Below are 57,064 nucleotides of genomic sequence, written 5' to 3' on the forward strand. Positions count from 1 at the left end.
ACCTGGCTTTCGCTTTTGTGCGAAAGCCAGGTGCCCGGCGTCGTTCGTGTGCGAAGAAAGGCCCTAGCTGCGGCCGTCCAGGATCATGTTGGTGATGCGGCAGGTGGACAGGCGGCGGCCCTGCTCGTCCGTCATGACCACCTCGTGGCTGGCCAGGGTGCGGCCCAGGTGGATGGGGGTCGCGGTTCCGGTGACGATTCCGGAAGCGGCGCCGCGGTGGTGTGTGGCATTGATCTCAATGCCCACCACGCTGCGGCCCTGTCCGGCATGGAAGGCGGCGGCAAAGGAGCCAAGGGTCTCGGCCAGCACCACGTGCGCGCCGCCGTGCAGCAGGCCCGCCACCTGCGTGTTTCCCTCCACTGGCATGGTGGCCACCATGGATTCCGTGGACATGTGGGTGAACACGATGCCCATCTTCTCCACGAGGGTGCCCACGCCATGGTGGCCCAGCATGGCGTGGTACTCGGCGGGGACCCCCGCGGCAAGGAGTTCGGCGGATCGGGGATGCAGTGTGAAATTATCGCTCATGGTGACTAGGCTGGCACCTGTGAGTGAATCTGCCAAGACGGCCGCCCAGACCCCTGTTGCAACCACCCCCGGATCCGGCGTCCCGGACGGTGAAACACCCCGCCTGCTGGTCATTGACGGCCACTCCATGGCATTCCGCGCCTTCTACGCGCTCCCGCCGGAGAACTTCGCCACCGATTCAGGCCAGCACACCAACGCCGTCCACGGCTTCACCTCCATGCTGCTGACCATGATCCGCCAGCAAAAGCCCACCCACGTGGTGGTGGCCTTCGACCTGGACACGCCCACATTCCGCTCCCTGGAATACACGGAGTACAAGGGCGGGCGCAACAAGACGCCGGAGGAGTTCTACGGCCAGATCGACCTCATCATCAAGGTCATGGAAGCCATGCGCATCCCCACGATTTCCGTGGACGGCTTCGAGGCCGACGACATCATCGCCACCCTGTCCGTCCAGGGTGAGACCGCGGGCTGGGACGTGCTGGTGGTCTCCGGCGACCGCGACGCCTTCCAGCTCATCACCGACAAGGTCCTGGTGCTGTACCCCAAGAAGGGCATCTCCGACATTCCGCCCATGGACGCGGCAGCCGTGGAGGCCAAGTACTTTGTGCCGCCGAACCGCTACTCCGACCTGGCAGCACTCGTGGGCGAAACGGCCGACAACCTTCCCGGCGTCCCCGGCGTCGGCCCCAAGACGGCCGCCAAGTGGATCAACCAGTACGGCGGGCTCGAGGGCATCCTGGAGAACCTGGACTCGATCGGCGGCAAGGTCGGGGAGTCGCTGCGCGCCCACGTGGAGGACGTCAAGCGCAACCGCCACCTGAACCACCTGCTGCGCGACATGGAACTGCCCGTTGCCCTGGAGGACACTGTGCTGCAGGCCCCGGACCGCGAAGCCGTCGAGGAGCTCTTCGACGCGCTGCAGTTCAACACCCTGCGCAAGCGCCTCTTCGACCTGTTCGGCGAGGAGGAAGTTGTTGACACCGGTGAGGGCCACGAGGTGCCCGCCCACGAAGTTGCCGCCGACGCCGCCACGCTGGAAAAGTGGCTGGCCGCAGGTTCGGATGCCCTGGTGGCCGTTGACGTGCTGAGCGAAAAGGCAGGCCTGGGCCACGAAGCCGTGGCTGTTGCGCTGGTCCGCAAGGATTCCGCCGTCGTGGTTGACCTGGCCACGGCAGATGCCGAGCTGGAATCCGCACTGGCCGGCTGGCTCGTCTCCGACGCCCCCAAGGTGGTCCACGAATACAAGGAGGCGCTCAAGGCCCTGACCGTGCGCGGCCTGTCGCTGGGCGGCGTGGTTGACGACACCTCACTCTCCGCCTACCTCATCCAGCCGGACCGCCGCAGCTACGAGCTCGCCGAACTGAGCCAGGTGCACCTGAAGGTGTCCTTCGACGCCGGCAAGGAATCCGGCTCCGGCCAGCTTGACCTCGGCCTGGAGGGCGACGCGAAGTTCGACGACGCCGTGCAGCGCGGCTATGTGGCACTGCTGCTGAGCGAGCACCTGGCCCCCATGCTGGAGGAACGCGGCGCAGGGGAGCTGCTGCACAAGATGGAACTGCCGCTGGCCAATGTTTTGGCCACCATGGAACTGACAGGCATTGACATCTCCCAGGAGCGCCTGGCCACGCTTCTGGAAGACTTCACAGCAGCCATGAATGCGGCTCAGGAAGCCGCCTACGCAGCCATCGGGCACCAGGTCAACCTTGGCTCACCCAAGCAGCTGCAGGAGGTCCTGTTCGAGGAACTGGGCCTGCCCAAGACCAAGAAGATCAAGACCGGCTACACCACCGACGCCGCATCGCTGAAGGCCCTGCTGGAAAAGACCGGGCACGAATTCCTGGCCCAGCTCATGGCCCACCGCGAGGCGTCCAAGCTCAAGCAGATGGTGGAGACCCTGAAGAAGTCGGTGGACTCCGACGGCCGCATCCACACCACTTACGCCCAGAACGTGGCCGCCACCGGGCGCCTGTCCTCCAACAACCCGAACCTGCAGAACATCCCGATCCGCTCCGAGGAAGGCCGCCGCGTCCGCGACATCTTCGTGGTCAGCGAAGGCTACGAATGCCTGCTGGCGGCCGACTACTCGCAAATTGAAATGCGCATCATGGCGCACCTTTCCGGCGACGCCGGGCTCATCCAGGCCTACGCCGAGGGTGAGGACCTGCACCGCTACGTGGGCTCGCACGTGTTCGGCGTGGCACCTGAGGAAGTCACCTCGGCCATGCGCTCCAAGGTCAAGGCCATGTCCTACGGCCTGGCCTACGGGCTGACCAGCTTTGGCCTGTCCAAGCAGCTGGAAATCTCCGTTGACGAGGCCCGCACCCTGGTCAAGGACTACTTCCACCGCTTCGGCGGGGTCCGCGACTACCTGCGCGGCGTCGTCGAACAGGCCCGCATTGACGGCTACACCTCCACCATCGAGGGCCGCCGCCGCTACCTGCCGGACCTCTCCAGCACCGACCGGCAGCTGCGCGAGCTGGCCGAGCGGGTGGCCCTGAACTCGCCCATCCAGGGTTCCGCGGCCGACATCATCAAGAACGCCATGCTGGGCGTGGCCGCCGAACTGCGGCGCCAGGAACTGAAGTCCCGCATGCTGCTGCAGGTCCATGATGAATTGATCCTCGAGGTTGCCCCGGGCGAGCTGGAGGCGGTCAAGACACTCGTGATCGAACAAATGGGCGCCGCGGCTGAGCTCAAGGTTCCCCTGGAAGTCCAGGTGGGCGTGGGCTCAAGCTGGAACGACGCCGGACACTGAGGGACAAGGACACCATGACCTACGAACGCAGCACACCTGCGCCCGCCTTCCCCTATGAGCTGCGGACCTTCCCCGTGGAGGCCGTGGACGGGAAGGTGCCGGAGCAGATCCTGGCGTGGACCCAGGCCGTGTCCCTGGGCTTCTACGGCAATGCCACGAGTCCCGAGGATGCGCTGAAGTACGTGCAGCACGAGGTGGTGGACCACCGCATGGCCATGGGTGCCTACATCGCCGGCGGGCAGACACCCGCCGGCGCCTGGGGGCCCGAATACCCCGTGGCCACCTACGCGTACCACCGCAAGGACCTGAACGTGGGCGGCGGCACGCTGATGCCGGTCCACCAGATCACGGCCGTCACGGTGCGCCCCAGCCACCGCCGCCGCGGCATCCTTCGCGCCATGATCACCGCCGACCTGGACCGGGCCAAGGCCGAGGGGCTTGCCATTGCTGCCCTGACTGCGTCGGAAGCCACCATCTACGGCCGCTTTGGCTTTGGTGTTGCCACGCACGCGTGCGAAATTGAGCTGGACACCCGCAACGGCATTGCCTTCCACAACCCTTCCGCGGCTGCCACGGGCGTTGTGGAAGTTGCGGACGCCACAGTGGTCAGGGACCTGCACAACGGGTTGTTTGCCCGCGTGCACAACGCCAGCTACGGCTCCATTGGCCGGCACGACATGTACCGCCTGGTGGCCTCGGGACAGGGAAACTACGGCGCCATGGAACCGGCGCCCAACGTTCGGGCGGCCCTGCACTACGACGAGTCGGGGGAGGTGGACGGCTACGTCACCTACAAGCCGGCCGCGCCCGCCGTGGAGATCATTGACCTGCTCGCCGCCACGGACAGCGCCTACCTGGCCCTGTGGAGCTACTTGGGCTCGCTGGACCTCATCCAAAGCGTGAAATGGAAAATGGCGCCCGTTGCCGACCCGCTCGAGTGGGCCGTGGCCGCCAAGCGCGGCTACAAGCGCACGGACTCCGAGGACCACCTGTGGCTGCGCATCCTCGACGTCCCGGCCGCGCTCTCCGCACGCGAATACCTTGCCGACGGGTCGGTGGTCATCTCGGTCAAGGATGCGCTGGGCCACGCCGACGGCGTCTTCCGCCTCACGGTGGAGGGCGGCACGGGATCCGTGGAACGCTGCGACGATTCCGTGGCGGCGGAGCTGGCCATGGGCGTCAGTGAACTGTCCAGCCTGTACCTGGGCGGAGTCACGGCCCGCACACTCCATGCCGCAGGCCGAGTCACAGAAGAGGCGCCGGGTGCGGTTGCCCGTTTTGACCGGCTGTTCACGCCGCCTGCCGTGCCGCACAGCATGACGAACTTCTAGCCCAGGCGCCGCACAACCGCACCATCTCCGCAGAACCGCACCTTTCCCGCTTGACCGTTGGCAGCTGACCGCCGATGAGCGCGAAAGGTGCGGTTTTGCGTTTCGGCGGTGATTCCTCCACAGCGTGTTTTCTCCCGCGCCTTGTCCCCAGATGCCTCGGCCCCGCCGTTGCAGGACCCCGCGCGGGGGCATCATGAAGCATGGAAACGAGCAAGCTGGCGGCCATGGAGGCCGGAAGGTGGCCTGCGGGCAATGTCGACGGCGTTGCCACGACCACCATGTTGGCCGCGGCAGGAATCACGGGCAAGGCACTGACTGCGGCGCTCGAGGTGCGCCTGGTCATGCGGCTCCACAAGGGCGCCTATGTCCAGAGTGCGGTGTGGAAGGTGTTGAAACCGTGGGAACGCGAATCAGCTGTGCTGACGGCCCATGTGCTTGCCTCACACAGCCAGGGCGTCTATTCGCATTCGAGCGCGGCACGCCTGCTGGGCCTGGCCACGTGGGCTTGCGGTTCCACCATCCACCTCACGCACGGCTTCGCACCGGGCGTGTCGGGGCGGGGCCGCCACGTGAAGGTGCACCAGCAAAGCTACACCGCGGACCAGGTCACCATGGTGCGGCGGGGCCCCTTGCGGGTTCCTGTGACCAGCCTCGCGCAGACTGTCCTGGACTGTGGCCGGCTCTTCACCCTGGAGCAGTCCGTCGTGGTGGGTGACAGCGCGCTCCGCAAGGGTGTTGATCCGGAGGTGCTCCGCGGCCAACTGGAGTGCAGCGGCATCAAGCGCGGCACCGCCCGCGCCAGAACCATGCTGGAGCACCTGGATCCACGCAGCGAGTCTGCCGGGGAGTCGCGAACGCGGGTATTCCTGGTGGCCTCACGGCTGCCCATGCCCGAACCCCAGGTGGAGATCCAGACCCGGCATGGCCTGCACCGGGTGGACTTTGCATGGCGCGAGTTCCGGCTGGTCCTGGAATTTGACGGCTGGGGCAAGTACTTCAACTATCGGCCCACCGCGGAAGCCGTGGCGCAGGAGCGGCAGCGGGAGAAGGACCTCATGGAGCTGGGCTGGAGGTTTATCCGGATCGGCTGGCAGGACCTCAACGAACCTGTGGCGCTGGAGGCAAGAATCCGGGGCGCACTGGCCGCCGCCGGTGCCCGGTTGCCGATGCGCAGGACCGCCGTTTTCGCCTAGTTCGCCACAACCGCACCTTTCCCGCTTGACCGTTGGCAGCTGACCGCCGATGAGCGGGAAAGGTGCGGTCATGCCGGGAAGGTGCGGGTAGGGGCCCAGGCGCCGCGGCAGCCCAGCCACAAGGTTGCGGCGGCCGCGGAGGCGTTGACCAGCAGCAGCGAGACCAGCACCAGAAGTTGGATCAGGCCGGCGTCGAGTGGTGCGGCGCCGCCCAGGATCATGCCCACAAACGCCCCCGGCAAGGTCACCAGCCCGGCCGTCCGGGCCTGGTCAATGGAGGGCAGCACGGCCTCGCCGGCCACGTCCCTGCCCACGAGCAGCCTGGCCGCCGGCCACTCGAAGCCGAGCGCCACGGCAGCCTCAACCTCCCCGTTCCGCAGGGCCAGCTCATCCCGGACACGGCGCCCGGCCAGGGTGACGGTGGCCATTGCGCCGCCAATCTGTTGGCCCAGCACGGCAATGATGGCCAAAGCGCTGAACGGGACCACGCCAAAGGCAAACATGAGGCCCGCCACGGGAATGACGCCGGCGGCCAGGGGCAGGGCGGCCATCCACCAGCGCCCGTCCGGGGCAACCCTGTGGCCGGACGTCCATACGCCCACCATAAACATGAGCGTGACGAAGGCGAACGCCCAGGCTCCCTTGTCCGACAGCCAGGCGATGGCCAGTGCGACGGCGGCCAGCTGCACCAGTGCGCGGGCGCCGGCCAGCAGCATCTGGACCGGAGGGCGGCCAAGGGCTGTGTGCCAGACCACGGCGGCAAGAGCCAGCAGCACGGCCAGCAGAATCCATGCATTTGGGCCCAGGGCCAGGAGCGTTGAACCATCCACAGGGGCCATTATGGCAAGTCTCCGGGGCGGGAACGCGTTGAGCCCGTGCGCCGCGGATGGATTTTTGCGCTGCCACGTCCTAGCAACTAGACTAAATGGGCATGTAATGCGTGAAATGGGCTGCCCGCAAGGGCCCTGTGCCACGGGTCACGTGCACCAGCAATCCGCAGGAACCCCTGCAACCATAATAATTCCGGACCTGGCCCGGCAAGGCGGCGACCTTTCGCGGCCCTGCCCAGGAACGGCAAAACCAACTATCCACATCGGAGCCCCTACTACATGACCATCACGACCCCCGAGAAGACGAGTACCCCTGTTGTTGCAATCAACGACATCGGTACTGCTGAAGAATTCCTCGCCGCAGTGGACGCAACCATCAAGTACTTCAACGACGGCGACCTCGTCGAAGGTGTAGTTGTCAAGGTTGACCGCGACGAAGTTCTGCTCGACATCGGTTACAAGACCGAAGGTGTCATCCCCTCCCGTGAGCTTTCCATCAAGCACGACGTTGATCCCGGTGACGTTGTCGCCGTTGGCGATCAGGTCGAAGCCCTGGTCCTCACGAAGGAAGACAAAGAAGGCCGCCTGATCCTCTCCAAGAAGCGCGCACAGTACGAGCGCGCCTGGGGCGACATCGAGAAGGTCAAGGAAGAAGACGGCGTCGTTACCGGTACCGTCATCGAAGTGGTCAAGGGTGGTCTTATCCTCGACATCGGCCTGCGCGGCTTCCTGCCCGCATCGCTGGTCGAGATGCGCCGTGTGCGCGACCTGGCTCCCTACATCGGCCAGCAGATCGAAGCCAAGATCATCGAGCTGGACAAGAACCGCAACAACGTTGTTCTGTCCCGCCGTGCCTGGCTCGAGCAGACCCAGTCCGAGGTTCGCTCCACGTTCCTCAACAAGCTGGAAAAGGGCCAGGTTCGTCCCGGCGTTGTTTCCTCCATCGTCAACTTCGGTGCATTCGTGGACCTTGGCGGCGTAGACGGCCTGGTTCACGTTTCCGAGCTGTCCTGGAAGCACATCGACCACCCGTCCGAGGTTGTCGAAGTTGGCCAGGAAGTCACCGTCGAGGTTCTCGAAGTGGATCTGGACCGCGAGCGTGTATCGCTCTCGCTCAAGGCTACGCAGGAAGACCCGTGGCAGACCTTCGCCCGCACGCACGCGCTGGGCCAGGTTGTCCCCGGTAAGGTCACCAAGCTGGTTCCCTTCGGTGCGTTCGTTCGCGTTGAAGACGGCATCGAAGGCCTCGTCCACATCTCCGAGCTGGCTGTCCGCCACGTTGAGCTGGCCGAGCAGGTTGTCTCCGTTGGCGACGAGCTGTTCGTCAAGGTCATCGACATCGACCTGGAACGCCGCCGCATCTCGCTGTCCCTCAAGCAGGCCAACGAGGGTGTCGACGTCGACTCCACCGAGTTCGATCCCGCACTCTACGGCATGGTTGCCGAGTACGACGAAGAGGGCAACTACAAGTACCCCGAGGGCTTCGACCCCGAGTCGAACGAATGGCTCGAGGGCTACGAGAACCAGCGCGCCGTCTGGGAGCAGCAGTACGCTGACGCCCAGGCTCGCTGGGAAGCCCACAAGAAGCAGGTTGCCGAGCACGCCGCAGAAGATGCAGCTGCCGACAACGCCGGTGAAGGTGGCGAGTCCGCAGGGACCTCCTACTCCTCCGAGCCTGCTGCAACCGACGCTGGTGCCGGCACCTTGGCTTCTGACGAAGCCCTCGCCGCACTGCGCGAAAAGCTGACCGGAAACTAATTTCCGCCTCCGGCCCCTGGGCTGGCAGCATTGAACGGGTCCTCCACCTTCGGGTGGGGGACCCGTTCCCTTTTAATTGCCGGCCCGGCGGCATCAGCCCAACGGCGTGTCCACCCAGTCTGTGCCGACGGCGGTGAGTGTGCAGCGCCCGGCTGTCAGGGACGCAAGCCGTTCCACGGCGGCCGCGATGGCTGTGTCGTCGTCGGCCAGGGCCAGGCCCACCTGGGCGTGCTCGGCGTCGTAACTGTTGCCCGTCATGGTGTAGCCGGCGCTGCGGAGCTCGTTTTCCAGCCGCCCCGCGTCGGCGTGCGGCACGGACACCGTGAACAGGCCCAGGCGTTCGCGGCGCACCAGCGGCGCCAGCTCAAGGGCAGTGCTGACGGACTCCGAGTAGGCCCGGACCAGGCCGCCGGCCCCCAGCAGGATCCCGCCAAAGTAGCGCACGACGACGGCGCACACGTCGCTGAGGTCGGCGGCGGCTGCCGCCGTGGAGGCTTCGGGACGGGTCTCGCGCTTGAGCAGCGCCTCCAGCATGGGGATGCCCGCGGTGCCGGACGGTTCGCCGTCGTCGTTGGAGCGCTGCACGGACCGGCCGGGGCCGATGACGAAAGCCGAGCAGTGGTGCCTGGCGTCGTAGAATTCCCGCCTGAGCTCCGCCACGAGTTCCCGGGCGGGGGCTTCGTCGTCGACGCGGCGCAACACAGTGATGAATCGGGAACGCTTGATGGTGATTTCGTGGCGGAAATCTTTGCCCGGGGCGAGCGTCGTGTACGTGGTGGGGCCGGGGGCCGCCCGCAGGGGCTCGGCGCCGGATTGGGCTTTCTGGCTCACCAATTCAGTCTAGTGTGGACACATGCTTTCCTTGGGACTGACCGGCGGCATCGCTGCCGGCAAATCACTGCTCACCAACCGCTTCCGGGAGCTCGGCGCCGTCGTGGTCGACGCCGACCTGCTGGCCAGGGAAGCCGTTGCCCCCGGCTCGCCCGGCCTGGCCGCCGTTGCTGACCGCTTTGGTGCAGGCATCCTGCTGCCGGACGGTTCCCTGGACCGCCCCAAGCTGGGCGCCATCGTGTTTTCCGACCCGGCAGCCAGGGAATCCCTGAACGCCATTGTCCACCCGCTGGTCCGCAGCGCCGCGGCAGCCCTCAAGGACGGCGCCCGGCCCGGCGACGTGGTGGTCCAGGACATCCCGCTGCTCGTGGAGACAGGCCAGGGAGCCGACTTCCACCTGGTGGTGGTGGTCCAGGCGCCGCTGGAGGAGCGTGTGGCGCGCATGGTGCGCGACCGCGGCATGTCGCGGGACGACGCACTGGCGCGCATGGCTGCACAGGCCTCGGACGAGGACCGGGCTGCCGCAGCCGACGTGGTCATCGTGAATGACGGCACGCCGGAACAGGCAGTGGCGGCCCTTGATGAACTGTGGCACGTCCGGCTGCTGCCCTTTGCCGCGAACCTTGCCGCCGGGGTTCCGGCAAGAGGGACCGCGTTGGCAGTCACCGTTGCAGAAAGCGGTACGGGTGCCGCCGCACGGCTGCTTGCCCGGATCGATCGGGCCTTGGGGGAGACGGGCTCCGTTGTGCAAATTCACGATGGCGGGCATCCGACAGATGCTTTTCCGGCTCAAAGTCTGGCGTTTCAAGTGGTTCTCGCTCCGGACGCGGTGCCTGGAGTGTTGGCGGAGTTGTTGGCCGCTGTTGGCTTCTTCCCCAAATTACCCGTTGCCGGTGGTGTCACCCGGTTCGAATCTGCTGATCCAGGGCTGCCCGCGGTCCTGGACATTGCCGCACTGACGGGACATTAAGGCAAAGGAGGTGGCAGGCAGCAGTCTAGCCACTGTAGGTGTTGATGGTTTCAAGAGTTGACCCGAGCCACACTGCGAAAAGAACGAAAGCAAGGATGCTCAGGACGGTGAAGATCCAGCCAAGGATGATTCCAACCTTTGCGGGTGTGTTTTTCACGAAACCGGCTGCATCGGACCGCTTCTTGGCCACGATCGAGAGAATGAGTCCGAGCAGGGGAACAATAAGACACAATGCCAAACCAACCACGCCCAGGGTTTTCCCCGGGTAGGGGGCGTAGTAAGGATTTGAATACGCGGGTTGGCCATACGACGGGCTCTGCAGAGGCTGCTGGACGTACGGTTGCTGGAGCTGCCCGGACTGCTGCCCATAAGGCGGAGCCGGCTGGTTGAACTGCGGAGGCTGTTGCCCGTACGGGTTTTCAGCACTGTTTTGACTCACGATGTACTCCTGACATGCGAGACCAACTCTTGAAGAACTCACAATGAAGAAGCGAAAAAGCTTCGACGTTCAGCAGGCGTCTGCACCTGTTTGGCCTCGCCTCCTCGGCAAGGGCGAAAGCCTTGCCGACGCCCGCACATAAATGCAGGTCTCAATTCTGGAACACACAAGCATCATACGCCGGAGAGGATGAATCCAGGCAGCCTTCCGGCGGGGGTCTTAAACACAGGAGGGGCCCGCACCCATGGTGCGGGCCCCTCCTGTGCAGCAACTAGTTGCTGTTTGTAGATCAGGAGTTCTCGGTGGCGCCCACAACCACAGACTCGGTGCCAGGAGTCTGGCATGCCTGGATGATCTGGCTAATGGTGTCGATGCCCTCGGAGGCGCTGTTGAGGAACACAATCAGGACAATGGCGCCAATGATGGCACCAATGACGGACAAAGCACCGATGATGACGGCAACAAGGGCCAAGGTGTTCTTGAAGCCGGCAGCCTTGGACTTGTTCATGGCCACGATACCCAGGATCAGACCCACCAGGCCGAAGCCCACGAACGGCAGGATGATGGCAACAATGGACAAGGTCTTGCCCGGGTCCACCGGCGGGGCACCGTAGGGGCTGGGCTGCTGGCCGTAGGGTGACGCCGGCTGCTGGCCGAACGAGGCAGGCGGCTGCTGCCCGTAGGCGGGTGCCTGGACCGGCTGGGTGTACGGCTCCGGGGTGGGAACCGGCTGCGGCTGGCCGTAGGGGTTCTCGGGGTTCTGGGACATGGTTTCCTCTCGAAACGGCGGATGTGATGATCTCCGGGCTCCATTTTGACATGGAATGGAGTAAATACGCCGTAGATTGCATGGGGAGTTCCACCCATCCTGTCAGCGAACAAGTGCCCTTGGCATCCGCAACGGGGGTAGCGTTAACCGCATGAGTCTTGCGCAGGAAATCAACCGGGTTGTGGCGCCCTTCGAAGTCATCAGTGAATTCCAGCCCGCCGGCGACCAGCCCGCGGCTATCAAGGAGCTGACCGAACGCATCAACAACGGTGAAAAGGACGTGGTCCTGCTGGGTGCCACGGGCACAGGCAAGTCGGCCACCACGGCCTGGCTCATTGAGCAGGTGCAGCGCCCCACACTGGTCCTGGTGCAAAACAAGACGCTCGCCGCCCAGCTGGCCAACGAGTTCCGCGAACTGCTCCCCAACAACGCCGTCGAATACTTTGTGTCGTACTACGACTACTACCAGCCGGAAGCGTACGTGCCGCAGTCGGACACGTTCATTGAAAAGGACTCCTCGGTCAATGAGGAGGTCGAGCGGCTGCGCCACTCCGCCACGAACGCGCTGTTGACCCGGCGCGACGTCATTGTGGTGGCCACCGTGTCCTGCATTTACGGCTTGGGTACGCCGGAGGAGTATGTGGCCGGTATGGTCACCCTGACGCGCGGGGAGCAGATGAACCGCGACGACCTGCTGCGCAAGTTTGTCAGCATGCAGTACACCCGCAACGACATTGACTTCCACCGCGGCACCTTTCGCGTGCGCGGCGACACCGTGGAAATCATCCCCATGTACGAGGAACAGGCCATCCGGGTGGAGTTCTTTGGCGACGAGATTGAGAACATCTACACCCTGCACCCGCTGACGGGGGAGATCATCCGGGAAGAGAACGAAATGTACGTCTTCCCGGCCTCGCACTACGTTGCTGGCCCCGACCGCATGGCCAGGGCCGTCAAGCAGATTGAGGAGGAGCTGGCCAGCCGCACCAAGGAGCTGGAAAGCCAGAACAAGCTGCTCGAGGCCCAGCGCCTGCGCATGCGCACCACCTATGACCTGGAAATGATGGAGCAGATGGGTTTCTGCAACGGCATTGAGAACTACTCGCGCCACATTGACGGGCGGGAGCAGGGCAGCGCCCCGCATTGCCTCATCGACTACTTCCCCGACGATTTCCTCCTGGTCATTGACGAGTCCCACGTGACGGTGCCGCAAATCGGCGCCATGTACGAGGGTGACTCATCCCGCAAGCGCACCCTGGTGGACCACGGCTTCCGCCTGCCCTCGGCCATGGACAACAGGCCGCTGAAGTGGGACGAGTTCCTGGAACGCATTGGCCAGACCGTGTACCTGTCCGCGACGCCGGGCAAGTACGAGCTTGGTGTCTCCGACGGCTACGTGCAGCAGATCATCCGGCCCACGGGCCTGATCGACCCGGAAATCGTGGTCAAGCCCTCGCAGGACCAGATCAACGATCTCCTGGGCGAGATCCGGACCCGCACGGCGAAGAACGAGCGCGTCCTGGTCACCACGCTGACCAAGCGCATGGCCGAGGACCTGACCGACTACCTGCTGGGCAACGGCGTCAAGGTCCAGTACCTGCACTCGGACGTGGACACCCTGCGCCGGGTGGAACTGCTCCGCGAGCTGCGCATGGGCGTGTTTGACGTCCTGGTGGGCATCAACCTGCTCCGTGAAGGCCTGGATCTCCCCGAGGTGTCCCTGGTCAGCATCCTGGACGCCGACAAGGAAGGCTTCCTGCGCTCCTCGACCTCACTGATTCAGACCATTGGCCGTGCCGCCCGAAACGTCTCCGGCGAGGTGCACATGTACGCCGACCGGATCACGGCGTCCATGCAGTTCGCCATTGACGAGACCAACCGGCGCAGGGAAATCCAGGTCAGCTACAACACTGCTCACGGCATTGACCCGCAGCCGCTGCGCAAGAAGATCGCCGACATCACCGACCAGTTGGCCCGCGAGGATGCCGACACTGCCGCCCTGCTCGAGGAGGCGCGGCTCAGGCGCGAGTCCACCGGCAAGACCGGCAAGAAGAAGGGTGCCGGTGCGCCGGAGTCCCGCCCGGCCAAGGAACTCGTGGCCCTCATCGAGGAGCTCACGGCCCAAATGCACGGCGCCGCCGCTGACCTGCACTTCGAGTTGGCCGCCAGGCTGCGCGACGAGGTGGGGGACCTGAAGAAGGAACTGCGCCAAATGCGCGAAGCAGGCCACGGATAGCACCCCGGCGCGCCGCGCCCGGATACCGGCGGCCACGGGTGCGGGTGGCAAGCTTGGAGCCATGACTTCATTCCCCACAGCAACATCAAACAGCACGACGGGCGGCCGCCTCATCTACGGCTGCATGGGCCTGGGCGGCAGCTGGGACGACGCCCCCTACGGTGCGGCCGAGGTGGACCAGGCCGCCGCGGCGATCGACGCGGCACGCCAGGCCGGCATCGAGCTCTTTGACCATGCCGACATCTACCGCAAGGGCAAGTCTGAACAAGTCTTTGGCGACGTCCTCGCCGATGCACCCGGGCTGCGCGAGCAGCTCCTGATCCAGACGAAATGCGGCATCCGGCAGGCCGGCGACGGCCTCCCCGGCCGCTACGACTTCAGCGCCGGCCACATAATGGCCAGCGTCAACGGCAGCCTGCAGCGGCTGCGCACAGACTACGTTGACGTGCTGCTGCTGCACCGCCCCGACCCGCTCATGGACCTGGCCGAGCTTGCCGGTGCCGTGGGCCGCCTCCTTGATGAAGGAAAAATCCGTGCCCTGGGCGTGTCCAACATGTCAGCCGCCCAGATCTCGCAGCTGCAGGACCGCCTGGAGACGCCCATCGTGGCCAACCAGCTGGAAATGAGCCTGGGCAAGCGGGCCTGGGTCGAGAGCGCCGTGCTCGTCAACCGGGACGAGGACTTCGCCGCCGGTTTCCCGCACGGCACCCTGGAACATGCATCCAGCCACGGCATCGAGCTGCAGGCCTACGGCGCGCTGGCCCAGGGCCGCTACAGCGGCATGCCCGCGCAGACCGCGGCGGACGTCGCCACGGCCGACCTGGTCCAGGCACTCGCGCAGGGATGGAACACCACCGCCGAAGCCGTGGTGCTGGGCTGGCTCATGCGGCACCCCGCGCGCATCTCGCCGGTCATCGGCAGCAGCAACCCGGACCGGATTGCCGCCTGTGCCGACGCCCCGCGCATTGCCGCGGAGATGTCGCGCGAGGCCTGGTATGCGTTGTGGACCGAGGCCCGCGGCGCCGCCATGCCGTAGCGGAGGCTACCCGCGGACCATGCGCAGCAGCTGGGCGAAGATGCCTTCGCCGTCGTCGGCAATGCCGTCGTGGTGGAAATCTGCGCTCTCCCACACCTGGAGGTTCTTCACGGCACCGGCCGTGGCGAGGGAGATGCCCCGGTCCACGAAGATGTCGTCCGTGTAGACGGCTGCGGCCACGGGAACAGTGTTGCGGCCCAGCTGCTCCACGTCGTAGAGCGGGCCCCAGCCCTCCGTGCGTGCGGCAACCACATCCGCCAGTTCGCGCAGCGGCACCAGCGCCGGGTCCTGCTCGAAGTACCACGGGTACACGGCCTCGCCGGTGAGCAGCGGCACGGCCGCGTCCGGGAAGAAGTCAGGGTTCTCGGCCAGGACGCGGGCCGCGGCCCAGTCGCTGGCCTCGCCCTGCACGTAGATGGATTCGTGCATGAGCGCGTACAGCGGGTTCGTGGCGCGGCCAACGTACGCCGAAACGCCGGCCAGGAACGAGTCCGAAAGCCGGGCGCCGTCGGGCGTGTCAACGAAGGCGTCCTCGAACAGGAAGTGCAGGGCGTCAAAGCGGGTGTTGCCGCCCAGGTAGCTGCCCAGCATCTGTAGCCGTTCACGGGTGAGCCGTTCGCCCGTGGGCAGGTGCTCGGCAACGTCGGCCGTGTGCGCCATGATGCGGGTGAACAGTTCCCTGTCGGCCGGATACTTGGCGAAGTACTCGTCGTTGCGGGCGCGCAGGCGCTTGAAGGTTGCGTGGTAGACCTGGTCCGCCGGGCCCGTCAGCGGGCCCAGGCCGCCCGTGATGAGTGCCTCCTTGACCCCCTCGGGAGCGAAGGACAGGTAGGTCAGGGCGCAGAAGCCGCCGTAGCTCTGCCCGAAGATGCTCCAGGGGCCGGAGCCCAGCGCCTTGCGGATCAGCTCGGCGTCGGCCACGATGTCGGTGGCGCGGAAGTGCTGCAGGTAGTCTGCCTGGGCCGCGACGTCGCCGGCCAGGGGCAGCGACTGCCGGTTGGCGGGCGTGGACAGGCCCGTGCCGCGCTGGTCGAGCATGAGGACCCGGAAGTTTTTGGTGGCTTCCTTGACCCAGCCGTTGAGGCCTGTGGGCCGGTTGCCCTTGCCGCCGGGGCCGCCCTGCAGGAACAGCAGCCAGGGCAGCTCGCCGGCACCGTCAAGGGCGGGGTCGCTGAATTCGCGGGCAAACAAGGTGATGGACGGGCCCCCGGGACGGGAGTGGTCAAGGGGTACCTGGAAGCTGTGGTCCCGCACCTGCAGTCCGCGGACGATGTAGGGGGCGCTCATGCCTGCACCGCCCCGGCAGCGTTGGCACCGGCCACGGCGTCGGGAGCCCCGAATGCGCCCAGTTCCGCCCCGTCCAGGCGGAACACCGACCAGCCGTCCATGGGTGCGGCACCGAGGGAGCGGTAGAAGTTGATGGAGGGCTCGTTCCAGTCCAGCACACTCCACTCCACCCGGGCGTAGCCGCGCTCCACGGCGATCCTGGCCAGTTCACGCAGCAGCATCTTGCCGTAACCGCCGCCGCGGGCCTCGGGGCGCACGTAGAGGTCCTCGAGGTGGATCCCGTGCGTGCCCTCCCAAGTGGAGTAGTTCAGGAACCACAGGGCAAAGCCGACGATGGGCTCGCCCGCCACGGGGGAGTCCACCACGTGCGCGTAGATCTGCGGGTTGCTGCCAAACAGGTTGGCGTGCAGCATCTCCGGGGTGTTCCTGACGGCGTCAGGTTCTTTTTCGTAGACGGCAAGATCGTGGATCATGCCAAGGATGGCGGGGACATCGGCGGGCACAGCGGTGCGAAGCAAACTCATGGATTGAGCTTATCGTGCACATCACATGCGGCTGAATTCCTTGAACAGCACGACGGCGGAGCCGGCTTCGTTGGACGCGTCCAGGTCCACCGTGGCGGACATGAACCAGTCGTGGTTGCCTTCGGGGTCCACAACGGTCTGGCGCACGCCCCAGGTGTCGGTGCCCGGCGTGATGTGCAGCAGTGCCGGGCCGCGGGCCGCGGGCCCGGCCTCGATGAACTCATGCTCGTCCCAGTAGGTGTCCAAGGCGTCGGCCCAGCGGTCGGCATCCCAGCCGTGCTCGGCGTCGAGCGCTCCAAGTGCCTCGAAGTCGTCGTCGGCCGCCAGCTCGATGCGGCGGAACATCTCGTTGCGGACCATGACCCGGAAGGCGCGGGAGTTGTCGGTCAGGCGCGGCGGGGCGGGCGGCAGCGCCGTCTCCTCCAGCGGAGTGCCGGAGTCCTCGCCGCTGGTCATCTTCTCCCACTCGTCAAGCAGGCTGGAGTCGACCTGGCGGACCAGTTCGCCGAGCCAGGAGATGATGTCCTCGAGGTCCTCGCGCAGCGCATCCTGCGGGACTGTCTGGCGCAGGGCCTTGTACGCGTCCGTCAGGTAGCGCAGCACAATGCCCTCGGAACGGGCCAGCGAGTAGTACTGGACGTACTCGCCAAAGTTCATGGCGCGTTCGTACATGTCGCGGATGATCGACTTGGGGCTCAGCTCAAAGTCGCCCATCCACGGGGAAGCCTTGCGGTACACGTCAAAGGCGTCGAACAGCAGCTCGGAGAGCGGCATGGGGTACGTGACCTCGTCCAGGATGGCCATGCGCTCGTCGTATTCCATGCCCTGCGCCTTCATGTCCGCAACCTTTTCGGTGCGGGCACGCTTGAGCTGGGCGGCGAGGATCTGGCGCGGCTTCTCCAGGGTGGCCTCGATGACGGAGATGACGTCCAGGGCGTAGCTGGGCGACTGGGCATCCAGCAGGTCCAGGGCGGCCAGGGCAAACGGGGACAGCGGCTGGTTCAGGGCGAAGTTCATTTGCAGGTGCACCGTGAGGCGGACAGTGCGGCCGTCGTTCTCGAGCTCGTCCTCGGGGATGCGCTCCACCACGCCGGCGCCCAGCAGCTCGCGGTACATGCCGATGGCCTTGCGGATCAGGGCCCGCTGCCGTGCCGGCGGCTCGTGGTTCTCCGTCAGCAGGGCCTTGGCGGCCTGGAAGGGGTCGCCCGGGCGCTCCAGCAGGTTCAGCAGCATGGCGTGGGTGATGGTGAAGCTGGAGGTCAGCGGCTCGGGCACGGACTCGGCCAGGCGGGTGAACGTGGGCTCGCCCCAGGAGACAAAGCCCTGCATGGGCTTCTTCTTGACCACCTGGCGCAGCTTCTTCTGGTCATCGCCAAACTTCGCCACCGCCTTGGCCATGGCCTTGGTGTTTTCAATGACGTGATCGGGGGCCTGCACAATGACGGTGCCGGCGGTGTCGTAGCCGGCGCGGCCCGCGCGCCCGGCAATCTGCTGGAACTCGCGCACCTGCAAAACGCGGGTCTTCACGCCGTCGTACTTGCTCAGGGCCGTCAGCAGCACTGTGCGGATGGGCACGTTGATGCCCACGCCCAGGGTGTCGGTGCCGCAGATGACCTTCAGCAGCCCGGCCTGGGCCAGCTGCTCCACGAGGCGGCGGTACTTGGGCAGCATGCCCGCGTGGTGGACGCCGATGCCGTGGCGCACCAGGCGGTTGAGGGTCTTGCCAAAGCCGGCGGAGAAGCGGAAGCCGGCAACCAGGTCATTGATCTTGTCTTTTTCCTCGCGGGTGCACACGTTGATGCTCATGAGGTTCTGGGCGCGGTCGATGGCCTCGGCCTGGCTGAAGTGCACCACGTAGACGGGGACCTGCTTGGTGGCCAGCAGTTCCTCAAGGGTTTCGTGGACGCCGGTCTGGACGTAGTAGTAGTGCAGCGGGATGGGGCGCTCACCGGAGGAGACGGTGGTGGTGTCGCGGTTGGTCAGCTCGGTCAGCTCGCGCTCGAAGCGGCTGACGTCGCCCAGGGTGGCGCTCATGAGCAGGAACTGCGACTGCGGCAGCTCCAGCAGGGGCAGCTGCCAGGCCCAGCCGCGCTGCGGGTCCGAGTAGTAGTGGAACTCGTCCATGATGACCACGCCAACGTCGGCGTCCTCGCCTTCGCGCAGGGCAATGTTGGCCAGGATCTCCGCCGTGCAGCAGATGATGGGGGCGTCCTGGTTCACGGAGGAATCTCCGGTGATCATGCCCACGTTCTCGGCCCCGAAAATCTCGCACAGCGCAAAGAACTTCTCGGACACCAGGGCCTTGATGGGAGCCGTGTAGTAGCTTGCGGCACCCCGGGCCATGGCGTTGAAGTGCGCGGCGATGGCCACCATGGACTTGCCCGAGCCCGTGGGGGTGGACAGGATCACGTTGTTGCCGCTGACCAGCTCCAGCGCCGCCTCTTCCTGCGCCGGGTACAGCTCCAGTCCCTTGTCGAGCGTCCACTCCAGGAACGCGTCCAAAACGTCGTCGTCGGAGGAGGTTTGCGGATTCAGGGTGGCGAGCTGTTCAAGAAGATTCATGATGTTCCCAGCTTAGGCGCTCGGCGCTGTGGCAGGATAACGCCATGGGTGATCAACAGTTTCTCTGGGAGCCGGCCAAGTACGTTGAATTTGCCAATTTTCGCGACCGTCCCTTCTTTGACCTGACCTCCCGGATCGCGGCGTCCGCGCCCCGCTCGGTGGTGGATTTGGGCTGTGGGCCAGGCAACCTCACAGCGACGCTGGCGCAGCGCTGGCCGTCAGCGCAGGTGTTGGGGCTGGACAGCTCCGCGGCCATGGTGGAGCAGGCGAACCAGCTTGCTTCCCCGCACGACGCCGGCCCTCCCTCGGGTGCCCCGGCCCACCCCGCGCCTGGGCTTTCCTTTGCGCAGGGGGACATTGCGGCCTGGATGCCCGACGCCGCCACCGACGTGGTGGTCTCCAACGCGGCCCTCCAGTGGGTGCCCGGCCACCGCAGCCTGATGGCCGGATGGCTGGCTGCCCTGCGCCCCGGGGCGTGGCTGGCCGTGCAGGTCCCCGGGAACTTTGGGGCGCCGTCGCACAGGCTCATGCGCGAACTGGCTGCGAGCGCCAGGTGGCGCAGGCAGCTGGACGGGGTGCTGCGGCACGACGACGCCGTGGGCGAACCAGATCAGTACCAGGAGCTGTTCCTGCGCGCCGGCGCCCGCGTGGACGTGTGGGAAACCACGTACAACCAGTTGCTGCAAGGGGAAAACCCCGTGCTCGAATGGGTCCGCGGCACAGGGCTCCGTCCGGTTCTGGCAGCACTGGGACCGGTGGACAGCGTGGAGTTCGAACAGGAGTACTCGGCGTTGCTGGCACAGGCCTATCCCGCGGGGGAGTTCGGCACCAACTTTCCGTTCCGGCGGATCTTCATGGCAGGGGAAAAGCAATGAGCACACTTCAGGAGTTTCCGCAGGACTGGCAGCGTGCACTCGTGCTCGTGGCCCATCCCGACGACCCCGAGTACGGCATGGCCGCCGCCGTGGCCGAATGGATCGCGGCGGGCAAGCACGTCAGCTATGTGCTCGCCACGCGCGGGGAGGCGGGCATTGCCGGCATGGCGCCGACCGAATCCGGGCCGCTGCGCACCGTGGAGCAGGCCAACGCCTGCGCCCACGTGGGTGTCAGCGACCTGGTCTTCCTGGACCACCCGGACGGCCGGATCCAGGAGGGGCCCGCGCTGCGGCGCGACCTCGCCCGCGAAATCCGCCGGGTGAGGCCGGATGTGGTGCTGACCCTGAACCACCGGGATGAATGGGGCCCGGGCCGGTGGAACTCCGCCGACCACCGCGCCGTGGGCCGTGCCGTGTTGGATGCCGTGGGGGACGCCGACAACGAATGGATCTTCCCCGAGCTGTTGGAGGCTGGCCTGCCGCGGCACAAGACACTCTGGGTGGCCGTCATGTCCCCGCAGCCCACCCACGCCCAACCGGTCTCGGCGGCGAGCATCGAGAAGGCCGTCGCCTCCCTGGCAGAACACGCACGCTACCTGCAGGCGCTCAGCGACGAGCCGGTTGTGGAACAGGCCCGGGCACAGGTTCAGATGGTGGCGGGCAGCGGCGCCGTTGCCTTTGAATTGTTCGGCTGAGGGCGGAGCGCGCGGCACTGCCAATGCCCCTCGGCGAGGAGTACCTTGAGAGCTGAACAAACTACTTGCTTGGGGGAACCACAGGAGGATTGGTGCTATTCAAACTGATTGCCCGCAACCTGGCGCCGCACAAGGGCCCGCTGGCCGCCATTGTGGTGCTGCAGTTCCTGTCCACGATCGCCACGCTCTACCTGCCCACGCTAAACGCGGACATCATTGACGACGGCGTGGTGCAGGGCAAGATCGACGTCATCATGAACCTGGGGCTGTGGATGCTGCTCATCACGGCCGGGCAGGTGCTGTGCGCCATTGCCGCCACGTTCCTGAGCGCCCGGCTGGCCATGGGCGTGGGCCGGGCCATCCGCCGGGACCTCTTTGACAAGGTTGAGACGTTTTCGGCCCAGGAGGTGGGCACCATCGGGGCCCCGTCCCTGATCACGCGCACCACCAACGACGTGCAGCAGGTGCAGATGCTCACGCTCATGTCCTTCACCCTCATGGTCATGGCACCCATCATGTGCGTGGGCGGCATTGTCCTGGCCATGGCCCAGGACGTGCCCCTGTCGGGGCTGCTGCTGGTCATCCTGCCGCTGCTCGTGGTGGCCATCGGACTCATCGTTCGAACACTTGTTCCCACTTTTCGCAAGGTGCAAAAGCAGCTCGACGACATCAACGGGGTGCTGCGCGAACAAATCACCGGCATCAGCGTCATCCGGGCCTTTGGCCGCCGCGACTACGAGGCCGAACGCTTCGCGACAGCCAACGGCGCCCTGACCGCCTCACAGCTGCGTGCCGGGCGGCTGCTGTCCCTGATGTTCCCCACCATCTTCTTCGTGGTCAACGTGACAAGCGTGGGCGTGCTCTGGTTCGGCGGCCAGCGCATTGACTCCGGCGCCATGCAGATCGGGGCACTCACGGCGTTCCTGAGCTACATCATGCAAATCCTGATGTCAGTCATGATGGCCATGTTCATGTTCATGATGATCCCGCGCGCGGCCGTCAGTGCCGAACGCATCATGGAAGTGCTTGACACCGAGGCCAGCGTGGTGGACTCACCTGACGCGCTCGCCGTCGCACGCCTGGACGGGCGGCTCACCGTGGACAACGCGGCGTTCAGCTACCCCGGCGCACAGGACCCGGTGCTGTCGGGGGTCAGCTTCACCGCGGCGCCGGGAACCACGACGGCGGTCATCGGCTCCACCGGCAGCGGCAAGTCAACGCTCGTGAACCTCATACCCAGGCTGCTGGATGCCACGGAAGGCTCCATCGCCGTGGGGGGACATGACACACGAGCCGTGACCCTGCAGTCCCTGCGCGGCTCCATCGGCCTGGTTCCGCAAAAGGCCTACCTCTTCAGCGGCACCGTTGCCAGCAACATCCGCATGGGCAACCCGGACGCCAGCGACGAACAAGTGTGGGAAGCCCTGGAAACCGCCCAGGCCGCAGACTTTGTCAGGGACATGCCCGAGGGGCTTCAGGCACCCATAGAGCAGGGCGGCTCCAACGTCTCAGGGGGACAGCGGCAGCGCCTGTGCATAGCCCGGGCCATTGCCGCCAAGCCGTCCATCTACCTCTTTGACGACAGCTTCTCCGCCCTGGACTACGCCACTGACGCCAGGCTCCGCGCGGCGCTGAAACCCGTGACCCGCGACGCAGCCGTCCTGGTGGTGGCCCAGCGCGTGGGCACCATCAGGGACGCAGACAACATCCTGGTCCTGGATGAAGGCCGGCTCGTGGGGCAGGGAACCCACGAACAGCTCCTGCTCGACTGCCCCACCTACCAGGAGATCGTCACGTCACAGCTCAGCGCAGACAGCCCCGAACATGAGACCGCAGGCACCGAAGGGGGAGCACAATGACCATGATGCGCGGCGGAGGCCGCCCGGGCGCACCCCAAAAGGCCATCTCCTTTGGCCCGAGCCTCAAGCGGATCCTGGGCCTCATGGCCCCGGACAAGGTGCGGATCGCACTCGTCGTGGCCATGGCGGCACTGTCGGTGGGGCTTTCCGTCGTGGCACCAAAGGTGCTGGGGCACGCCACCGACATCATCTTCGACGGCGTGGTGGGCAAGATGCTCGAACGCTTCCCCGCCGGCACAACCAAGGAACAGGCAGTGGCCGCGTTGCGCGCCTCCGGCCAGGGGCAGCTCGCGGACATGCTCAACGCCATGAACGTGGTCCCCGGCCAGGGCCTGGATCTGGACGCCCTGGGCGCCGTGCTCATGGTGGTGCTGGGCCTGTACGTCCTGGCGTTCTTCTTCAACTGGTCCCAGGGCTTCATCACCACCGGCATTGTCCAGCGCGCCATGTACCGGCTGCGCAGCGACATCGAGGACAAGCTGGACCGGCTGCCCATGTCCCACTTCCAACAGGAATCCCGCGGCGATGTGCTCTCCCGCGTCACCAACGACATCGACAACTTCGCCCAGACACTCAACCAGACCCTGACCCAGATCCTCATATCCGTCCTCACCGTCTGCGGCGTGCTGGGCATGATGTTCTCCATCTCGCCCATGCTGGCCGGAATCTCCCTGCTCACGGTTCCGCTCATCGCGGGCATGACCATCATGATCGCCAAGCGCTCGCAGGTGCAGTTTGCCGCCCAGTGGAAGAGCACCGGGGAGCTCAACGGGCATGTGGAGGAAATGTTCACGGGCCACGAGATCGTCAAGGCCTTTGGGCAGCAGAAGCAGGCCATTGAAAAGTTCAAGGTCTCCAATGAGCGCCTGTACGAATCCAGCTCCAAGGCGCAGTTCATCTCCGGCATCATCATGCCCGGCACCAACTTCGTCGCCAACCTGAACTACGTGGTGGTGGCGGTGCTGGGCGGCATCCAGGTGGCCCAGGGCGTGCTGACCATCGGCAGCGTGCAGGCCTTCATCCAGTACTCGCGCCAGTTCAGCCAGCCCATGGCCCAGCTGGCCGGCATGATCAACCTGCTGCAGTCCGGCGTGGCCTCCGCCGAGCGGGTCTTCGAGCTGCTGGATGCGCAGGAGCAAAGCCCCGACCACAGCCCCGCCGCCGCACCCGCCATCCCGGCGGCCGGCCGCGTGGTGCTGGACCGGGTCAACTTCGGCTACAAGCCGGGGGAGCCGCTCATCAAGAACTTGTCCCTCGTGGCCGAGCCCGGCGCCACCGTCGCCATCGTGGGCCCCACGGGCGCCGGCAAGACCACCCTGGTCAACCTGCTCATGCGCTTCTACGAGATTGACTCCGGCACCATCACCGTGGACGGCGTCAACACCGCACACATGACCCGCGATGACCTGCGCGGCCTGTTTGGCATGGTGCTGCAGGACGCCTGGCTGTTTGGCGGCACCATCCGTGACAACCTGGCCTACGGCAAGCTCGGCGCCACGGAGGCGGAAATCATCGAGGCCGCCGAGGCCACCCACGTGGACCACTTTGTGCGTTCCCTGCCCGACGGCTACGACACCGTGCTGGCTGACGACGGCGGCGGACTCAGCCAGGGGCAGCGCCAGCTCATGACAATCGCCCGGGCGTGGATCGCCAAGCCGGGCATCCTCATCCTGGACGAGGCCACTAGCTCCGTGGACACCCGCACCGAGGTCATGATCCGCCAGGCCATGAACAAGCTGCGCGCCAACCGCACCAGCTTTGTCATTGCGCACAGGCTTTCCACAATCCGTGACGCCGACCTGATCCTTGTCATGGACCAAGGTGAGATCATTGAGCAGGGGAGTCACACAGGGCTGCTGGCCCGCGGCGGCTTCTACTACGATTTGTACATGAGCCAATTTGGCGACCCGATGGTGGAAGAGGTGGGCAAGGCATGAACTCCATGGACGTTCTGATGCGCCGCTGGCACTTGGACACGGAGTCCACTGTGCCCCCCTTTGAGCAGGTCAGGCTCCGCATCCTGGACCTGTCTTCCTCGGGGGAGCTGGCCGTCGGCACCAAGCTGCCACCTGTCCGTGCCTTGGCGCGCGATCTCGGCGTGGCCGCCAACACGGTGGCCCGGGCCTACCGCGAGCTGGAACAGGCCGGGGTTGTTGTCACGGCCGGGCGCAGCGGCACGGCCATTGCCTCCGGCGGGGACATGATTGCCGCCCAGGTGGCGGCCGCCGCGGACGCGTTCGCCGCCGTCGTGCGTGAACTTGGCGTGCCTCAGGCACAGGCCCTGCGCATGGTCACGGCGGCACTGGAACGGGGATAGTCCCACAGGCACTTGCCCGTTCGAACGAACTTTCGATTATACTTGCCTGCAACGCACCAACTTCAAGAAAATGCACAGCGCGGCCCAGCCGGTGCCGCGCCGTGGCCGGGCCGTGTCCAGCGGCGCGGCACCAGTGATGTGAAGGAAACAATGGCCCAGCCTGCAATCCCCGCCACCACCCCGGCGCGCCCAGACCTGTCCCGACTGGTGGTCAAGGGGGCCCGCGAGCACAACCTGCGCAACGTGGACCTTGACCTCCCGCGCGACTCCATGATCGTGTTCACGGGCCTGTCGGGTTCCGGAAAGTCCTCCCTGGCCTTTGACACCATCTTCGCCGAGGGCCAGCGCCGCTACGTGGAATCACTCTCCGCCTACGCCCGCCAGTTCCTGGGCCAGGTGGACAAGCCGGACGTGGACTTCATCGAGGGCCTGTCCCCGGCCGTCTCGATCGACCAGAAGTCCACGTCGAAGAACCCGCGCTCCACGGTGGGCACCATCACCGAGATTTACGACTACATGCGCCTGCTGTGGGCCCGCGTGGGCACGCCGCACTGCCCCGTGTGCGGGGAGCCCATTGCCAAGCAGACGCCGCAGCAGATCGTGGACCAGCTGCTGGAGATGCCCGAGGGTACCCGCTTCCAGGTCCTGGCACCCGTGGTGCGCGACCGCAAGGGCGAGTTCGTTGAACTGTTCAAGGAACTCACGGCCAAGGGCTACTCCCGCGCCAAGGTTGACGGCGAGCAGATCCAGCTGTCCGAGCCGCCCAAGCTGAAGAAGACGTTCAAGCACACCATCGAGGTCGTCGTGGACCGGCTCGTGGTCAAGGACGGCATCCAGCAGCGCCTCACCGACTCCGTGGAAACCGCCCTGGGCCTGGCCGAGGGCCGCGTGCTGGCCGAGCTCGTGGACCTGGACGCCGACGACGCCGGACGCATCCGCTCCTTCTCCGAGAACCTCGCCTGCCCCAACGAGCACCCGCTGGCCATTGACGAGATCGAGCCCCGCTCCTTCTCCTTCAACAACCCCTTCGGCGCCTGCAGCGCCTGCAGCGGCATCGGCACCAAGCTGGAGGTCGACGAGGAACTCGTGGTCCCAAACCCCTTCATGTCGCTGCGTGACGGCGCCATCGCGCCGTGGTCGCTGGGCACGGCCACCACCGAATACTGGAACCGGCTGCTCGAGGGCCTGGCCGACGAGCTGGACTTCAAGCTCGAGACGCCGTGGAACAAGCTGGACACGGCCACCCGCACCGCCATCCTGTACGGCAAGGACCACAAGGTGGTTGTCCAGTACAAGAACCGCTTTGGCCGCGAACGCAAGTACAGCACCGGCTTCGAAGGTGCCGTGCAGTACATCCAGCGCAAGCACATGGAAACGGAATCCGACCATGCCCGCGACCGCTACGAAGAGTACATGCGCCAGATCCCGTGCCCGTCCTGCGGCGGCGCACGCCTGAACCCGGCATCCCTCTCCGTGCTCATCAACGGCAAGTCCATTGCCGAGGTGTGTGCCCTGTCCATGCGCGACTGCTACGGCTTCCTCTCCAACCTGGTCCTCACCGGCCGGGAGGCGCAGATCGCCAGCCAGGTGCTCAAGGAAATCCAGGCCCGGCTGAAGTTCCTGCTCGACGTGGGCCTGGAGTACCTGAACCTGGAGCGCGCCTCCGCCACCCTCTCCGGCGGCGAGGCCCAGCGCATCCGCCTGGCCACCCAGATCGGCTCCGGCCTGGTGGGCGTGCTGTACGTCCTGGACGAGCCCTCCATTGGCCTGCACCAGCGCGACAACCGCCGCCTCATCGAGACGCTGACCCGCCTGCGCGACCTCGGCAACACGCTCATCGTGGTGGAGCACGACGAGGACACCATCAAGGAGGCCGACTGGATCGTTGACATCGGCCCCGGCGCCGGCGAACACGGCGGCGAGGTGGTGCACTCCGGCTCACTGGAGGAATTGCTCGCCAACACCAAGTCCCTGACCGGCGACTACCTGTCCGGCCGCAAGTCCATTGCCCTGCCCGCGGGCCGGCGCAAGTACGACAAAAAGCGCGAGCTCACGGTGGTGGGCGCCAAGGAAAACAACCTCACCAACATTGACGTGAAGTTCCCGCTCGGCGTGCTCACGGCCGTCACGGGCGTCAGCGGCTCCGGCAAGTCCACACTTGTCAACGAGATCCTGTACAAGGTCCTGGCCAACAAGCTCAACGGCGCCAAGCAGGTTGCCGGGCGCCACCTGCGCGTGGACGGCCTGGAGCACCTGGACAAGGTGGTGCACGTGGACCAGAGCCCCATCGGCCGCACCCCGCGCTCCAACCCCGCCACCTACACGGGCGTGTTCGACAACATCCGCAAGCTCTTTGCCGAGACCAACGAGTCCAAGATGCGCGGCTACCAGCCGGGCCGCTTCTCCTTCAACGTCAAGGGCGGGCGCTGCGAGGCCTGCACAGGCGATGGCACGTTGAAGATTGAAATGAACTTCCTGCCTGACGTCTACGTGCCCTGCGAGGTCTGCCACGGCGCCCGCTACAACCGTGAAACCCTCGAGGTCCACTACAAGGGCAAGTCCATCGCCGACGTGCTGAACATGCCCATCGAGGAGGGCGCCGACTTCTTCGCCGCCTTCACCCCGATTGCCCGGCACCTGCGCACGCTTGTCGACGTCGGACTGGGCTACGTCCGCCTGGGCCAGGCCTCCACCACGCTCTCGGGCGGCGAGGCGCAGCGCGTCAAGCTGGCCGCGGAACTGCAGAAGCGCTCCAACGGCCGCAGCATCTACGTGTTGGACGAGCCCACCACGGGCCTGCACTTCGAGGACATCCGCAAGCTGCTGCTGGTGCTGCAGGGCCTGGTGGACAAGGGCAACACTGTCATTGTCATCGAGCACAACCTGGACGTCATCAAGAGCGCCGACTGGATCGTGGACCTGGGCCCCGACGGCGGCACGGGCGGCGGCCGGGTCGTGGCCAGCGGAACGCCGGAGAAGGTGTCCAAGAGCTCCGACAGCTACACGGCCACGTTCCTGCGCGAGGTGCTCTAGCACACCGCCCCGGGCCCAAGATATGCCCCTGCCGGCATGGATGGGCCCGGGCGGGCCGGTGCCGTGAGAAACTATGGACGTGACTACTGCTTCCCCTGCCATTGACCGTGCCGGACCGCGCCCTGTTGTGCTCTTTGACCTCGACGGAACGCTCGTGGACCCCGCAGGCGGCATCACCGGCGGCATTGAACATGCCCTCGGCGCCATGGGCCTGCCGGTCCCGGAAGCGGAGGTGCTGCAGTCCATGATTGGCCCCAAGCTGGCCGACGGCCTCATCAACATTCTGGGCGTGCCCGCGGAGCAGGTGGACGGCGTGATTGCCGAATACCGCCGCTGGTACGGCGTGCAGGGCATGGCCATGTCCCGGGTCTACCCCGGCGTTGCGGCTTTGCTTGCCGGGCTTAAGAACGACGGCGTGCACCTCGCCGTGGCCACGCAGAAGCCCGAGCCCCTTGCCGTGGACCTGCTCACGCGCCACGGCCTGTCCGGCTACTTCACAGTGATCCGCGGCGCCCACGCCGACGAGACCCTCATGCCCGGGGACCCCGGCTACCGCCCCGGCAAGACCGAAATCATTGCCGCCGCCCTGGCCGACGTTGCCGAGATCGCCGGTGTCGAAGCCGGCGCTGCGCTTGACGCCGTCATGGTGGGCGACCGGCACCAGGACGTCAACGGGGCCCGCAGCAACGGCATCGACTGCATCGGCGTGGCCTGGGGCTTCGCCGCGGAAGGCGAGCTGGCAGCGGCAGGCGTGTCCGCCGTCGTGCATTCCGCCGAGGAATTGGCCGCCGCGCTGGCCGGCACTGCAGCTGCAGGGGAGGCCGCGAATGGCACTGTATGACGCCACCCGTGTGCTGACCCGCGGCACCATCGCCGCCCTGTGCCGGCCCACCGTGGAGGGGCTCGAAAACGTGCCCACCGACGGGCCGTTCATTGTGGCACCCAACCACCTGTCCTTCTTTGACTCGGTCATTGTGCAGGCGCTCACGCCGCGGCCGGTTTCCTTCTTCGCCAAGGCCGAGTACTTCACGGGCAAGGGCGTGCGGGGCAAGCTCATGAAGACGTTCTTCGAATCCGTGAACTCCATCCCCGTGGAACGCGGCGAGCAGGCCGCCAGCGTGCAGGCCCTCAAGACGCTCCTTGACATCCTGGGCCGCAACGAGGGCGTGGGCATCTACCCCGAGGGCACCCGCTCGCGCGACGGCGTGCTCTACCGCGGGCGGACCGGCGTGGGCTGGCTTGCCCTGACCACCGGCGCACCCGTGGTGCCCGTGGGCATCATTGGCACCGAAAAGCTGCAGCCGGCCGGCAGCAAGGGCTTCAGGCCGGCCAAGTTCACGCTGCGCTTCGGCAAGCCGCTGTACTTCGAGAAGACCGGCCCCGACCACTCCCTGCCTGCCCGGCGCCATGTCACCGACACCATCATGGACGCCATTGCCGAGCTGACCGGCCAGGAGCGCAGCCCCAAGTACAACCAGAGCCCCAGCATCGAGTAGACGTGGCAGATCCAGCAAGCTACCGGCCCAAGCCCGGCGAAATCCCCACCGACCCCGGTGTGTACCGCTTCCGCGATGAACACGGCCGGATCATTTACGTGGGCAAGGCCAAGAACCTGCGCTCGAGGCTGAACTCCTACTTCGCCAACCCGGCCACGCTGCTGCCCAAGACCCACGCCATGGTCCACCACGCGGCCAGCGTGCAGTGGACCATCGTGGGCAGCGAGCTCGAGGCGCTGCAGCTTGAATACACCTGGATCAAGGAATTTGCCCCGCGCTACAACCTCGCATTCCGGGACGACAAAACCTACCCGTACCTGGCCGTCTCCATGGGGGAGAAGTACCCGCGCGTGCAGGTCATGCGCGGTGAACGCCGCAAGGGCACCCGCTACTTTGGCCCCTACACGGCAGGCGCCATCCGCGAAACCATGGACACCCTGCTGCGTGTCTTCCCCGTGCGCAGCTGCAGCCCCGGCGTGCTGCGCCGCGCCGAACGCAGTGGACGCCCCTGCCTGCTGGGCTACATCGACAAGTGCGCCGCACCGTGCGTGGGCCGCATCAGCCCCGAGGACCACAAAGCATTGGCGCAGGACTTCTGCGACTTCATGGGCGGCGAGGCCAAGCGCTTCATCGGCACCCTGGAAAAGAAAATGGCCGCCGCCGCGGCGGAGATGGACTACGAGCAGGCCGCTCGGCTGCGCGACGACGTGATCGCCCTGAAAAAGGTGTTCGAGCGCAACGCCGTGGTCCTCACGGAAGACACGAACGCCGACGTGTTCGCCGTCGAACAGGACGAGCTGGAAGCAGCCGTACAGGTGTTTTATGTGCGCGGCGGGCGCATCCGCGGACAGCGCGGCTGGGTCGTGGAAAAAGTCGAGGACGCCACGGACGCCGAGCTGTGGGAACACTTCATGCAGCAGGTCTACGGCGGCGAGGACGCCGAACAGGACTCCATCCCGCGCCAGATTCTGGTCCCGGAACTGCCGGCCAACCACGAGTACCTGGCCCAGTGGCTGGGGGAGCTGCGCAACGGCCCCGTCTCCATCAAGGTGCCCATGCGCGGGGAGAAAGCCGCCCTCATGGACACCGTGAAGGCCAACGCCCGCCAGGCCATGGTGCTGCACAAGTCGCGCCGCGCGGGCGACTTGACCACGCGCTCCCTGGCGCTGCAGGAGCTGCAAGAGGCGCTGGAGCTGCCCATGCCGCTGCTGCGCATTGAATGCTTCGACATCTCCCACGTGCAAGGCACCAACGTGGTGGCCTCCATGGTGGTGGTGGAGGACGGGCTGGCCAAGAAGGGCGAGTACCGCAAGTTCGCCATCACCGGCGACGCCGCAATAGACGACACCGCCTCCATGCACGACGTCATCACGCGCCGCTTCCGCAACTACCTGGCCGAGAAGGAAGAGCGTGCGAAGGCCGCCTCCGCCACGGGCGAGGTGGGTGCCGGGGACTCCTCGGCCGAGGCGCCCAAGGCCAAGTTCGCCTACCCGCCCAACCTGGTGGTGGTCGACGGCGGCGTGCCCCAGGTCAATGCGGCGGCGCGCGCCCTGGCCGAACTGGGCATCAGCGACGTGGCAGTTGTGGGCCTGGCCAAGCGCCTCGAGGAGGTCTGGGTTCCCGGCAGCGACTTCCCCGTCATCCTGCCCCGCTCCTCCGAGGGGCTGTACATGCTCCAGCGCATCCGCGACGAGGCCCACCGCTTCGCCATCAGCTTCCACCGCGCCAAGCGCGGCAAGGCCATGACCGCCTCGGTGCTGGACTCCGTGCCCGGCCTGGGCGCCGCCAAGCAAAAGGCGCTGCTGGCGCACTTCGGCTCGCTCAAGAAGGTCAGGGCCGCCACCGTTGAGGAAATTGCCCAGGCCAAGGGCTTTGGCCCCGTGCTGGCCCAGGCCGTCCACGACGCCCTGCACACGGGGGACGGCACCGAGGCCGCCCCGGCCGTGAACATGGCCACGGGCGAAATCATCGACTAGTGTCCACAGCGCCATGGCGTGCAACGTCTGGCAGGATGGTGGTGGCAGGAATCGCGAACACCGGTCCGCAGGCCAGCGGCGGAGCCGCCCACAACCGACAGGGAAGAGCAATGACCCAACAGCAAGACCCAACGGACGCCTCAGACGGCGACCTGACTCCCGTCAAGCCCGTTGAAGCCGAGCTCCTGGTGGTCACCGGCATGTCCGGGGCGGGCCGCAGCACGGCAGCAAATGCGCTGGAGGACCACGGTTGGTACGTCATTGAAAACCTGCCCCCGCAAATGCTCGGCACCCTCGCCGATCTCGTCTCCCGCATGCCGGCCGCACTTCCCAAGCTCGCCGTCGTCGTGGACGTCCGCGGCAAGGCCCTCTTTGCCGACATCCGCGAATCCCTTAACGCGCTTTCCGCAGCCGGCGTTGCCTACCGGGTCCTGTTCCTTGACGCCAACGACGACACCCTGGTCCGACGCTTTGAGCAGGGCCGCCGCCCGCACCCGCTGCAGGGCGACGGGCGCATCACCGACGGCATCAACGCCGAGCGGCTCCTGCTGGCCGAGATGAAGGCGCAGGCCGAAATGGTCCTGGACACCACCAACCTGAACGTCCACCAGCTAGGCACCGCCGTGACCGAGCTGTTCTCCGAATCCGGCCCCGTGGTGCTGAGCCTGACGGTCATGAGCTTCGGCTTCAAGTACGGGCTGCCCGTGGACGCCAACTATGTGGCCGACGTCCGCTTCATCCCCAACCCGCACTGGATCCCGCAACTGCGACCCCTTACGGGCCAGGATGCGGCCGTGAGCGACTATGTGCTCAAGGACAACGGTGCCGCCGAATTCGTGGACCGCTACGTTCACGCCCTGGAACCGGTGCTGGAAGGCTACCGCCGGGAAAACAAGCACTACGCCACCATTGCCGTGGGCTGCACGGGCGGCAAGCACCGCTCCGTGGCCGTCGCCATTGAGCTGGCCAAGCGGCTGAGCCAGCTTCCCCGCGTCACCACGAGCATCCGCCACCGCGACCTGGGCCGGGAGTAGCCGTGTACACCGGAATCCTGCCGATCGTCCCCTCGGCCAACAAGCTTCCCGTGCCCGAATCCGGCGTCCGGGTCGCGGCGCTCGGCGGCGGGCACGGCCTTGCCGCGTCCCTGTCCGCCCTGCGCCTTGTCACGGGCAATGTGACGGCCATTGTGACAGTTGCTGACGACGGCGGCTCCTCCGGCCGCCTGCGCGAGGAGTTGGGCGTCCTGCCGCCGGGTGACCTGCGCATGGCCCTGTCCGCGCTGTGCGACGACACCGACTGGGGCCGCACCTGGCGCGACGTCATGCAGCACCGTTTCACGTCCCGCGAGGGCGTGGCCGGGTCCCTGGACAACCACGCCCTGGGCAACCTGCTCATAGTCACCCTGTGGGAACTGCTGGGAGACCCCGTGGCAGGGCTGCGCTGGGCCGGGGCCCTGCTGGGCGCCCGCGGCGAGGTGCTGCCCATGGCCAGCGTGCCGCTCACGATTGAGGGCACAGTGCGCCACAATGGCGGCGGGCAGCTCATCCGCGGGCAGTCGCACCTGGCCAAGGCGGGGGAGCTGGCCGATGTGCGCCTGCTGCCCGAGGACGCGCCCGCCTGCGTGGAGGCCGTCGAAGCCATCCACAATGCCGACTGGGTGGTGCTCGGCCCGGGATCCTGGTACACCTCTGTGCTGCCACACCTGCTGCTGCCGGAAATGCGTGACGCCCTGTGCACCACCAAGGCCCGGCGGCTGCTCACCATGAACCTGGACATCAACGACCTCGAGGCCACGGGCATGAACGCCGCCGACCACCTGCATGTGATCTCGCGGTATGCGCCGGGGTTCAGCGTGGACGTGGTCCTGGCCGATCCCGGCTCCATTGGTGACGCGGGGGAGTTCCGGCGGGCCGCCGCAATGATAGGTGCGGAGGTCGTGTTCGGTAAGGTTGGCAGTTCCGGCGGAAACGCTGTGCACGACCCGCTGAGGCTCGCGGCAGCCTACCGGGATATTTTTGGGGAACGATGAAGCAAGTGAAAGTGAAGGCAGAACCATGGCGTTGACCGCGGCCGTAAAAGAGGAATTGTCCCGGCTGGACGTTAAAAAGTCCTCGGTGCGTAAGGCCGAGGTCTCCGCGCTGCTGCGGTTCGCCGGCGGGCTGCACATCATCTCCGGGCGCATCGTCATTGAGGCCGAGGTGGACACCGCCGCCACGGCCCGCAGGCTGCGCGTTGCCATTGCCGAGATGTACGGGCACCAGAGCGAGATCGTGGTGGTCTCCGGCGGGGGACTGCGCCGCGGCAGCCGCTATGTGGTGCGTGTGGTGCGCGACGGCGAGGCACTGGCCCGCCAGAGCGGCCTGCTGGACGGCCGCGGCCGCCCCGTGCGGGGCCTGCCCTCCGCCGTCGTCAACGGCTCAACCGCCGACGCCGAGGCCGTGTGGCGCGGTGCCTTCCTGGCCCACGGCTCGCTGACCGAGCCGGGCCGCTCCTCAGCCCTTGAGGTCACCTGTCCCGGCCCCGAGGCTGCGCTTGCCCTGGTGGGTGCCGCTCGCCGCCTGGACATTGCCGCCAAGGCCCGCGACGTGCGCGGCATTGACCGCGTGGTGATCCGCGACGGGGACACCATTGGTGAACTGCTGGTGCGCATGGGCGCCCACGACACCTTCCTGGTGTGGGAGGAGCGCCGCATGCGCAAGGAAGTGCGCGCCACCGCCAACCGCCTGGCCAACTTTGACGACGCCAACCTGCGCCGCTCCGCCCAGGCCGCCGTGGCCGCCGGAGCCCGCGTGGAGCGTGCCCTGGAGATCCTGGGCGACGACGTCCCGGACCACCTCAAGTACGCCGGCGCCCTGCGCGTTGCGCACAAGCAGGCCAGCCTTGACGAGTTGGGACGGCTCGCCGACCCGCCGCTGACCAAGGACGCCATTGCGGGGAGGATCCGCCGCCTGCTGGCCATGGCCGACAAGAAGGCCAAGGACCTGGGCGTGCCCGGCACTGAGTCGAACGTCACCTTTGACATGCTCGATGGCTAACATGCCTAGTATGGAAGAGTAGAGCGTGGAACCGCCTCCCGGCGGAGCCGCCCGGCCGGCCAACAATCCGGCCAACCACAGAAGAATCGCAATGGAGGAACCGTGACCAAGTACTCACTTCCGGAACTCAGCTATGACTATGCTGCGCTGGAGCCCAATATTTCGGCCCGCATCATGGAACTGCACCACAGCAAGCACCACGCAGCATACGTTGCCGGCGCCAACCTGGCCCTGGAGCAGCTCGCCGAGGCCCGCGAGAGCAACAACTTCGCCAACATCAACCGGTTCTCCAAGGACCTGGCGTTCCACCTCGGTGGCCACACCAACCACTCCATCTTCTGGAACAACCTTTCCCCCGAGGGCGGCGACAAGCCCGAAGGCGAACTGGCAGCGGCCATCGACGATGCGTTCGGCTCCTTCGACGCCTTCCGCGCCCACTTCACGGCAGCAGCCATGGGCATCCAGGGTTCCGGCTGGGCACTGCTCTCCTACGAGGGCCTGGGCGGCAACATGGTGATCGAGCAGCTGTTCGACCAGCAGGGCAACATCCCCGTCGCCACCACCCCGCTGCTCATGCTGGACATGTGGGAGCACGCCTTCTACCTGGACTACGTCAACGTCAAGGCCGACTACGTCAAGGCATTCTGGAACATTGTGAACTGGGCCGACGTCGCCAAGCGCTTCGAGGCAGCCCGCAAGAACGCCAGCGGCCTCATCCTGCCGTAGGCAACAACAGCCTTGCGGCAGCACCGGAATTGACCGGCGCACCGCATTGCAGCACCACCGAAGATTGACCAATATGTGGACGCCCGCTCCGTGTGATTAACGGGGCGGGCCCCGCAGAACGTAATATGGATCACGGCGCCCGGCTCACGATGGGCGCCTTCGAAGAAATCTCTGCCCAACGTCGTGCGGGAAACAATGGTTGAAGGTGACCTTCAACCTGACTACGTGTGTTCAATGGAGCACCAAGGAGAGAGAACAAGTGACTACTCGTATTGGTATCAACGGTTTCGGCCGCATCGGCCGCAACTACTTCCGCGCCGCCCTTGCCCAGGGTGCCGACATTGACATTGTTGCCGTCAATGACCTGACCAGCCCCGAAACGCTGGCCCACCTGCTCAAGTACGACTCCGTAACCGGCCGCCTGAACGCCACGGTTGAGGTTGTCGAGGGCCACCTGGTTGTCAACGGCAAGACCATCCAGGTTTTCGCAGAGCGCGATCCCGCAAACCTGCCCTGGGGCGAGCTGGGTGTTGACATCGTCATCGAGTCCACCGGCTTCTTCACCAAGGCTGCCGCCGCACAGAAGCACATCGATGCAGGCGCCAAGAAGGTCCTGATCTCCGCACCGGCCTCCGACGAGGACATCACGATCGTCATGGGCGTCAACGACGAACTGTACGACCCGGCTGCGCACCACATCATCTCCAACGCATCCTGCACCACCAACTGCCTGGGCCCGCTGGCCAAGGTCCTCAATGACAGCTTCGGCCTGGAGCGCGGTCTCATGACCACCATCCACGCCTACACTGCCGACCAGAACCTGCAGGACGGCCCGCACAGCGACCTGCGCCGCGCCCGCGCCGCCGCCATCAACATGGTCCCCACCTCCACGGGTGCCGCCAAGGCAATCGGCCTGGTCCTGCCGGAGCTCAAGGGCAAGCTGGACGGCTACGCCATCCGCGTACCCGTCCCCACAGGCTCCGCCACCGACCTGACCGCCACGGTGAGCCGCGAGGTCACGGTTGAGGAAGTCAACGCCGCCTACAAGGCTGCCGCTGCCGAAGGCAAGCTGGCCGGTTACCTGACGTACACCGAGGACCCGATCGTTTCCTCGGACATCGTCACCGACCCGTCCTCCTCGATCTTCGACTCGGGCCTGACCAAGGTCATCGGCAACCAGGTCAAGGTTGTTTCCTGGTACGACAACGAGTGGGGCTACTCCAACCGCCTCGTTGACCTGACCAAGCTCGTCGCATCGAAGCTGGGCTAGGCACAAGCATGACACTTCACACCCTCAGCGAACTCATCGATGAAGGTGTCCGCGGGCGGTACGTTCTGGTTCGAAGCGACCTGAACGTGCCGCTCGACGGCTCTAACGTCAGTGACGACGGACGCATCAAGGCGTCCCTGCCTGTCATCTCCGCCCTCGCCGGTGCCGGTGCCCGTGTCCTGGTCAGCGCCCACCTGGGCCGCCCCAAGGGTGCCCCCGAGGCCAAGTACTCCCTGGCCCCGGCCGTGGCGCGCCTGGCCGAGCTGGCCCCGGAACTCAACGCGACCCTGGCCGCGGACACCACCGGCCCGGCAGCCCAGGCGGCAGCCGCCGCACTGGTTGACGGTTCCGTGCTGGTCCTGGAAAACGTGCGCTTCGACGCCCGTGAAACGTCCAAGGACGACGCCGAGCGGGCGGCCTTCGCCGCCGAGCTGGCAGCCCTTACAGGCAGCAACGGCGCCTACGTGGACGATGCCTTCGGTGCCGTGCACCGCAAGCACGCCAGCGTGTACGACATCGCCAAGGCGCTGCCGTCCTACCAGGGTGACCTGGTGCGCACCGAGCTTGAGGTGCTGCGCAAGCTCACCACCGAGTCCGAGCGCCCCTACGTGGTGGTGCTCGGCGGCTCCAAGGTCTCCGACAAGCTGGCCGTCATTGACAACTTGATTGGCAAGGCCGACTCCATCCTGGTGGGCGGCGGCATGCTGTTCACCTTCCTTGCGGCCCAGGGCCACAAGGTTGGCGCCTCGCTGCTGGAAGTTGACCAGATCCCCGTGGTCCAGGACTACCTGGCCCGCGCGGAAGCCGCAGGAACCAGCTTCGTGCTGCCCACCGACGTCGTCGTGGCCGCCGGCTTTGCCGCCGACGCCGCACACGAGGTGGTTGCCGCCGACGCCATTGAAGGCAGCTCCTTCGGTGCCACGGGCCTGGGCCTGGACATCGGCCCTGAGTCCGGTGCCGCATTCGCCGCCGCTATCGCCTCCGCAAAGACAGTGTTCTGGAACGGCCCCATGGGTGTGTTCGAGTTCGCTGCCTTCGCCGAAGGCACGCGGGCAGTTGCCGCAGCGCTGGAAGCAAACAGCAGCAACGGCGGCTTCACGGTGGTGGGCGGCGGCGACTCCGCCTCGGCCGTCCGCTCGCTGGGCTTTGCCGACACCGCCTTCGGGCACATCTCCACGGGTGGCGGCGCCAGCCTGGAATACCTTGAGGGCAAGGAACTGCCCGGCTTGGTCGCGCTGGACCGCTAAGCGCAACGGTGGCGGCGGGACATCCCCGCCGCCACCTTTTGTGCCGGGACCGCCCGGCACCCGATCGACAACTGTTGCAACAACAGTGACGCAAGAAACGAGAGAACTTTGACGACTTCAACCAATGGTGCATTCGACCGGACACCGCTGATTGCCGGCAACTGGAAGATGAACATGGACCACGTCCAGGGCATCACCCTGCTCCAAAAGCTTGCCTGGACGCTGTCCGACGCCCGCCACGACTTCGACCGCGTTGAAGTTGCCGTGTTCCCCCCGTTCACCGACCTGCGCGGTGTGCAGACCCTGGTCCAGGGCGACAAGCTCAAGCTGGCCTACGGTGGCCAGGACCTGTCCGACAAGGACTCCGGCGCCTACACCGGTGACATCTCCGGCGCATTCCTGAACAAGCTCGGCTGCAGCTACGTGCTCGTTGGCCACAGCGAACGCCGCGAATTCCACAACGAGGGCGACGAACTGCTCAACGCCAAGGTCAAGGCAGCGTTCCGCAACGAGGTCACCCCCGTGCTGTGCGCCGGCGAGGGCCTGGAAATCCGCAAGGCCGGAACCCACGTCGAGCACACGCTCGCCCAGGTCCGCGGCGGCGTCGCCGGCCTGACCGCCGAGCAGGCCGCACAGCTCGTCATCGCCTACGAGCCCGTCTGGGCCATCGGCACCGGTGAAGTGGCCGGCCCGGAGGACGCACAGGAAATGTGCGCCGCCATCCGCGCCGAACTCGTTGAACTGTTCGACGCCGAAACCGCTGCCAAGACCCGCCTGCTCTACGGCGGCTCGGTCAAGGCCAACAACGTTGGCGCCATCATGGCAGAGCGCGACGTCGACGGCGTGCTGGTGGGCGGCGCAAGCCTGGACGCCGGCGAATTCGCCAACATTGCACGCTTCGAAAAGCACCTCGTCACCAACTAGCAACTTGCCGTATCCATTCGCCTTGTGCGTTCGGACACGGCTAGACTTGTGGCGGTGCAAACACCAAAGCTTTGAATTACCCCTTCACCATGTTCGAAAGGCCACTCGTGGAAGCACTACAAATCGCCCTGCAGATCGTCTTGGGTGTCACCAGCCTGCTGCTGACCCTGCTGATCCTCCTGCACAAGGGCCGTGGCGGCGGTCTCTCCGACATGTTCGGCGGCGGCATGAGCTCGAACCTCGGTTCCTCGGGTGTGGCTGAGCGCAACCTCAACCGCTTCACTGTCATCCTCGGCGTTGTCTGGGGTGCCGTGATCATTGGCCTGGGCCTGATCATGTCCTACGGGAACATCGGCGGCTAGTTTTCGCCCAACGCAAGAAGGCCCCCATCCGGCAAGGATGGGGGCCTTCTTCATGCCTGGGGGTGCTTAGTGCTCGCGGCGCATGAGCGCCGACGGAACCTTTGCTGCTGCTGCCTCGTCCACGAGCCACAGGGTCTTGTGGATGCCGCGTGCGCCGGAGGCCGGAACCTGCAGCTCACTGGCGCCGGCCAGGCCCAGGCCCACGGCCGCAGCCTTGTCGGCACCTGCTGCGACGATCCAGATTTCCTGGGCCGAGTTGATGGTCTCCAACGTCAGGGAAACCCGCAGCGGCGGCGGCTTGGGCGAGTTGCGCACTGCAACCACCGGCACGCCCTTGGTGCGGATGCCCGCCAACTCCGGGAACAGCGAGGCAATGTGCGCGTCCGGGCCAAGGCCCAGCAGCAGCACGTCAAAGCGCGGGACCGGCGGGGCTGTCTCGGGCGACTCGTCGTCGTTCTCCCATTCGGACCGGGCCGCGGCGGCGAGTTCGGCGGCATAGTTCGCCACTGCCTCGTCGAGGTTCGCAACGGTGTCCGATGCCGCCATGACGTGGACCCTGGCCGGGTCCACGGGAATGTGGTCCAGCAGGGCTTCGGCTGCCTGGCCGGCGTTGCGGTCGGGGGAGTCCGTGGCCACAAAGCGGTCGTCGCCGAACCAGAAGTTGACCTTGCCCCAGTCAACGGCGAGGCGTGCCGGGGATGCGGCCACTTCGCGCAATGTGGCAATGCCGACGCTGCCGCCGGTCAGGACTACCGTTGCCTCGCCGCGTTCGCTCTGGACGTCGAGCAGCCGGGTGATGAGCCGAGCGGCCGTGGTGGCTGCCAGGACATCAAAGGACGGGTGCGGGGTAATGCGTACATTCGGGCTCATGGGGCTACCTTTTCCTCGGCGAGGAGCTTGTTCAGGCCTTCGGTGACGACTTCACCAAATACCTCGTCGGGGTCAAGACGGCGCAATTCCTCCGCCAGGCAATCCTGCAGGGAGCGGCGCGGCAGCGAAATCTGCTGCTCGGGCTGCCCCGTCTGGCTCAAGGTTGCCTCGTTGCTGCCGGGGCGGTTCAATTCGACCCGTCCCTTGCTGCGTTCAATGACAACCCTGCGGATGCCTGTGCCGCGCGGATCCTCAGTGACCGTGATGGGCACATTGAGGGCCCGGCGCAGCCAGGCAGCCAGCAGCAGCGTGCTGGGGGAGTCGCTTGCGCCCTCCACCTGCAGGGCCGTGATGGGGTCGGAGCCGTCGTACTGGTCCAGGGCGGCGGCCAGCTGGATGCGCCAGTTGGTCAGCCGCGTCCAGGCCAGGTCCGTGTCTCCGGCCGCGTAGGTGCGGGCAATGTGCGTCAGCGCCTCACGGGGATCGGAGGAGTTGGAGGAATCCGTGATGCGGCGGTGCGCAATCCGGCCAACGGGCGACTGGCTGGGGACGGCCGGTGCACCATTGGGCCACCAGGCCACGATGGGTGCGTCGGGCAGCAGCAGGGCCGAGACGAGCGACTCGTTTTCGGCGGCAAGCTCGCCGGAACCGCGCAGCACGATGACCTCGGATGCGCCGGCGTCGCCGCCCACGCGGATCTGGCCGTCCAGGCCGGTCGGCGCGTCCGCGGAACCCGCAGCCAGCACAATGATGCGGCAGGGGTGTTCGCGGCTGGCCAGGTTGGCGGCCGCAATGGCCTCCTCTTCAAGCCCGCTCCGGGTGATGACCACAAGGGTCAGCACACGGCCCAGGGCGACGACGCCGCCCTGTTCGCGCAGCTTGACGATCTCCTTGGTGATCTTGGAAGTGGTTGTATCCGGCAGTTCAACAATCACGGCCTGCGCCACGTCCTTCCGTCTCGCTTCATCAATTCATCGGCTGAGGCGGGGCCCCAGCTTCCCGGCTCGTAGCTTTCGGGCCGGCTGCCACCCGCCGCCCAGAAGTCCTCGAACGGGTCCAGGATCTTCCAGGACAGTTCAACTTCCTCGTGGCGGGGGAACAGCGGCGGCTCGCCCAGCAGCACGTCCAGGATCAGTCGCTCGTACGCCTCCGGGCTCGACTCGGTGAAGGCGTGCCCGTAGCCGAAGTCCATTGTCACGTCGCGGACTTCCATCTGCGTGCCCGGCACCTTGGAGCCGAACCGGATGGTCACGCCCTCGTCGGGCTGGACGCGGATGACCACGGCGTTCTGGCCGAAGTCGTCTTCCGCGTGATCCGTGAAGAGCAGGTTTGGCGCGCGCTTGAAGACCACTGCGATCTCGGTGACACGGCGGCCCAGGCGCTTGCCTGCACGCAGGTAGAACGGCACACCTGACCAGCGGCGGGTGTTGATGTCCAGGCGGATGGCCGCGAAGGTCTCCGTGGTGGAATCGGCGGGAATGCCCTCTTCCTCCAGGTAGCCCTGCACGTGCTCGCCGCCCTGCCAGCCGCCGGCGAACTGGCCGCGGGCTGAATGGGTGGACAGGTCCTCGGGCAGCTTGACAGCGGCCAGGACCTTTTCCTTCTCGGCACGCAGGTGGTCGGCGTTGAAGGAGATGGGCTCCTCCATGGCCGTCAGGGCCAGCAGCTGCAGCAGGTGGTTCTGGATGACGTCGCGGGCCGCGCCCACGCCGTCGTAGTAGCCTGCGCGGCCGCCGGTGCCAATGTCCTCGGCCATGGTGATCTGCACATGGTCCACGTAGTTGGCGTTCCACAGCGGTTCAAAGAACTGGTTGGCGAAGCGCAGTGCCAGGATGTTCTGCACCGTCTCCTTGCCCAGGTAGTGGTCGATCCGGAACACGGCATCCGCCGGGAACACGGACTCGACAATGTCATTGAGGGCGCGTGCGGACTCAAGGTTGTGCCCGAACGGCTTCTCAATGACAACGCGGCGCCAGCTTTCATCCTCTGTCTGTGCCAGACCGTGGGCCGAGAGCTGGCGGCAAACCAGTTCAAAGGCCTTGGGCGGGATGGACAGGTAGAAGGCGTGGTTGCCGCGGGTGCCGCGGGTCTCATCGAGCTCGGCCAGGGTTGCCTTGAGCCGCTCGAAGGCGGCGTCGTCGTCAAATTCGCCCTGGACAAAGCGGATGCCCTCGCTGAGCTGGTTCCACACGGTCTCGTCAAACGGGGTGCGGCAGTGCGCCTTGACCGAAGCCTTCACCTCGGCGGCGAAGTCCTCGTCCGCCCACGCCCGGCGGGCAAAGCCCACCAGTGCGAAGCTGGGGGGCAGCAGGCCGCGGTTGGCAAGGTCATACACGGCAGGCATGAGCTTCTTGCGCGACAAGTCGCCGGTGACTCCGAAGAGCACCAGCGACGACGGGCCCGCGACCCGGGACAGCCGGCGGTCGCGGCTGTCCCGGAGCGGGTTTTCATTATGGGGTGTGGCAGAAGTGGACATCTGTTGTTAGACAGCCTTATGCGTCGAGGTGGTGGCCTGAAAGTTGCGCCACCGCAGTCTGGAGTTGTGCAACGCCGGCCGCCACATCGGTGAAGTGCAGGCGCAGCACGGGACGTCCATGGTCGGCCAGGACGGCGGCATCGCCTGCCGCCTGCGCGGCAATCAGCTCACCAAAGCTAAACGGTCGCTCCGGAATGGCCAAATCAGCCGCGGCGTCACCCGTAACCTGAAGGAACACGCCCACTGCGGGGCCGCCCTTGTGGAACTGGCCGGTGGAGTGCAGGAAGCGCGGTCCCCAGCCGAACGTCACGGGACGGGAGGTGGCCGCAGCCAGTTCGTCGCGGATGCCCGCCAGGGGTGCGTGTGCCAAGCGGTCCAGGTAGACCTGGACGCTCAGGTAGCCGTTGGCGCCCAGGGTGCCGTTCAGTGCCTGCAGCGCCTCGACGAGGGTCGAGGACCCCGCCAGCCACGCGGCGTCGGCATTGGCCGTGCGGACCTCAACGGCGCCATCGGTGAACAATGCCGGTGTTGCTGCGGGCGTTGCGTCCAGCAGGCCGCGTGCGGCCGACTTGGCCGCCTCGACGTCGGGCTGGTCGAAGGGGTTGATGCCCAGCAGGCGGCCGGCGACGGCGGTGGCAAATTCCCACACCATCATCTGCGCCCCGACTTCGCCGGAGATGCTGACCTCGTTCTCGCGCAGCTCAACCTCGGCCTCGGGTGCCACGAGGCGCACCACGAGCACGTCGGCGGCGCCGCCGGTCACCTCGGGGGAGCCGGGATCGGCCACCACGGGCAGAACGCCGGTGCCCAGCTTGCCGGTGGACTCCGCGATGAGCTGTTCGGCCCAGTCAGCGAAGCCGACAATGCCGGAGCCCTCGTCAACAATCACGATCTTGTCGCGCAGCGGGGAGGTGCCGCCGAGTGCCGCACCCAGGCGCAGGCCCACGTTGTCGGCGTCGTCGTCGCGCAGCATTTCGCCGGCTTCCTCGGCCGAATCCAGCAGTGCGGCTACATCCACGCCGGCCAGGCCGGAGGGGACCAGGCCGAACGCGGTCAGGCCGGAGTAGCGCCCGCCCACGTTGGGGTCAGCGTTGAAGACCTTGCGGTAGCCGGCTTCGCGTGCCGAGGCGTCCAGGGGTGAGCCCGGATCGGTCACGATGATGATGCGCGACTTCGCGTCGATGCCGGCTGCCGTGAACTCCTGCTCGAAGATGCGGCGCTGTGAGTCTGTTTCCAGGGTGGAGCCGGACTTGGAGGAGACCACAATGGCCGTGGTGGCCAGGCGGTCGCTGATGGCGGCACGGACCTGGTCGGGGTCGGTGCTGTCCAGCACGCCGAGTTCCACGCCTGCCGTGGCCGTGATGACCTCCGGAGCCAGCGAGGAGCCGCCCATGCCGCACAGCACGATGTGGTTGATGCCTTCGGCGTGCAGCTCATCGCGCAGGGCGTTGATGTCCGCAACCAGGGCCGCGGAGACCTCGGGGGCCTCGACCCAGCCCAGGCGGATGGCCGATTCGGCTTCGGCGTCGGGTCCCCAAAGGGTGGCGTCCTTGGCGAAGATGCGCGAGGCAACCTTGTCTTCGACGAGGGCGGGCAGGTGCGCCGCAGCTGCGGCCTGGGCGGCGCCTGTGGCCGCGAATCCGAGGGAAGTCATGCCGTTCAGCCCTCTGCGCCGGCGGCGTCGAGTGCTTCCTGCACGTGGTTGAGCAGGTCCTTCCAGCTGGCGACGAACTTCTCCAGGCCTTCGGTTTCCAGGACGTTGACAACGTCGTTGTAGGAAACGCCGAGTGCTTCGAGCTGGTTCAGCAGCTCGTTGGACTCCGCGTAGGTGCCCGTGATGGTGTCGCCAGTGACCACGCCGTGGTCGAACGTTGCATCGAGGGTCTTTTCCGGCATGGTGTTGACCACGTTGGCGGCAACCAGTTCGGTCACGTACAGGGTGTCGGAGTAGGCGGGGTCCTTGACGCCGGTGGAGGCCCACAGGGGACGCTGGGCCAGTGCGCCTGCTTCGGCCAGGACGGCCCAGCGCTCGGAGGCGAAGGTCTCCTCGAAGGCCTGGTAGGCCAGGCGTGCATTGGCCAGGCCGGCCTGGCCCTTGAGTGCCTTGGCTTCCTCGGTGCCGATGGCGTCGAGGCGCTTGTCGATTTCGGAGTCAACGCGGGAGATGAAGAAGGAGGCGACGGAGTGGATCTCGGCCAGGTTGTGCCCGTTGGCCTTGGCCAGCTCGATGCCGCTGATGAACGCGTTCATGACGGCGCGGTAGCGGTCAAGCGAGAAGATGAGCGTGACGTTGACGCTGATGCCCTCGCCGATGGTCTTGGTGATGGCCTCGAGGCCCTCAAGGGTTGCCGGGATCTTGATGAGGACGTTCTTCTTGTCCACCTTGGCGTAGAGGCGCTTGGCTTCCTCGAAGGTGCCTTCGGTGTCCCAGGCCTTGCGGGGGTCAACTTCAATGGACACGCGGCCGTCGACGCCCTTGGAGGACTCGTAGATGCCGGCGAAGATGTCACAGCCGTCTGCAACGTCTGCCGTGGTGAGTTCGAAGACGGCGTCTTCGGCGTTGATGCCGGCGGCGGAGAACTTCTTCAGTTCCGGCTTGTAGTCATCGCTCTTGGTGATGGCTGCCTCGAAGATGCTGGGGTTGGTGGTCACGCCAACAACATTCTTTTCCGCGATCAGGGCGGTCAGGTTGCCGCTGCTGATGCGGCTGCGGGAGAGGTCGTCAAGCCAGATGGAAACACCTGCGGCGGAGAGTGCGGCGGTGGGCGTTGAATTGGTCATTATTTGCTTCCTTTGGAGTCAAGGACCTTGAACTTTCGGCACTGTTTGCAACAGCGCCGCAGGCCAGGTGTTCTATTCCCGCTGCCGCGAAGGTGTCCTTCGCGGCTGCGGCAACAAGGGGCTAAAGAAGAATGTCAGGCGGCGGGCTGCTGTCCGCCAGGGTGTTGCGCCCGGCAGCCTTGCTGCTGCCGGGCGGTGGCGCTAGGCGCGGGCTGCTGCCAGGGAGTCCTTGGCTGCGGCCGTGACGGCTGCGGTGGTGATGCCGAATTCCTCGAACAGGACCTTGTAGTCGGCGGAGGCGCCGAAGTGCTCCAGGGAGATGGAGCGGCCGGCGTCGCCGACGAACTCGCGCCAGCCCAGGGCCAGGCCGGCCTCGACGGAGACGCGGGCCTTGACGGCGGACGGCAGGACCTGCTCGCGGTACTCGGCGCCCTGGGCGTGGAACCATTCAACGCACGGCATGGAGACGACGCGTGCAGCGACGCCCTCGGCGGCCAGGGCCTCGCGGGCCTCAACAGCCAGCTGGACCTCGGAGCCGGTGGCGATGAGGATGACGTCGGGGGTGACCACGGCGCCGTCGGACACGGCCTCGGCCAGGACGTAGCCGCCCTTTTCAACCAGCTCGGCGGAGCCGAACTCGGTGGCCGTGGCCTCTCCCGCACCGCGGGTGTAGGTGGGGATGTTCTGGCGGGTCAGCACGATGCCGGCCGGGTTGTCGGTGGTTTCCAGGATCTTCTTCCAGGAAGCGGCAACCTCGTTGGCGTCGCCCGGGCGGACCACGTCAAGGCCCGGGATGGCGCGCAGGCTCGAGAGCTGCTCCACGGGCTGGTGCGTGGGGCCGTCCTCGCCGAGGCCGATTGAATCGTGCGTCCACACGTAGATGGACGGAACGCCCATGAGGGCCGACAGGCGGATCGCGGGACGCTGGTAGTCGCTGAAGATCAGGAACGTGCCGGAGAACGCGCGGGTGGGGCCGCCCAGGTGGATGCCGTTGACGATGGAAGCCGCAGCGTGCTCGCGGATGCCGAAGTGCAGCACACGGCCGTAGGGGCCGCCGGACCAGGTGTCGGTCTGCTTGGAGGCGGGCACGAACGAGCCGGAGCCCTCGATGGTGGTGTTGTTCGAGCCGGCGAGGTCGCAGGAGCCGCCCCACAGTTCGGGCAGCACGCCGCCAATGGCGTTCAGGACCTTGCCGGAGGCAACACGGGTGGAAACATCCTTGCCGCCTTCGAAGACGGGCAGGTTCTCCTCCCAGGCAGCCGGCAGTTCCTTCTTTTCGATGCGTCCCAGCAGGGCTGCGTTGTCCGGGTTGGCGGACTTCCATGCCTCGAAGCCGGTGTTCCACTCATCGTGGGCTGCGGCGCCGCGGGCGACGAGTTCGCGGGTGTGCTCCAGGACCTTGGGCTCAACGGCGAAGTTCTGCTCGGGGTCGAAGCCCAGGACTTCCTTCAGCGCTGCAACTTCGGCGCCGCCCAGTGCCGAGCCGTGGATGGCGCCGGTGTTCTGCTTCTTGGGGGAGGGGTAGCCGATGATGGTGCGCAGCGAGATGAGCGAGGGCTTGGTGGTCTCGGCCTTGGCTGCTGCAAGGGCTGCGTGCAGCTCTGCGACGTCCTCGACGTATTCGCCGGTCTTGGTCCAGTCCACGCGCTGCACGTGCCAGCCGTAGGACTCGTAGCGCTTGAGCACGTCTTCGGAGAAGGCGATGTTGGTGTCGTCTTCAATGGAGATGTGGTTGGAGTCGTACACAACAACCATGTTGCCCAGTTCCTGGTGGCCGGCAAGGCTGGAGGCCTCGCTGGTGACGCCTTCCTGCAGGTCGCCGTCGGAGGCGATGACCCAGACCGTGTGGTCGAAGGGGCTCGTGCCGGGTGCGGCGTCGGGGTCCATGAGGCCGCGCATGCGGCGCTGCGAGTAGGCGAAGCCGACGGCCGAGGCCAGGCCCTGGCCCAGCGGCCCGGTGGTGATCTCCACGCCGGCCGTGTGCTTGTACTCGGGGTGGCCCGGTGTCAGGGAGCCCCAGGTGCGCAGGGCTTCAAGGTCGGAAAGCTCCAGGCCGTAGCCGGACAGGAACAGCTGCACGTAAAGTGTCAGCGAGGTGTGTCCGGGGGACAGGATGAAGCGGTCGCGGCCCAGCCAGTCCGGGTTTTTCGGATCGATGCGCATGACCTTCTGGAACAGCAGGTATGCGGCCGGGGCGAGCGACATGGCGGTCCCGGGGTGGCCGTTGCCAACCTTTTCAACTGCGTCGGCGGCCAGAATGCGGGCGGTGTCCACTGCGCGCTGGTCGTCTGCGGTCCACGTGAATGCGGGTATTGCGAAGTTTGACACTGACAGGTCCCTCTCGTTGGGCATAAACAAATCTTTTGCAGGGCTGGCATCCAAAAGTCCGGCGATTGCCGGCAGGACGGCCTGTTTCCGGGCCCTGCACCGGGTGCAGCTGCAATTCGTAAGGTTTAGGCCTGAAGGGCCGGGAATTTAGGTGTCCCGAATCCAGGTATTTCTAAAGCTACACGAATTGGCCTGCAAGCGTGATTGGTTTTCACATGGTGAGAAGCCACGTGTCACTGCTTGACTTATGGCCTTTTGGTGCTGGGCGGCCGCGAACCGGTATGATAAGTGAAGCCGTGCCCGACGTGATTGCCCGCCCCGAAAAGGTGCGGAATGTTGCGCCGCATGAACCACATGCGTCGAGGCAGCGGCGCCGAACCAACAGATGAAACATGGTGACAAAACCCGTGAGTGCAACGCATGCCCCGACCGCCGATACTTCGCCGAACCGGTCCATTGGTTTTTCGGAGAAGGCAAAGGGCTACCTGGCCCTGACCAAGCCCCGGGTTGTGGAACTCCTCCTGGTGACCACCCTGCCCACCATGTTCTACGCGCACGGCTATGCCGGCAACAGCGGCGTGCCCAGCCTGTGGCTCATGTTCGCCACGATGGTGGGCGGCGCGCTGGCAGCAGGCGCATCGGGGGCCTTCAACTGCTACATTGACCGTGACATTGACAAAGTGATGCACCGCACCTCCAAGCGCCCCTTGGTGACCGGTGTGATTACGCCGCGTGAAGCACTGGTGTTCTCCTGGGTCCTCACGGTCCTGGCCGTGGCCCTGCTCTGGAGCATCAACCCGCTGACGGGCATGCTCGGCATCGGCGCCATCTTCCTCTACGTGGTGGTTTACTCGCTGATCCTCAAGCGCCGCACCACGCAGAACATCGTCTGGGGTGGCGCAGCGGGCTGCATGCCCGTGCTGATCGCCTGGGCCGCCGTGACCAACACCGTCCAGTGGCCGGCCGTGATCCTGTTCATGATCATCTTCCTGTGGACGCCCCCGCACTACTGGCCCCTGTCCATGCGCTACGGCGACGATTACAACGCCGTCAACGTCCCCATGCTCGGTGCCGTTGCCGGTTCACGCACGGTGGCCGTGCAGGTTGTCCTGTACACCTGGGCCATGGTTGCCTGCTCGCTGCTCATGGTTCCGCTGGGCGGCGCGGGCATTGTCTACACCGTCACCACGGCCGCGGCCGGCGCCTGGTTCCTGTTCGAGGCCCACAAGCTGTACAACAACTCCAAGAAGGACCTCGTCACCAAGAAGAACGCCATGAAGGTCTTCCACGCCTCCATCACGTACCTGACCCTGGTGTTCCTGTCACTGGCCGTGGATCCCTTCGTGGGTTCCGCCCTGATGGGCTAGTTTTCCCCAAGCACGACGCCGGCCGGTGCCTCCCACACGGGAGTCGCCGGCCGCTGTGGTTAAGCCGGGCCCTGCCCGCGCCTCGTGGTGCCCCAGGCGCACAAAAGCGGCCGGCCACCTTCTGCGTGAAGGTGGCCGGCCGCCGTCATCCATGTGCCGGGGAGTGTTCCCCGGGGAGCCGCAGCTAGGAGGCTGCCACGCCGTCCCGGCCGCGGCGCATGGCCACATCGATGATGTTCGTGCCCACCGTCAGCATGAGCGAGGCACCCAGCATGTGCACGATCACCAGCAGGATCGGGATGCCCGTGAAGTACTGCCAGTAGCCAATGAAGCCCTGCAACAGCACCGAGGCGAACAGGAGCAGGGCGGCGCTGCGCATCATGTCGCCGCGGCCCTTCTTCCACAGCAGGATAACCAGCAGCAGCGACACAGCTACGAGCACGTAGACGGGGGCGGCATGCAGGCGCGTGGCCAGGTATCCGTCGAGCTGCATGCGCGGCGAGGTGGAGTCGCCCGAGTGCGGCCCGGAGCCGGTGACCAGGGTGCCCAGCATCACGGCCAGGTAGGTGGCCACGGCGGCAATGACGCTGAGCCGGCGGATCCAGGGAGAGGCGCGCGGCACGTCCACGGGGGAGGATGCGCCGGTGCGCCCATAGGTGCGGTTCACCAGCAGCATGGAGACCACCACGAGCCCGGCCGACACCAGGAAATGCAGGCTCACCACATACGGGTTCAGGCCGCTCAGCACAGTGATGCCGCCAATCACGGCCTGGGCAGGAATCACGGCCAGCAGGCCGAAGGCCAGCCAGAACAAGTCGCGGCGCTCCTTGCGCATGTTCCACAGCATGACCAGCAGGGCCAGTCCCACGGCGGCCAGGGCGAAGGTCAGCGTGCGGTTGGCGAACTCAATGAAGCCATGGATGCCCATGGCCGGGGTGTTCGTCAGCGACTCGGCCGTGCACTTGGGCCAGGTGGGGCAACCCAGGCCGGAGCCGGTCACACGCACCACGCCACCGGAGACGATCAGCACGCCCTGGCCAATGAGCGAGGCCATTGACAGGCGGCGGATGGCCGGGGTGATGGAGGTTGGCAGTTTTTCAACAAACCTGCGCAACGGCTTGTCCATGGCGGGGCTGCTTTGACTCACTTCGGTGATGCCTCTCAATTCCATTTGAACCACTTGATGGCGGCGGCGGCGGATGCCACCGTCCAGGCCAGCAAAACTGTCAGGCCCCAAACATCGAGCCTGCTTTCCAGCAGCGCCGCACGCATGAGGTTGCCCAGGGCGCCGGAGGGCAGCCACTCGACAAGGCCCTCGAGGGCGCTGGAGAACTTGCCTGCCGGCAGCACGATCCCGCCCACGGCGGCAAAGAGAATCCAGCCCAGGTTGGTGATGGCCAGGGTGGCCTCGGGCCGGACGGTGCCGGCGATCAGCAGGCCAAGGGCGGTGAACGCGGCCGCGCCGAGGACCAGCAGGGGGATGCCCAGCAGGACCCCGGCCAGCGGCGGGCGCCAGCCCAGGAACAGGGCAACGGTGGAGATCAGCACCACCTGCAGGCCCAGGGCCGCCAGTACGGCGATGGCCTTGCCGGCGATCAGGCCGCCCTTGCCCAGCGGCGTGGTGGACATGAACCGCAATACGCCGTAGCGGCGGTCAAAGCCGGTGGCGATGCCCTGGCCCGTGAAGGCTGTGGACAGTGCGCACAGTGCCAGGATGCCGGGGGTGGCCAGTGCCACGCGGGAGTGGCCCATGCCGTCGAGCAGCGGCGTGGCCGTCAGGGCCAGCAGGCCCAGCAGTGGCATGACCACCATGAGGACCAGTTGCTCGCCGTTGCGGAGCATGGTGCCGGTCTCGTAGCGGCCCTGGTTCAGGATGCGCCGGGCAAGGGTTGCAGGGCGCGCGGGAGCGGCGCCGTGAAAGAGCGAGGTCATGAAATACCCAGGGCTTCCTGTTCGTTGGCGGAGCCGGCGGCAATCGCCAGGAACACGTCCTCCAGTGACTGGGAGGCCAGGTGGACCGAGGTGGGCATGGCCGCGTTGGCCTCGCACCAGGCGCCGAAGCGGGCAAGGTCGGCCGGTTCCAGCGAACCGGCCAGGCTGTAGCTGCCCGGCCGGGTTTCCGTGCACTCCAGGCCGGGGCGGCGCAGTTCCGTGACGTCCAGTCCGGCGGTGGCCTGGAAGGTCATGGTGCGGTGTGCCATGGCGGCCGTGGACGTCTCCAGCAGTTCCTGCACGGTGCCCTCGGCCACGGACTCGCCCTTGTCCACGATGTAGACGTAGTCGGCCAGGCGCTGGGCGTCGTCGAGCAGGTGGGTCGTGAGGATGATGGCCTTGCCGGCGTCGCGCAATTCGCGGATCAGCTCGAACACCATGATGCGCGACTGGGGGTCCAGCCCGGCGCTGGGCTCGTCCAGGAACAGCACGTCCGGATTGCCCAGCAGGCTTGCGGCAAGGGCCACACGCTGCTTTTGGCCGCCGGAAAGTCGGCGGATGGTGGTGTCGGAGAACTCGGCGATGCCGAGCCTGTCCACGAGCGCGTCCACGCTCAGGGGGTTCTCGTAGAGCCCGGCCACGTGGCGCAGCAGGGCGACGGGCCGGGCCGACGGCGGCAGTCCGCCGTCCTGCAGCATGACACCCACCCTGGCCCGGAGCTCCGCGCCGGCATTCCGGGGGTCCTGGCCGAGCAGGGAAACAGTGCCGCCGGTGCGGTCCTGCAATCCTTGCGCGCACTCGATGGTGGTGGTCTTGCCGGCGCCATTGGCGCCGAGAAGTGCTGTGACTGCACCAAAATGGGCGGTCAGGTTAATGTTGGATACAACGCGTTTCATCCGGCCGTCCAGCGCCGGCAGGGGCCCCACGTCCTTGATGAGCCCGGTGATCTCCAAGGCAGGGGCAAGTGTCTTTGTCACGCGGCCATTGTACGCGACCGACTTGGGTGTTTCCCCCGGCCGGGGGCCCTGCCGCGAACGTGGGTAGGCTCACCTTAGTGGAAGCGCGCGGCTAATTACGGCATACTTGTCTTGTCTAATGTTGTGTGTTATTTCGATTGTGTGGAGGTGTCAATGAGTCAGCACGTTGAACCACGGAATTCCGCCTCAGTCGAGCCTGACGAACGCACCCGGGACCGTGTGCTGACGGCCGTCCTGGAGCAGGGCCCTGTCAGTGCCGCACAGCTTGGTTCCGTCCTCGGGCTGACGCCGGCAGCCGTGCGCCGCCACCTGGACGTGCTCACCCGCGAGGACCTCATCGAGGTCAAGCTCGTCAGCAACGCCAAGTCGGGGGCCGGCAGGCCGGCCCGCCGCTACGTGGTTTCCCGCCGCGGGCAGACTGAAATAGGCGACGACTACCTCGAAATTGCCCGGCAGGCCCTTGCGGAGATTGCCGGGGTGCGCGGCGAGGCCGGCGTCGTCGAATTTGCCGAACGACGCTTTGCGGCCATGGAGGCCAAGTACCAGCCAGTCGTTGACGCCGCAGGCGCCGACGTGGCGGCACGCTCCAAGGCACTCGCCGAGGCCCTCAACGCTGACCGCTTTGTGGCCACCTCCAACTCCCTGAACGCAGGCACGGCCATGGCAGCAGAGCAGCTGTGCCAGGGCCACTGCCCCATCCAGGAACTGGCAACAACCTTCCCCGAATTTTGCGACGCGGAGACCGGGGTTTTTGCCCGGCTCATCGGAGTCGACGTGCGCCGCCTGTCTACCATGGCCAGCGGCGGCCACGTGTGCACCACACACGTGCCCACCGGCCGGGGGGTCGTGCGCAAGCTGGCCACCGTGCCGGCAAACAGAGTTGCGGCCGGCCCGAGGGGCCTGCCGGGAACAATTTCCAACCATCAGCAAGAAAGGCCGTGATGACGGATCAATTAGCGCAGGATGTGAGCGTCAACGGTGAAGTGGCAGATGCCACCAACCACGACATCCTCGAAAGAAACCCGGAGCTGGAGGGCTTGGGCAACTACGCCTTCGGCTGGTCGGACAAGAACGCCGTCAGCGACAACGCCCGCCGCGGCCTGAGCGAAGAGGTCGTCCGCGACATCTCCGCCAAGAAGGGCGAACCCCAGTGGATGCTGGACATGCGCCTGAAGGGCCTGAAGTACTTTGACCGCAAGCCCATGCCCACCTGGGGTGCGGACCTCTCCGGCATTGACTTCGACAACATCAAGTACTTTGTGCGCTCCACGGAGAAGCAGGCCGGCACCTGGGAAGAGCTTCCCGAGGACATCCGCAACACGTACGAGAAGCTGGGCATCCCGGAAGCCGAGCGCAACCGCCTGGTCGGCGGCGTCACGGCCCAGTACGAGTCCGAGGTTGTCTACCACCAGATCCGCGAGGACCTGGAAGCCCAGGGTGTCATCTTCACCGACACCGACACCGCGCTGCGCGAACACCCGGAGATCTTCCAGGAGTACTTCGGCACCATGATTCCGGTGGGCGACAACAAGTTCGCCTCGCTGAACACGGCCGTCTGGTCCGGCGGCTCGTTCGTCTACGTCCCCCCGGGCGTCCACGTGGAAATCCCGCTGCAGGCCTACTTCCGCATCAACACCGAGAACATGGGCCAGTTTGAGCGCACGCTCATCATCGCCGACGAGGGCAGCTACGTCCACTACATCGAAGGCTGCACGGCCCCGATCTACACCTCGGACTCCCTGCACTCGGCCGTCGTCGAGATCGTGGTGAAGAAGAACGCCCGCGTTCGCTACACCACCATCCAGAACTGGTCCAACAACGTGTACAACCTGGTCACCAAGCGTGCCATTGCACACGAAGGCGCCACCATGGAGTGGGTCGACGGCAACATCGGCTCCAAGGTCACCATGAAGTACCCGGCCGTCTACCTGGTGGGCGAGCACGCCAAGGGTGAGACCCTGTCGGTTGCCTTCGCCGGCGAAGGCCAGCACCAGGACACCGGCTCCAAGATGGTCCACATTGCGCCCAACACGCAGTCCTCCATCATCTCCAAGTCCGTCGCCCGCGGTGGCGGCCGCGCCGCATACCGCGGCCTGGTCCAGATCCGTGAAGGTGCAACGCACTCGGCCAACACCGTGCGCTGTGACGCCCTGCTGGTGGACAACATCTCCCGCTCGGACACATACCCGTACGTGGACGTCCGTGAAGACGATGTCTCCATGGGCCATGAGGCAACCGTGTCCAAGGTCAGCGAAGAGCAGCTGTTCTACCTGCAGTCCCGCGGCATGCCCGAGGACGAGGCCATGGCCATGATCGTGCGCGGCTTCATCGAGCCGATCGCCAAGGAACTGCCCATGGAATACGCGCTGGAACTGAACCGCTTGATCGAACTGCAGATGGAAGGGGCCGTCGGCTAAATGACCGAGCTCACGCAAGAACAAGAAACTGATGCCAAGGTCTGGAGCCAGGGCTTCATCAAGGGCATGACCGAGGAAGGCGAAAGCCTCTCCGAGATCAACCCCGAAGGCGGCCCCCTCGGCGGCAGCGCAACGAAGGCACACAGCCACGGCGGCGACAGCCACGGTGGCGGCGTCGGCGTGCCCGACAGCTCACGCGCCGGACGCCTGACCTCCTACAAACTGGCCGACTTCCCGCTCATCACGGGCCGTGAAGAGGACTGGCGCTTCACCCCGCTCAAGCGCCTGCGCGGCCTTGACCGCGTGGGTGTCAAGGGCCAGGAGCTCAACGGCGCCGCCCCGACCGTCACGGTGTCAAAGCCCGACGCCGTCACGGTGGAAACCGTGGGCCGCGACGACGCCCGCATCGGCACCGGCGGCATCCCCGAGGACCGTGTTGCAGCTGCCGCATGGGAGAACTTCACCGAGGCCACCGTTGTCACCCTGCCGGCAGAGTTTGCCGGCACTGACGAGGACGTCACCACGCTGACGCTGACCGGCGCGGGGGACACCCCGGCCGCTTCGCACATCGTGGTGCACGCGAAGAAGTTCGCCACCGGCGTCGTGGTCCTTGACCACCGCGGCACTGCCGTGCTCAGCGAAAACGTCGAGATCGTCCTCGAGGACGGCGCGAACCTGACGGTTGTCAGCATCCAGGACTGGAACGACGACGCCGTGCACGCAAGTGCCCAGCACATCTCCGTGGGCCGCGACGCCCACGTCAAGCACGTCGTGGTCAACCTTGGCGGAAACCTGCTGCGCACCACGCCGTCGGCCCGCTACACCGGCACCGGTGGCGACGTGGAAATGTACGGCCTGTACTTTGCCGACGCCGGCCAGCACCTGGAACAGCGCCTGTTCGTTGACCACTCCACCAAGAACTGCAAGTCCCGCGTCACGTACAAGGGTGCCTTGCAGGGCGACGGTGCACACGCCGTGTGGATTGGCGACGTGCTGATCCGCAAGCAGGCCGAAGGCACCGACACCTACGAGATGAACCGCAACCTCATCCTGACCCAGGGTGCACGTGCCGACTCGGTGCCGAACCTGGAAATTGAGACGGGCATGATCGAGGGCGCCGGACACGCAAGTGCCACGGGCCGCTTCGACGACGAGCAGCTGTTCTACCTGCAGGCACGCGGCATTGAAGAGTCTGTGGCCCGCCGCCTGGTGGTGCGCGGCTTCCTCAACGAGGTCATCCAGCACATCAAGGTTCCCGCCCTGGAAGAGCGCTTGCGCGACGCCGTGGAACGTGAGCTGGCAGCAGGGGAACTGTAGTGGCGGAAACCTCCGCGCCCGCCGGCGTTGTGGTCTGCCAGGATGGCGACATTGAGGTCAAGTCGGCCCTCCTGGTGGAGATCGACGACGTCCCCGTTGCCATTGTCAGGGACTCCTACGGTGAGCTGCACGCCATCGGGGACACCTGCTCGCATGCGGAAATTTCGCTCAGCGAGGGCGACGTGGAGGACTGCACCATTGAATGCTGGGCACACGGCAGCTCGTTCGACCTGAAAACAGGCGAACCGCTGACGTTGCCGGCCTTTGAACCGGTGCCCGTCTTTGCCCTGGCCGTTCACGGCAGCGACGTCTACGTTGACGTCACCAACATTCTTAACGGCGTCAGCCCGCAGTAGCGGCGCACGCACACAATTTTTAGGAGAAAATAGAGTATGTCTACTCTGGAAATCAAGGACCTGCACGTCAGCATTGAGACCGAGCAGGGCGTCAAGCCGATCCTCAAGGGCGTCAGCCTGACCATCAACACGGGTGAAACCCACGCCATCATGGGCCCCAACGGCTCCGGCAAGTCCACCCTGGCCTCCACGATTGCCGGCCACCCGCGCTACACCGTGGACAGCGGCTCCATCACCCTCGACGGCGAAGATGTCCTGGCCATGAGCGTTGACGAGCGCGCCCGCGCCGGCCTGTTCCTGGCCATGCAGTACCCCGTGGAAATCCCCGGCGTCACCATGACCAACTTCCTGCGCACCGCCAAGACCGCGATCGACGGCGAAGCACCCAAGCTGCGCACCTGGACCAAGGACGTCAAGGCTGCCATGGCGCAGCTGCGCATCGAGCCCGAGTTCGCCGAGCGCAACGTCAACGAAGGCTTCTCCGGCGGCGAGAAGAAGCGCCACGAGATCCTCCAGCTCGAGCTGCTCAAGCCCAAGTTCGCCGTCCTGGACGAGACCGACTCCGGCCTGGACGTCGACGCCCTGAAGGTTGTCTCCGAGGGTGTCAACCGCGCCATCGACGAGGGTGGCCTGGGCACGCTGCTCATCACCCACTACACCCGCATCCTGCGCTACATCAAGCCGCAGTTTGTGCACGTGTTTGTCGACGGCCAGATCGCCGAGCAGGGTGGCGCCGAACTGGCCGACCGCCTGGAAGAAGAAGGCTACGACCGCTACCAGATTGCCGAGTCGGCAACGGCCTAGCCGCCGCCGGTTCACGATCGCCAAGAAGGAACCATGACTGACATCAGCGAATCAGGGGCAGCTGCCACAGCGGCCCAAACCGATCTCGAAGACGTTGAGGAAGCCCTCAAGGACGTCATCGACCCCGAACTCGGCGTCAACGTCGTCGACCTGGGCCTGCTGTACGGCCTGCGCTACGCCGACGACGGCGCCCTGCTGCTGGACATGACGCTCACCACGGCGGCCTGCCCGCTGCAGGACGTCATCGAGGAGCAGGTGGAGGCATCACTTAGCCCGATCGTGGATGAGTGGCGCATCAACTGGGTGTGGATGCCGCCGTGGGGTCCGGACCGGATCACCGACGACGGCCGCGACCAGATGCGGGCCCTGGGCTTCAACATCTAGTCCCCGCCGGGTGGACACGGCCCCATTTTTGGGGCCCCGCCCGCACGGCGCCACACACGACTTCGTCGGTGTGGCCGCCGCGGCGCCCGATGCCATACCCCGGCCCCAAAAAATGAGGCCATGTCCGTGTCGCGCATCGAAGTAAAAACCCGGGTCTCGACAGGCTCGACCACCGGTGGTCGAGCCTG

General features: G+C 66.2%; 48 protein-coding genes. 31 read left to right on the plus strand and 17 right to left on the minus strand.

Going from position 1 to position 57,064, the window contains the following annotated elements; all coding sequences use genetic code 11:
• Positions 1–63 precede the first annotated feature (63 nt).
• Positions 64–528, minus strand: coding sequence for a hotdog fold thioesterase (locus tag PCK14_RS16995; RefSeq protein WP_269939703.1), 465 nt, complete (start codon positions 526–528; stop codon positions 64–66).
• On the opposite strand from PCK14_RS16995, the gene polA reads away from it, so the two are divergent.
• From polA to PCK14_RS17010, 3 genes are all read left to right on the plus strand, one after another.
• Positions 527–3,286 (plus strand): DNA polymerase I, encoded by a 2,760-nt coding sequence (gene polA / locus PCK14_RS17000; RefSeq protein WP_269939704.1) that lies wholly within the window; start codon positions 527–529, stop codon positions 3,284–3,286. The genes PCK14_RS16995 and polA overlap by 2 nt on opposite strands.
• A 14-nt stretch (positions 3,287–3,300) precedes the next feature.
• Positions 3,301–4,617, plus strand: a complete 1,317-nt coding sequence (locus PCK14_RS17005) for a GNAT family N-acetyltransferase (protein ID WP_269939705.1) — start codon at positions 3,301–3,303, stop codon at positions 4,615–4,617.
• A 200-nt stretch (positions 4,618–4,817) separates the two neighbouring features.
• The gene (locus PCK14_RS17010) at positions 4,818–5,810 is read left to right on the plus strand and encodes a hypothetical protein (protein ID WP_269939706.1); all 993 of its coding nucleotides are present in this window, start codon (positions 4,818–4,820) and stop codon (positions 5,808–5,810) included.
• A 68-nt stretch (positions 5,811–5,878) separates the two neighbouring features.
• On the opposite strand, the gene PCK14_RS17015 is transcribed toward PCK14_RS17010, so the two are convergent.
• Positions 5,879–6,649, minus strand: a complete 771-nt coding sequence (locus tag PCK14_RS17015; RefSeq protein ID WP_269939707.1) for an ABC transporter permease — start codon at positions 6,647–6,649, stop codon at positions 5,879–5,881.
• A 270-nt stretch (positions 6,650–6,919) separates the two neighbouring features.
• Here PCK14_RS17015 and rpsA point away from each other — a divergent pair, with 270 nt between their 5' ends.
• Complete coding sequence (rpsA, locus tag PCK14_RS17020) at positions 6,920–8,398, plus strand: 30S ribosomal protein S1 (RefSeq protein WP_269939708.1); 1,479 nt, start codon at positions 6,920–6,922, stop codon at positions 8,396–8,398.
• Positions 8,399–8,491: 93 nt separating this feature from the next.
• Here the strand turns inward: rpsA and PCK14_RS17025 are convergent, their stop codons facing one another.
• The gene (locus tag PCK14_RS17025; RefSeq protein WP_269939709.1) at positions 8,492–9,229 is read right to left on the minus strand and encodes an IMPACT family protein; all 738 of its coding nucleotides are present in this window, start codon (positions 9,227–9,229) and stop codon (positions 8,492–8,494) included.
• A gap of 22 nt (positions 9,230–9,251) precedes the next feature.
• On the opposite strand from PCK14_RS17025, the gene coaE reads away from it, so the two are divergent.
• Positions 9,252–10,199 carry a dephospho-CoA kinase gene (gene coaE, locus PCK14_RS17030; protein WP_269939710.1) on the plus strand — a complete coding sequence of 316 codons (948 nt, stop codon included), beginning with the start codon at positions 9,252–9,254 and terminating at the stop codon, positions 10,197–10,199.
• 25 nt (positions 10,200–10,224) lie between these two features.
• Here coaE and PCK14_RS17035 read toward each other — a convergent pair whose 3' ends face one another.
• Positions 10,225–10,638 (minus strand): DUF4190 domain-containing protein, encoded by a 414-nt coding sequence (locus PCK14_RS17035; RefSeq protein ID WP_269939711.1) that lies wholly within the window; start codon positions 10,636–10,638, stop codon positions 10,225–10,227.
• 289 nt (positions 10,639–10,927) lie between these two features.
• Entirely contained in the window at positions 10,928–11,407 is a 480-nt protein-coding gene (locus PCK14_RS17040) for a DUF4190 domain-containing protein (RefSeq protein ID WP_269939712.1), read from the minus strand.
• Positions 11,408–11,558: 151 nt separating this feature from the next.
• Between PCK14_RS17040 and uvrB the strand changes: the two genes are divergently transcribed.
• Complete coding sequence (gene uvrB / locus PCK14_RS17045; protein ID WP_269939713.1) at positions 11,559–13,643, plus strand: excinuclease ABC subunit UvrB; 2,085 nt, start codon at positions 11,559–11,561, stop codon at positions 13,641–13,643.
• 61 nt (positions 13,644–13,704) lie between these two features.
• The gene (locus PCK14_RS17050; RefSeq protein WP_269939714.1) at positions 13,705–14,679 is read left to right on the plus strand and encodes an aldo/keto reductase; all 975 of its coding nucleotides are present in this window, start codon (positions 13,705–13,707) and stop codon (positions 14,677–14,679) included.
• Between the two features lie 6 nt (positions 14,680–14,685).
• Here PCK14_RS17050 and PCK14_RS17055 read toward each other — a convergent pair whose 3' ends face one another.
• From PCK14_RS17055 to PCK14_RS17065, 3 genes are read right to left on the minus strand one after another with little or no spacing between them, the layout of a single operon-like run.
• On the minus strand, positions 14,686–15,966 hold the full coding sequence (locus PCK14_RS17055; protein ID WP_269939715.1) for an alpha/beta fold hydrolase: 1,281 nt from the start codon (positions 15,964–15,966) through the stop codon (positions 14,686–14,688).
• Entirely contained in the window at positions 15,963–16,490 is a 528-nt protein-coding gene (locus PCK14_RS17060; RefSeq protein ID WP_269939716.1) for a GNAT family N-acetyltransferase, read from the minus strand. Before PCK14_RS17060 ends, PCK14_RS17055 begins: the two co-directional genes overlap by 4 nt.
• A 21-nt stretch (positions 16,491–16,511) precedes the next feature.
• Complete coding sequence (locus PCK14_RS17065; RefSeq protein ID WP_269939717.1) at positions 16,512–19,052, minus strand: DEAD/DEAH box helicase; 2,541 nt, start codon at positions 19,050–19,052, stop codon at positions 16,512–16,514.
• Positions 19,053–19,096: 44 nt separating this feature from the next.
• Here PCK14_RS17065 and PCK14_RS17070 point away from each other — a divergent pair, with 44 nt between their 5' ends.
• The 17 genes from PCK14_RS17070 to secG all read left to right on the plus strand — a co-directional run bounded on the left by PCK14_RS17070 (position 19,097) and on the right by secG (position 38,867).
• Positions 19,097–19,927, plus strand: a complete 831-nt coding sequence (locus PCK14_RS17070; RefSeq protein ID WP_269939718.1) for a trans-aconitate 2-methyltransferase — start codon at positions 19,097–19,099, stop codon at positions 19,925–19,927.
• Positions 19,924–20,622: a PIG-L deacetylase family protein gene (locus PCK14_RS17075; protein WP_269939719.1), complete on the plus strand. Its 699-nt coding sequence runs from the start codon at positions 19,924–19,926 to the stop codon at positions 20,620–20,622. Before PCK14_RS17070 ends, PCK14_RS17075 begins: the two co-directional genes overlap by 4 nt.
• Before the next feature lie 92 nt (positions 20,623–20,714).
• Positions 20,715–22,481, plus strand: coding sequence for an ABC transporter ATP-binding protein (locus tag PCK14_RS17080; RefSeq protein WP_269939720.1), 1,767 nt, complete (start codon positions 20,715–20,717; stop codon positions 22,479–22,481).
• On the plus strand, positions 22,478–24,418 hold the full coding sequence (locus tag PCK14_RS17085) for an ABC transporter ATP-binding protein (RefSeq protein ID WP_269939721.1): 1,941 nt from the start codon (positions 22,478–22,480) through the stop codon (positions 24,416–24,418). The genes PCK14_RS17080 and PCK14_RS17085 overlap by 4 nt, the downstream gene beginning before the upstream one ends.
• The gene (locus tag PCK14_RS17090) at positions 24,415–24,798 is read left to right on the plus strand and encodes a GntR family transcriptional regulator (RefSeq protein WP_269939722.1); all 384 of its coding nucleotides are present in this window, start codon (positions 24,415–24,417) and stop codon (positions 24,796–24,798) included. Before PCK14_RS17085 ends, PCK14_RS17090 begins: the two co-directional genes overlap by 4 nt.
• A 150-nt stretch (positions 24,799–24,948) precedes the next feature.
• Positions 24,949–27,831, plus strand: a complete 2,883-nt coding sequence (uvrA, locus tag PCK14_RS17095; protein WP_269939723.1) for an excinuclease ABC subunit UvrA — start codon at positions 24,949–24,951, stop codon at positions 27,829–27,831.
• 79 nt (positions 27,832–27,910) lie between these two features.
• Positions 27,911–28,672 (plus strand): HAD hydrolase-like protein, encoded by a 762-nt coding sequence (locus PCK14_RS17100; RefSeq protein ID WP_269939724.1) that lies wholly within the window; start codon positions 27,911–27,913, stop codon positions 28,670–28,672.
• Positions 28,659–29,327, plus strand: coding sequence for a lysophospholipid acyltransferase family protein (locus tag PCK14_RS17105; RefSeq protein WP_269939725.1), 669 nt, complete (start codon positions 28,659–28,661; stop codon positions 29,325–29,327). Before PCK14_RS17100 ends, PCK14_RS17105 begins: the two co-directional genes overlap by 14 nt.
• Before the next feature lie 2 nt (positions 29,328–29,329).
• Positions 29,330–31,303 carry an excinuclease ABC subunit UvrC gene (uvrC, locus tag PCK14_RS17110; RefSeq protein WP_269939726.1) on the plus strand — a complete coding sequence of 658 codons (1,974 nt, stop codon included), beginning with the start codon at positions 29,330–29,332 and terminating at the stop codon, positions 31,301–31,303.
• A gap of 110 nt (positions 31,304–31,413) precedes the next feature.
• Positions 31,414–32,337, plus strand: a complete 924-nt coding sequence (rapZ, locus tag PCK14_RS17115) for an RNase adapter RapZ (RefSeq protein WP_269939727.1) — start codon at positions 31,414–31,416, stop codon at positions 32,335–32,337.
• 2 nt (positions 32,338–32,339) lie between these two features.
• Complete coding sequence (locus tag PCK14_RS17120; protein ID WP_442864749.1) at positions 32,340–33,332, plus strand: gluconeogenesis factor YvcK family protein; 993 nt, start codon at positions 32,340–32,342, stop codon at positions 33,330–33,332.
• 25 nt (positions 33,333–33,357) lie between these two features.
• Positions 33,358–34,338 carry a DNA-binding protein WhiA gene (gene whiA, locus PCK14_RS17125; RefSeq protein WP_269939728.1) on the plus strand — a complete coding sequence of 327 codons (981 nt, stop codon included), beginning with the start codon at positions 33,358–33,360 and terminating at the stop codon, positions 34,336–34,338.
• 102 nt (positions 34,339–34,440) lie between these two features.
• A complete protein-coding gene (locus PCK14_RS17130) occupies positions 34,441–35,064 on the plus strand; it encodes a superoxide dismutase (RefSeq protein WP_269939729.1) in 624 nt (207 codons plus the stop codon).
• A 259-nt stretch (positions 35,065–35,323) separates the two neighbouring features.
• Positions 35,324–36,334 carry a type I glyceraldehyde-3-phosphate dehydrogenase gene (gap, locus tag PCK14_RS17135; RefSeq protein ID WP_269939730.1) on the plus strand — a complete coding sequence of 337 codons (1,011 nt, stop codon included), beginning with the start codon at positions 35,324–35,326 and terminating at the stop codon, positions 36,332–36,334.
• Positions 36,335–36,342: 8 nt separating this feature from the next.
• Complete coding sequence (locus PCK14_RS17140) at positions 36,343–37,581, plus strand: phosphoglycerate kinase (protein ID WP_269939731.1); 1,239 nt, start codon at positions 36,343–36,345, stop codon at positions 37,579–37,581.
• 108 nt (positions 37,582–37,689) lie between these two features.
• Entirely contained in the window at positions 37,690–38,505 is an 816-nt protein-coding gene (gene tpiA, locus PCK14_RS17145; protein ID WP_269939732.1) for a triose-phosphate isomerase, read from the plus strand.
• A gap of 89 nt (positions 38,506–38,594) precedes the next feature.
• The gene (secG, locus tag PCK14_RS17150) at positions 38,595–38,867 is read left to right on the plus strand and encodes a preprotein translocase subunit SecG (RefSeq protein WP_442864750.1); all 273 of its coding nucleotides are present in this window, start codon (positions 38,595–38,597) and stop codon (positions 38,865–38,867) included.
• A gap of 66 nt (positions 38,868–38,933) precedes the next feature.
• Here secG and pgl read toward each other — a convergent pair whose 3' ends face one another.
• From pgl to tkt, 6 genes are all read right to left on the minus strand, one after another.
• Positions 38,934–39,737 (minus strand): 6-phosphogluconolactonase, encoded by an 804-nt coding sequence (gene pgl, locus PCK14_RS17155; RefSeq protein WP_269939734.1) that lies wholly within the window; start codon positions 39,735–39,737, stop codon positions 38,934–38,936.
• A complete protein-coding gene (locus tag PCK14_RS17160) occupies positions 39,734–40,672 on the minus strand; it encodes a glucose-6-phosphate dehydrogenase assembly protein OpcA (RefSeq protein ID WP_269939735.1) in 939 nt (312 codons plus the stop codon). Before PCK14_RS17160 ends, pgl begins: the two co-directional genes overlap by 4 nt.
• A complete protein-coding gene (gene zwf, locus PCK14_RS17165; protein WP_269939736.1) occupies positions 40,669–42,213 on the minus strand; it encodes a glucose-6-phosphate dehydrogenase in 1,545 nt (514 codons plus the stop codon). The genes PCK14_RS17160 and zwf overlap by 4 nt, the downstream gene beginning before the upstream one ends.
• Before the next feature lie 16 nt (positions 42,214–42,229).
• Positions 42,230–43,867 (minus strand): glucose-6-phosphate isomerase, encoded by a 1,638-nt coding sequence (locus PCK14_RS17170; protein WP_269939737.1) that lies wholly within the window; start codon positions 43,865–43,867, stop codon positions 42,230–42,232.
• Positions 43,868–43,872: 5 nt separating this feature from the next.
• Positions 43,873–44,994 (minus strand): transaldolase, encoded by a 1,122-nt coding sequence (gene tal, locus PCK14_RS17175; protein WP_269939738.1) that lies wholly within the window; start codon positions 44,992–44,994, stop codon positions 43,873–43,875.
• 201 nt (positions 44,995–45,195) lie between these two features.
• Positions 45,196–47,322, minus strand: a complete 2,127-nt coding sequence (gene tkt / locus PCK14_RS17180) for a transketolase (RefSeq protein WP_269939739.1) — start codon at positions 47,320–47,322, stop codon at positions 45,196–45,198.
• A 395-nt stretch (positions 47,323–47,717) separates the two neighbouring features.
• Between tkt and PCK14_RS17185 the strand changes: the two genes are divergently transcribed.
• Positions 47,718–48,689: a heme o synthase gene (locus PCK14_RS17185; RefSeq protein WP_442864751.1), complete on the plus strand. Its 972-nt coding sequence runs from the start codon at positions 47,718–47,720 to the stop codon at positions 48,687–48,689.
• A 184-nt stretch (positions 48,690–48,873) separates the two neighbouring features.
• Here the strand turns inward: PCK14_RS17185 and PCK14_RS17190 are convergent, their stop codons facing one another.
• The 3 genes from PCK14_RS17190 to PCK14_RS17200 are packed head-to-tail and all read right to left on the minus strand — an operon-like array spanning position 48,874 to position 51,598.
• Positions 48,874–49,815, minus strand: a complete 942-nt coding sequence (locus tag PCK14_RS17190; protein WP_269939750.1) for a COX15/CtaA family protein — start codon at positions 49,813–49,815, stop codon at positions 48,874–48,876.
• Between the two features lie 35 nt (positions 49,816–49,850).
• Positions 49,851–50,621 (minus strand): ABC transporter permease, encoded by a 771-nt coding sequence (locus tag PCK14_RS17195; protein WP_269939741.1) that lies wholly within the window; start codon positions 50,619–50,621, stop codon positions 49,851–49,853.
• Positions 50,618–51,598, minus strand: a complete 981-nt coding sequence (locus PCK14_RS17200) for an ABC transporter ATP-binding protein (protein WP_269939742.1) — start codon at positions 51,596–51,598, stop codon at positions 50,618–50,620. Before PCK14_RS17200 ends, PCK14_RS17195 begins: the two co-directional genes overlap by 4 nt.
• 153 nt (positions 51,599–51,751) lie before the next feature.
• Here PCK14_RS17200 and PCK14_RS17205 point away from each other — a divergent pair, with 153 nt between their 5' ends.
• Genes PCK14_RS17205 through PCK14_RS17230 form a run of 6 tightly spaced genes read left to right on the plus strand, consistent with a single transcriptional unit; the run spans position 51,752 to position 56,876 of the window.
• Positions 51,752–52,540, plus strand: a complete 789-nt coding sequence (locus PCK14_RS17205; RefSeq protein ID WP_269939743.1) for a helix-turn-helix transcriptional regulator — start codon at positions 51,752–51,754, stop codon at positions 52,538–52,540.
• Positions 52,540–54,015 (plus strand): Fe-S cluster assembly protein SufB, encoded by a 1,476-nt coding sequence (sufB, locus tag PCK14_RS17210; RefSeq protein WP_269939744.1) that lies wholly within the window; start codon positions 52,540–52,542, stop codon positions 54,013–54,015. Before PCK14_RS17205 ends, sufB begins: the two co-directional genes overlap by 1 nt.
• Positions 54,016–55,332: a Fe-S cluster assembly protein SufD gene (gene sufD, locus PCK14_RS17215; protein WP_269939745.1), complete on the plus strand. Its 1,317-nt coding sequence runs from the start codon at positions 54,016–54,018 to the stop codon at positions 55,330–55,332.
• Complete coding sequence (locus tag PCK14_RS17220) at positions 55,332–55,688, plus strand: non-heme iron oxygenase ferredoxin subunit (RefSeq protein ID WP_269939746.1); 357 nt, start codon at positions 55,332–55,334, stop codon at positions 55,686–55,688. Before sufD ends, PCK14_RS17220 begins: the two co-directional genes overlap by 1 nt.
• Before the next feature lie 36 nt (positions 55,689–55,724).
• The gene (sufC, locus tag PCK14_RS17225; protein ID WP_269939747.1) at positions 55,725–56,492 is read left to right on the plus strand and encodes a Fe-S cluster assembly ATPase SufC; all 768 of its coding nucleotides are present in this window, start codon (positions 55,725–55,727) and stop codon (positions 56,490–56,492) included.
• 33 nt (positions 56,493–56,525) lie between these two features.
• Complete coding sequence (locus tag PCK14_RS17230; RefSeq protein WP_269939748.1) at positions 56,526–56,876, plus strand: metal-sulfur cluster assembly factor; 351 nt, start codon at positions 56,526–56,528, stop codon at positions 56,874–56,876.
• The last annotated feature ends 188 nt before the right edge of the window (positions 56,877–57,064 follow it).

This window comes from Arthrobacter sp. HY1533 (assembly GCF_027568515.1).
GTDB lineage: Bacteria > Actinomycetota > Actinomycetes > Actinomycetales > Micrococcaceae > Specibacter.

Coding starts and splice junctions, on each gene's coding strand:
- PCK14_RS17230 (WP_269939748.1), top strand. CDS start 56,526: ATGACTGACATCAGCGAATCAGGGGCAGCTGCCACAGCGGCCCAAACC.
- PCK14_RS17065 (WP_269939717.1), bottom strand. CDS start 19,052: ATGAATCTTCTTGAACAGCTCGCCACCCTGAATCCGCAAACCTCCTCC.
- secG (WP_442864750.1), top strand. CDS start 38,595: ATGTTCGAAAGGCCACTCGTGGAAGCACTACAAATCGCCCTGCAGATC.
- PCK14_RS17060 (WP_269939716.1), bottom strand. CDS start 16,490: ATGAGTTTGCTTCGCACCGCTGTGCCCGCCGATGTCCCCGCCATCCTT.
- PCK14_RS17075 (WP_269939719.1), top strand. CDS start 19,924: ATGAGCACACTTCAGGAGTTTCCGCAGGACTGGCAGCGTGCACTCGTG.
- PCK14_RS17105 (WP_269939725.1), top strand. CDS start 28,659: ATGGCACTGTATGACGCCACCCGTGTGCTGACCCGCGGCACCATCGCC.
- PCK14_RS17205 (WP_269939743.1), top strand. CDS start 51,752: ATGAGTCAGCACGTTGAACCACGGAATTCCGCCTCAGTCGAGCCTGAC.
- sufB (WP_269939744.1), top strand. CDS start 52,540: ATGACGGATCAATTAGCGCAGGATGTGAGCGTCAACGGTGAAGTGGCA.
- zwf (WP_269939736.1), bottom strand. CDS start 42,213: ATGTCCACTTCTGCCACACCCCATAATGAAAACCCGCTCCGGGACAGC.
- PCK14_RS17190 (WP_269939750.1), bottom strand. CDS start 49,815: ATGGACAAGCCGTTGCGCAGGTTTGTTGAAAAACTGCCAACCTCCATC.
- tal (WP_269939738.1), bottom strand. CDS start 44,994: ATGACCAATTCAACGCCCACCGCCGCACTCTCCGCCGCAGGTGTTTCC.
- uvrA (WP_269939723.1), top strand. CDS start 24,949: ATGGCCCAGCCTGCAATCCCCGCCACCACCCCGGCGCGCCCAGACCTG.
- polA (WP_269939704.1), top strand. CDS start 527: ATGGTGACTAGGCTGGCACCTGTGAGTGAATCTGCCAAGACGGCCGCC.
- PCK14_RS17195 (WP_269939741.1), bottom strand. CDS start 50,621: ATGACCTCGCTCTTTCACGGCGCCGCTCCCGCGCGCCCTGCAACCCTT.
- PCK14_RS17085 (WP_269939721.1), top strand. CDS start 22,478: ATGACCATGATGCGCGGCGGAGGCCGCCCGGGCGCACCCCAAAAGGCC.
- PCK14_RS16995 (WP_269939703.1), bottom strand. CDS start 528: ATGAGCGATAATTTCACACTGCATCCCCGATCCGCCGAACTCCTTGCC.
- coaE (WP_269939710.1), top strand. CDS start 9,252: ATGCTTTCCTTGGGACTGACCGGCGGCATCGCTGCCGGCAAATCACTG.
- rpsA (WP_269939708.1), top strand. CDS start 6,920: ATGACCATCACGACCCCCGAGAAGACGAGTACCCCTGTTGTTGCAATC.
- PCK14_RS17090 (WP_269939722.1), top strand. CDS start 24,415: ATGAACTCCATGGACGTTCTGATGCGCCGCTGGCACTTGGACACGGAG.
- PCK14_RS17050 (WP_269939714.1), top strand. CDS start 13,705: ATGACTTCATTCCCCACAGCAACATCAAACAGCACGACGGGCGGCCGC.
- PCK14_RS17040 (WP_269939712.1), bottom strand. CDS start 11,407: ATGTCCCAGAACCCCGAGAACCCCTACGGCCAGCCGCAGCCGGTTCCC.
- rapZ (WP_269939727.1), top strand. CDS start 31,414: ATGACCCAACAGCAAGACCCAACGGACGCCTCAGACGGCGACCTGACT.
- sufC (WP_269939747.1), top strand. CDS start 55,725: ATGTCTACTCTGGAAATCAAGGACCTGCACGTCAGCATTGAGACCGAG.
- uvrB (WP_269939713.1), top strand. CDS start 11,559: ATGAGTCTTGCGCAGGAAATCAACCGGGTTGTGGCGCCCTTCGAAGTC.
- PCK14_RS17140 (WP_269939731.1), top strand. CDS start 36,343: ATGACACTTCACACCCTCAGCGAACTCATCGATGAAGGTGTCCGCGGG.
- pgl (WP_269939734.1), bottom strand. CDS start 39,737: ATGAGCCCGAATGTACGCATTACCCCGCACCCGTCCTTTGATGTCCTG.
- PCK14_RS17055 (WP_269939715.1), bottom strand. CDS start 15,966: ATGAGCGCCCCCTACATCGTCCGCGGACTGCAGGTGCGGGACCACAGC.
- sufD (WP_269939745.1), top strand. CDS start 54,016: ATGACCGAGCTCACGCAAGAACAAGAAACTGATGCCAAGGTCTGGAGC.
- PCK14_RS17070 (WP_269939718.1), top strand. CDS start 19,097: ATGGGTGATCAACAGTTTCTCTGGGAGCCGGCCAAGTACGTTGAATTT.
- PCK14_RS17010 (WP_269939706.1), top strand. CDS start 4,818: ATGGAAACGAGCAAGCTGGCGGCCATGGAGGCCGGAAGGTGGCCTGCG.
- PCK14_RS17005 (WP_269939705.1), top strand. CDS start 3,301: ATGACCTACGAACGCAGCACACCTGCGCCCGCCTTCCCCTATGAGCTG.
- PCK14_RS17170 (WP_269939737.1), bottom strand. CDS start 43,867: ATGACTTCCCTCGGATTCGCGGCCACAGGCGCCGCCCAGGCCGCAGCT.
- PCK14_RS17015 (WP_269939707.1), bottom strand. CDS start 6,649: ATGGCCCCTGTGGATGGTTCAACGCTCCTGGCCCTGGGCCCAAATGCA.
- whiA (WP_269939728.1), top strand. CDS start 33,358: ATGGCGTTGACCGCGGCCGTAAAAGAGGAATTGTCCCGGCTGGACGTT.